Origin of the sequence: Enterobacter sp. CC120223-11 (genome assembly GCF_900215375.1) — a bacterium.
Lineage (GTDB): Bacteria > Pseudomonadota > Gammaproteobacteria > Enterobacterales > Enterobacteriaceae > Scandinavium.
Genome location: NZ_OBEF01000014.1, coordinates 1 through 55,053, shown reverse-complemented (window position 1 = coordinate 55,053; position 55,053 = coordinate 1). Strand labels below are relative to the sequence as shown.

General features: G+C 56.3%; 58 protein-coding genes, 3 tRNA genes and 1 pseudogene. 29 read left to right on the top strand and 33 right to left on the bottom strand.

Annotated features, from left to right (window positions below):
• Positions 1 to 66: 66 nt before the first annotated feature.
• Positions 67 to 279: a fumarate hydratase FumD gene (gene fumD, locus CRO87_RS16090; protein WP_097163947.1), complete on the top strand. Its 213-nt coding sequence runs from the start codon at positions 67 to 69 to the stop codon at positions 277 to 279.
• A gap of 2 nt (positions 280 to 281) precedes the next feature.
• On the opposite strand, the gene CRO87_RS16085 is transcribed toward fumD, so the two are convergent.
• Positions 282 to 920 carry a TetR/AcrR family transcriptional regulator gene (locus CRO87_RS16085; protein WP_097163946.1) on the bottom strand — a complete coding sequence of 213 codons (639 nt, stop codon included), beginning with the start codon at positions 918 to 920 and terminating at the stop codon, positions 282 to 284.
• A 127-nt stretch (positions 921 to 1,047) separates the two neighbouring features.
• Here CRO87_RS16085 and CRO87_RS16080 point away from each other — a divergent pair, with 127 nt between their 5' ends.
• The 4 genes from CRO87_RS16080 (at position 1,048) to CRO87_RS16065 (ending at position 5,957) form a co-directional block, all read left to right on the top strand.
• Entirely contained in the window at positions 1,048 to 2,901 is a 1,854-nt protein-coding gene (locus CRO87_RS16080) for a bifunctional sugar phosphate isomerase/epimerase/4-hydroxyphenylpyruvate dioxygenase family protein (RefSeq protein ID WP_097164012.1), read from the top strand.
• 81 nt (positions 2,902 to 2,982) lie between these two features.
• Complete coding sequence (locus CRO87_RS16075; protein ID WP_097163945.1) at positions 2,983 to 4,314, top strand: MFS transporter; 1,332 nt, start codon at positions 2,983 to 2,985, stop codon at positions 4,312 to 4,314.
• A 9-nt stretch (positions 4,315 to 4,323) separates the two neighbouring features.
• Positions 4,324 to 5,160 (top strand): shikimate dehydrogenase, encoded by an 837-nt coding sequence (locus CRO87_RS16070; protein WP_097163944.1) that lies wholly within the window; start codon positions 4,324 to 4,326, stop codon positions 5,158 to 5,160.
• A 71-nt stretch (positions 5,161 to 5,231) separates the two neighbouring features.
• Positions 5,232 to 5,957, top strand: a complete 726-nt coding sequence (locus tag CRO87_RS16065) for a substrate-binding domain-containing protein (RefSeq protein WP_097163943.1) — start codon at positions 5,232 to 5,234, stop codon at positions 5,955 to 5,957.
• Here CRO87_RS16065 and CRO87_RS16060 read toward each other — a convergent pair.
• From CRO87_RS16060 to CRO87_RS16045, 4 genes are all read right to left on the bottom strand, one after another.
• Entirely contained in the window at positions 5,937 to 6,689 is a 753-nt protein-coding gene (locus tag CRO87_RS16060) for an ABC transporter ATP-binding protein (RefSeq protein ID WP_097163942.1), read from the bottom strand. The two genes, CRO87_RS16065 and CRO87_RS16060, sit on opposite strands and share 21 nt — an antisense overlap.
• Positions 6,686 to 7,690, bottom strand: coding sequence for an iron ABC transporter permease (locus tag CRO87_RS16055; protein WP_097163941.1), 1,005 nt, complete (start codon positions 7,688 to 7,690; stop codon positions 6,686 to 6,688). Before CRO87_RS16055 ends, CRO87_RS16060 begins: the two co-directional genes overlap by 4 nt.
• Complete coding sequence (locus CRO87_RS16050; RefSeq protein ID WP_097163940.1) at positions 7,680 to 8,744, bottom strand: ABC transporter substrate-binding protein; 1,065 nt, start codon at positions 8,742 to 8,744, stop codon at positions 7,680 to 7,682. Before CRO87_RS16050 ends, CRO87_RS16055 begins: the two co-directional genes overlap by 11 nt.
• Positions 8,745 to 8,891: 147 nt before the next feature.
• Complete coding sequence (locus CRO87_RS16045; protein WP_255252517.1) at positions 8,892 to 10,919, bottom strand: TonB-dependent siderophore receptor; 2,028 nt, start codon at positions 10,917 to 10,919, stop codon at positions 8,892 to 8,894.
• A 525-nt stretch (positions 10,920 to 11,444) separates the two neighbouring features.
• On the opposite strand from CRO87_RS16045, the gene CRO87_RS16040 reads away from it, so the two are divergent.
• From CRO87_RS16040 to pgeF, 9 genes are all read left to right on the top strand, one after another.
• Positions 11,445 to 12,257 (top strand): ABC transporter ATP-binding protein, encoded by an 813-nt coding sequence (locus tag CRO87_RS16040; protein ID WP_097163938.1) that lies wholly within the window; start codon positions 11,445 to 11,447, stop codon positions 12,255 to 12,257.
• Positions 12,258 to 12,298: 41 nt separating this feature from the next.
• Positions 12,299 to 13,267 carry an iron ABC transporter permease gene (locus CRO87_RS16035; RefSeq protein WP_097164011.1) on the top strand — a complete coding sequence of 323 codons (969 nt, stop codon included), beginning with the start codon at positions 12,299 to 12,301 and terminating at the stop codon, positions 13,265 to 13,267.
• Positions 13,264 to 14,310, top strand: a complete 1,047-nt coding sequence (locus CRO87_RS16030) for an iron ABC transporter permease (protein ID WP_097163937.1) — start codon at positions 13,264 to 13,266, stop codon at positions 14,308 to 14,310. The genes CRO87_RS16035 and CRO87_RS16030 overlap by 4 nt, the downstream gene beginning before the upstream one ends.
• A gap of 12 nt (positions 14,311 to 14,322) precedes the next feature.
• Complete coding sequence (locus CRO87_RS16025; protein WP_097163936.1) at positions 14,323 to 15,267, top strand: iron-siderophore ABC transporter substrate-binding protein; 945 nt, start codon at positions 14,323 to 14,325, stop codon at positions 15,265 to 15,267.
• A complete protein-coding gene (locus CRO87_RS16020) occupies positions 15,267 to 16,157 on the top strand; it encodes a MurR/RpiR family transcriptional regulator (RefSeq protein ID WP_097164010.1) in 891 nt (296 codons plus the stop codon). The genes CRO87_RS16025 and CRO87_RS16020 overlap by 1 nt, the downstream gene beginning before the upstream one ends.
• A gap of 97 nt (positions 16,158 to 16,254) precedes the next feature.
• Complete coding sequence (locus CRO87_RS16015; RefSeq protein WP_097163935.1) at positions 16,255 to 17,022, top strand: basic amino acid ABC transporter substrate-binding protein; 768 nt, start codon at positions 16,255 to 16,257, stop codon at positions 17,020 to 17,022.
• Positions 17,023 to 17,083: 61 nt separating this feature from the next.
• Entirely contained in the window at positions 17,084 to 17,848 is a 765-nt protein-coding gene (locus CRO87_RS16010) for an amino acid ABC transporter permease (protein ID WP_097163934.1), read from the top strand.
• A complete protein-coding gene (locus tag CRO87_RS16005) occupies positions 17,835 to 18,557 on the top strand; it encodes an amino acid ABC transporter ATP-binding protein (RefSeq protein WP_097164009.1) in 723 nt (240 codons plus the stop codon). The genes CRO87_RS16010 and CRO87_RS16005 overlap by 14 nt, the downstream gene beginning before the upstream one ends.
• A gap of 86 nt (positions 18,558 to 18,643) precedes the next feature.
• A complete protein-coding gene (gene pgeF / locus CRO87_RS16000; protein WP_097163933.1) occupies positions 18,644 to 19,366 on the top strand; it encodes a peptidoglycan editing factor PgeF in 723 nt (240 codons plus the stop codon).
• Between the two features lie 31 nt (positions 19,367 to 19,397).
• On the opposite strand, the gene CRO87_RS15995 is transcribed toward pgeF, so the two are convergent.
• Complete coding sequence (locus CRO87_RS15995; RefSeq protein ID WP_097163932.1) at positions 19,398 to 19,697, bottom strand: hypothetical protein; 300 nt, start codon at positions 19,695 to 19,697, stop codon at positions 19,398 to 19,400.
• Between the two features lie 288 nt (positions 19,698 to 19,985).
• Here CRO87_RS15995 and CRO87_RS15990 point away from each other — a divergent pair, with 288 nt between their 5' ends.
• Together CRO87_RS15990 and CRO87_RS15985 are read left to right on the top strand one after the other, a co-directional pair.
• A complete protein-coding gene (locus tag CRO87_RS15990; RefSeq protein ID WP_176504325.1) occupies positions 19,986 to 20,627 on the top strand; it encodes a LuxR C-terminal-related transcriptional regulator in 642 nt (213 codons plus the stop codon).
• 4 nt (positions 20,628 to 20,631) lie between these two features.
• Complete coding sequence (locus tag CRO87_RS15985; protein ID WP_097163930.1) at positions 20,632 to 21,237, top strand: helix-turn-helix transcriptional regulator; 606 nt, start codon at positions 20,632 to 20,634, stop codon at positions 21,235 to 21,237.
• 50 nt (positions 21,238 to 21,287) lie between these two features.
• On the opposite strand, the gene CRO87_RS15980 is transcribed toward CRO87_RS15985, so the two are convergent.
• From CRO87_RS15980 to mdtK, 6 genes are all read right to left on the bottom strand, one after another.
• The gene (locus tag CRO87_RS15980; RefSeq protein ID WP_097163929.1) at positions 21,288 to 21,620 is read right to left on the bottom strand and encodes a glycine zipper domain-containing protein; all 333 of its coding nucleotides are present in this window, start codon (positions 21,618 to 21,620) and stop codon (positions 21,288 to 21,290) included.
• Between the two features lie 11 nt (positions 21,621 to 21,631).
• On the bottom strand, positions 21,632 to 22,510 hold the full coding sequence (gene mscS / locus CRO87_RS15975; protein WP_097163928.1) for a small-conductance mechanosensitive channel MscS: 879 nt from the start codon (positions 22,508 to 22,510) through the stop codon (positions 21,632 to 21,634).
• Positions 22,511 to 22,649: 139 nt separating this feature from the next.
• Positions 22,650 to 22,726 (bottom strand) — tRNA-Val (locus CRO87_RS15970).
• A gap of 16 nt (positions 22,727 to 22,742) precedes the next feature.
• Positions 22,743 to 22,819 (bottom strand) — tRNA-Val (locus tag CRO87_RS15965).
• 2 nt (positions 22,820 to 22,821) lie between these two features.
• Positions 22,822 to 22,898, bottom strand: a tRNA-Val gene (locus tag CRO87_RS15960).
• Between the two features lie 138 nt (positions 22,899 to 23,036).
• A complete protein-coding gene (gene mdtK / locus CRO87_RS15955; RefSeq protein WP_097163927.1) occupies positions 23,037 to 24,410 on the bottom strand; it encodes an MdtK family multidrug efflux MATE transporter in 1,374 nt (457 codons plus the stop codon).
• A gap of 234 nt (positions 24,411 to 24,644) precedes the next feature.
• Between mdtK and CRO87_RS15950 the strand changes: the two genes are divergently transcribed.
• On the top strand, positions 24,645 to 25,286 hold the full coding sequence (locus CRO87_RS15950; RefSeq protein WP_097163926.1) for a riboflavin synthase subunit alpha: 642 nt from the start codon (positions 24,645 to 24,647) through the stop codon (positions 25,284 to 25,286).
• Positions 25,287 to 25,315: 29 nt separating this feature from the next.
• Here the strand turns inward: CRO87_RS15950 and cfa are convergent, their stop codons facing one another.
• A complete protein-coding gene (gene cfa, locus CRO87_RS15945; RefSeq protein WP_097163925.1) occupies positions 25,316 to 26,464 on the bottom strand; it encodes a cyclopropane fatty acyl phospholipid synthase in 1,149 nt (382 codons plus the stop codon).
• 300 nt (positions 26,465 to 26,764) lie between these two features.
• The gene (punC, locus tag CRO87_RS15940; protein WP_097163924.1) at positions 26,765 to 27,949 is read right to left on the bottom strand and encodes a purine nucleoside transporter PunC; all 1,185 of its coding nucleotides are present in this window, start codon (positions 27,947 to 27,949) and stop codon (positions 26,765 to 26,767) included.
• A 110-nt stretch (positions 27,950 to 28,059) separates the two neighbouring features.
• Between punC and punR the strand changes: the two genes are divergently transcribed.
• Entirely contained in the window at positions 28,060 to 28,971 is a 912-nt protein-coding gene (punR, locus tag CRO87_RS15935; RefSeq protein ID WP_097163923.1) for a DNA-binding transcriptional activator PunR, read from the top strand.
• Positions 28,972 to 28,988: 17 nt separating this feature from the next.
• On the opposite strand, the gene purR is transcribed toward punR, so the two are convergent.
• Positions 28,989 to 30,014: an HTH-type transcriptional repressor PurR gene (purR, locus tag CRO87_RS15930; protein WP_097163922.1), complete on the bottom strand. Its 1,026-nt coding sequence runs from the start codon at positions 30,012 to 30,014 to the stop codon at positions 28,989 to 28,991.
• Between the two features lie 293 nt (positions 30,015 to 30,307).
• On the opposite strand from purR, the gene CRO87_RS15925 reads away from it, so the two are divergent.
• Together CRO87_RS15925 and CRO87_RS15920 are read left to right on the top strand one after the other, a co-directional pair.
• Positions 30,308 to 30,397, top strand: a complete 90-nt coding sequence (locus tag CRO87_RS15925; RefSeq protein WP_097163921.1) for a YnhF family membrane protein — start codon at positions 30,308 to 30,310, stop codon at positions 30,395 to 30,397.
• A 170-nt stretch (positions 30,398 to 30,567) separates the two neighbouring features.
• Complete coding sequence (locus CRO87_RS15920; RefSeq protein WP_097163920.1) at positions 30,568 to 31,734, top strand: MFS transporter; 1,167 nt, start codon at positions 30,568 to 30,570, stop codon at positions 31,732 to 31,734.
• Positions 31,735 to 31,770: 36 nt separating this feature from the next.
• Here the strand turns inward: CRO87_RS15920 and sodB are convergent, their stop codons facing one another.
• Entirely contained in the window at positions 31,771 to 32,352 is a 582-nt protein-coding gene (gene sodB, locus CRO87_RS15915) for a superoxide dismutase [Fe] (RefSeq protein WP_097163919.1), read from the bottom strand.
• A gap of 120 nt (positions 32,353 to 32,472) precedes the next feature.
• The gene (locus tag CRO87_RS15910) at positions 32,473 to 33,273 is read right to left on the bottom strand and encodes a C40 family peptidase (RefSeq protein WP_097163918.1); all 801 of its coding nucleotides are present in this window, start codon (positions 33,271 to 33,273) and stop codon (positions 32,473 to 32,475) included.
• Between the two features lie 339 nt (positions 33,274 to 33,612).
• Between CRO87_RS15910 and CRO87_RS15905 the strand changes: the two genes are divergently transcribed.
• The gene (locus tag CRO87_RS15905; RefSeq protein ID WP_097163917.1) at positions 33,613 to 33,960 is read left to right on the top strand and encodes a Grx4 family monothiol glutaredoxin; all 348 of its coding nucleotides are present in this window, start codon (positions 33,613 to 33,615) and stop codon (positions 33,958 to 33,960) included.
• A 46-nt stretch (positions 33,961 to 34,006) separates the two neighbouring features.
• Here the strand turns inward: CRO87_RS15905 and rnt are convergent, their stop codons facing one another.
• The 4 genes from rnt to CRO87_RS15885 form a co-directional block, all read right to left on the bottom strand.
• On the bottom strand, positions 34,007 to 34,654 hold the full coding sequence (gene rnt, locus CRO87_RS15900; RefSeq protein WP_097163916.1) for a ribonuclease T: 648 nt from the start codon (positions 34,652 to 34,654) through the stop codon (positions 34,007 to 34,009).
• Positions 34,655 to 34,759: 105 nt separating this feature from the next.
• Positions 34,760 to 35,167, bottom strand: coding sequence for a lactoylglutathione lyase (gloA, locus tag CRO87_RS15895; RefSeq protein WP_097163915.1), 408 nt, complete (start codon positions 35,165 to 35,167; stop codon positions 34,760 to 34,762).
• A gap of 77 nt (positions 35,168 to 35,244) precedes the next feature.
• The gene (locus CRO87_RS15890; RefSeq protein WP_097163914.1) at positions 35,245 to 36,342 is read right to left on the bottom strand and encodes an alkene reductase; all 1,098 of its coding nucleotides are present in this window, start codon (positions 36,340 to 36,342) and stop codon (positions 35,245 to 35,247) included.
• Between the two features lie 106 nt (positions 36,343 to 36,448).
• Positions 36,449 to 37,048 (bottom strand): TetR/AcrR family transcriptional regulator, encoded by a 600-nt coding sequence (locus CRO87_RS15885; RefSeq protein ID WP_097163913.1) that lies wholly within the window; start codon positions 37,046 to 37,048, stop codon positions 36,449 to 36,451.
• A 109-nt stretch (positions 37,049 to 37,157) separates the two neighbouring features.
• On the opposite strand from CRO87_RS15885, the gene CRO87_RS15880 reads away from it, so the two are divergent.
• The 3 genes from CRO87_RS15880 to sodC all read left to right on the top strand — a co-directional run bounded on the left by CRO87_RS15880 (position 37,158) and on the right by sodC (position 38,945).
• Positions 37,158 to 37,397, top strand: coding sequence for a DUF1289 domain-containing protein (locus CRO87_RS15880; RefSeq protein ID WP_097163912.1), 240 nt, complete (start codon positions 37,158 to 37,160; stop codon positions 37,395 to 37,397).
• Positions 37,398 to 37,446: 49 nt separating this feature from the next.
• On the top strand, positions 37,447 to 38,343 hold the full coding sequence (locus CRO87_RS15875; protein ID WP_097163911.1) for an aldo/keto reductase family oxidoreductase: 897 nt from the start codon (positions 37,447 to 37,449) through the stop codon (positions 38,341 to 38,343).
• An 80-nt stretch (positions 38,344 to 38,423) separates the two neighbouring features.
• On the top strand, positions 38,424 to 38,945 hold the full coding sequence (sodC, locus tag CRO87_RS15870; protein WP_097163910.1) for a superoxide dismutase [Cu-Zn] SodC: 522 nt from the start codon (positions 38,424 to 38,426) through the stop codon (positions 38,943 to 38,945).
• Here the strand turns inward: sodC and CRO87_RS15865 are convergent.
• The 3 genes from CRO87_RS15865 to CRO87_RS15855 are packed head-to-tail and all read right to left on the bottom strand — an operon-like array spanning position 38,938 to position 42,146.
• Positions 38,938 to 40,962 (bottom strand): FUSC family protein, encoded by a 2,025-nt coding sequence (locus CRO87_RS15865; RefSeq protein WP_097163909.1) that lies wholly within the window; start codon positions 40,960 to 40,962, stop codon positions 38,938 to 38,940. The two genes, sodC and CRO87_RS15865, sit on opposite strands and share 8 nt — an antisense overlap.
• Entirely contained in the window at positions 40,962 to 41,900 is a 939-nt protein-coding gene (locus tag CRO87_RS15860) for an HlyD family secretion protein (protein WP_097163908.1), read from the bottom strand. Before CRO87_RS15860 ends, CRO87_RS15865 begins: the two co-directional genes overlap by 1 nt.
• Positions 41,901 to 41,909: 9 nt before the next feature.
• A complete protein-coding gene (locus CRO87_RS15855) occupies positions 41,910 to 42,146 on the bottom strand; it encodes a DUF1656 domain-containing protein (protein WP_097164008.1) in 237 nt (78 codons plus the stop codon).
• A gap of 177 nt (positions 42,147 to 42,323) precedes the next feature.
• Between CRO87_RS15855 and slyA the strand changes: the two genes are divergently transcribed.
• The gene (gene slyA, locus CRO87_RS15850) at positions 42,324 to 42,764 is read left to right on the top strand and encodes a transcriptional regulator SlyA (protein ID WP_097163907.1); all 441 of its coding nucleotides are present in this window, start codon (positions 42,324 to 42,326) and stop codon (positions 42,762 to 42,764) included.
• A gap of 45 nt (positions 42,765 to 42,809) precedes the next feature.
• Here slyA and CRO87_RS15845 read toward each other — a convergent pair whose 3' ends face one another.
• Positions 42,810 to 44,141, bottom strand: coding sequence for a GGDEF domain-containing protein (locus CRO87_RS15845; RefSeq protein WP_255252514.1), 1,332 nt, complete (start codon positions 44,139 to 44,141; stop codon positions 42,810 to 42,812).
• A 279-nt stretch (positions 44,142 to 44,420) separates the two neighbouring features.
• A complete protein-coding gene (slyB, locus tag CRO87_RS15840) occupies positions 44,421 to 44,888 on the bottom strand; it encodes an outer membrane lipoprotein SlyB (RefSeq protein WP_097163905.1) in 468 nt (155 codons plus the stop codon).
• A gap of 277 nt (positions 44,889 to 45,165) precedes the next feature.
• Here slyB and anmK point away from each other — a divergent pair, with 277 nt between their 5' ends.
• The 4 genes from anmK (at position 45,166) to tyrS (ending at position 48,830) form a co-directional block, all read left to right on the top strand.
• Complete coding sequence (gene anmK / locus CRO87_RS15835) at positions 45,166 to 46,290, top strand: anhydro-N-acetylmuramic acid kinase (protein ID WP_097163904.1); 1,125 nt, start codon at positions 45,166 to 45,168, stop codon at positions 46,288 to 46,290.
• A gap of 91 nt (positions 46,291 to 46,381) precedes the next feature.
• The gene (mliC, locus tag CRO87_RS15830) at positions 46,382 to 46,717 is read left to right on the top strand and encodes a C-type lysozyme inhibitor (RefSeq protein ID WP_097163903.1); all 336 of its coding nucleotides are present in this window, start codon (positions 46,382 to 46,384) and stop codon (positions 46,715 to 46,717) included.
• A gap of 56 nt (positions 46,718 to 46,773) precedes the next feature.
• Complete coding sequence (pdxH, locus tag CRO87_RS15825; RefSeq protein ID WP_097163902.1) at positions 46,774 to 47,430, top strand: pyridoxamine 5'-phosphate oxidase; 657 nt, start codon at positions 46,774 to 46,776, stop codon at positions 47,428 to 47,430.
• Positions 47,431 to 47,555: 125 nt separating this feature from the next.
• Positions 47,556 to 48,830, top strand: a complete 1,275-nt coding sequence (gene tyrS / locus CRO87_RS15820; RefSeq protein WP_097163901.1) for a tyrosine--tRNA ligase — start codon at positions 47,556 to 47,558, stop codon at positions 48,828 to 48,830.
• Positions 48,831 to 48,893: 63 nt separating this feature from the next.
• Here the strand turns inward: tyrS and gstA are convergent, their stop codons facing one another.
• The 7 genes and pseudogenes from gstA to CRO87_RS15785 form a co-directional block, all read right to left on the bottom strand.
• Positions 48,894 to 49,499 (bottom strand): glutathione transferase GstA, encoded by a 606-nt coding sequence (gene gstA, locus CRO87_RS15815; RefSeq protein WP_097163900.1) that lies wholly within the window; start codon positions 49,497 to 49,499, stop codon positions 48,894 to 48,896.
• A 107-nt stretch (positions 49,500 to 49,606) separates the two neighbouring features.
• Complete coding sequence (dtpA, locus tag CRO87_RS15810; RefSeq protein ID WP_097163899.1) at positions 49,607 to 51,118, bottom strand: dipeptide/tripeptide permease DtpA; 1,512 nt, start codon at positions 51,116 to 51,118, stop codon at positions 49,607 to 49,609.
• A 577-nt stretch (positions 51,119 to 51,695) separates the two neighbouring features.
• Positions 51,696 to 52,331, bottom strand: coding sequence for an endonuclease III (gene nth, locus CRO87_RS15805; protein ID WP_097163898.1), 636 nt, complete (start codon positions 52,329 to 52,331; stop codon positions 51,696 to 51,698).
• On the bottom strand, positions 52,331 to 53,035 hold the full coding sequence (locus CRO87_RS15800) for an electron transport complex subunit E (protein WP_097163897.1): 705 nt from the start codon (positions 53,033 to 53,035) through the stop codon (positions 52,331 to 52,333). Before CRO87_RS15800 ends, nth begins: the two co-directional genes overlap by 1 nt.
• A 3-nt stretch (positions 53,036 to 53,038) precedes the next feature.
• Positions 53,039 to 53,659: an electron transport complex subunit RsxG gene (gene rsxG / locus CRO87_RS15795; RefSeq protein WP_097163896.1), complete on the bottom strand. Its 621-nt coding sequence runs from the start codon at positions 53,657 to 53,659 to the stop codon at positions 53,039 to 53,041.
• An 8-nt stretch (positions 53,660 to 53,667) separates the two neighbouring features.
• Positions 53,668 to 54,720 (bottom strand): electron transport complex subunit RsxD, encoded by a 1,053-nt coding sequence (rsxD, locus tag CRO87_RS15790; protein ID WP_097163895.1) that lies wholly within the window; start codon positions 54,718 to 54,720, stop codon positions 53,668 to 53,670.
• Positions 54,721 to 55,053 (bottom strand): annotated as a pseudogene (locus CRO87_RS15785) (electron transport complex subunit RsxC); the annotation flags it as partial. It lies immediately after the preceding gene.

The window sequence follows — 55,053 nt, the reverse complement described above, 5'->3', positions numbered from 1 at the left end:
ATCCCGGAGCAATTCAGGCTATTATCCATAATGAATTGAAAATGAATGAGTTAGCAGGAGCCAGTGATGGGCAATCAAAGTAAAGATGAAGCGCTGTATCAGGAAATGTGCCGTGTGGTCGGGAAAGTGGTGCTCGAAATGCGCGATCTCGGGCAGGAGCCAAAGCATATTGTGATCGCGGGCGTGCTGCGTGCGTCGCTGGCTAATCAGAAAATTAAACGTACTGAACTTACCCGCGAGGCGATGGAACGTGTCGTTACCGCACTGGCGGGGCAGTGATCTCAGGCAATCACAAAGCGCAGCACCGCTTTGATGGCGATGTCGCTGTGGTGCGCCACCAGTTCAGGGTCGTCGATTTCCGGCAGCGGCCCTTCAAGGTAAAGGCTATTAAAGGTGTAGAAATTCGACACCTGATAAAAGCTGAAGCTGCTGATTAAACGGTGCACGTCGCGAGCCTCCACGCCTTGCTGGAAAATCGCGGCCTGCTGCCCACGCTGCAGAATATTCTCCAGAATCGACAGGGCGCTTTTATTGAGGGGTTTTAGCAGACCCGAAGCGTTCAGCCACTTTCCGCGCTGCATGTTCTCCATACAAATGATCCGCATGAAATCGGCGTGGGTGGCGTGATACTTCACGCTCCATTTCACCAACTGCACCAGCGCCTCTACCGGCGGTAAATTTTCCAGCCCCAGCTGCTGTTCATTCTCGCGAATGCGGGCATACACGTGTTCCAGCACGGCCTGATAAAGCTGCTCTTTGGTTTTAAAATAGTAAACCACCATCCGCTTGGTAGTCTGTGCCTCACTGGCTATCTGCTCCATTCTCGCGCCAGCAAGGCCGTGTTCGGCAAACACGGCAATGGCGGCAGCAAAAATCTTCTCTTTCAGGCTCTGGGCTTCATCGTGAACCACAACGGACATAACCACTCCAGCTTTTTGGTGAGAACAAAAAATACACACAACGATCACAAATTAGCAACGAAATATGGCGTGCATGAACCAAATGATTCATATTCAGTTTCCCCACTGGCTCATGACAGGTGAAACCATGCTGCACTCCATCGCAACCGTCTCGATATCAGGCACGCTACCCGAAAAACTGAGCGCCATAGCGGATGCAGGCTATCAGGGTGTTGAAATATTTGAAAATGATCTGCTCTATTATACCGGGTCGCCAGCGGATGTCAGACAAATGGCCGCCGATCTTGGGCTACAGATAACGCTTTTTCAGCCCTTTCGCGATTTTGAAGGCGCAAGCCGTCCACAGTTCCTCGCTAACCTGGAGCGGGCGAGGCGCAAGTTTGAGCTGATGCATCAGCTTGGCTGCGACACATTGCTGCTGTGCAGCAGCGTCGCAGCGGATACCAGCCCCGATATTGACCTGCAAATTAGCGATCTGCGCGCCCTGGCAGAGCTTGCTCAGCGTGAAGGGATCCGCGTCGGCTATGAGGCTCTTGCCTGGGGGACCCATGTCAATCACTGGCATCAGGCCTGGCAGCGGGTAAAGGCGGTAGACAGCCCGGCAATGGGCATCGTTCTCGACAGTTTTCATGTGCTGGCGTTGGGCGATAACTTGTCCAGACTGGATGAGGTACCGGTCGATAAAATCACCTTCCTGCAGCTGGCCGATGCCCCCTTGATGAAAATGGACGTGCTGGAATGGAGCCGACATTTCCGCTGTTTCCCGGGGCAGGGAGAGCTGCCGGTGGTCGAGTTTGCGCGAGACTTAACCCGTCGTGGCTATCGCGGCCCCTGGTCACTGGAAGTGTTCAATGATGGTTTCCGCGCATCACCCAATGGTGCGACCGCCAAAGACGGCTATCGCTCGTTGTTGTGGCTGGAAGAACAAACCCGTCAGCAACTCCCGCAGACAGACGCCGACCTGGCCACCTTCGCTGCGCTTCCCCATTATCACGGCCCGGAGTTTATCGAATTCGCCGCCAGCCCCTCGGATGCCAAAAAGCTTGGCGTGAGCCTCAGTCACCTGGGTTTTAGCTCTCTGGGGCCACACCGCAGTAAAAAAGTCAGCCTGTGGCAAAACGGCGGTGCCCGCGTGATAGTCAATCATCAGCCGCACAGCTGGGCCGATCACTTCTGGCAGCGTCATGGTGTTTCTCTGTGTGCTATGGCGCTGCGCGTCAGCAACAGTGCGTCAATCATCGCGCGAGCGAAAGCCTACGGATATGCCACGTGGCAGGGCGAGGCGGGGCCGAATGAAAGCTCTATTCCGGCGGTATGCGCGCCAGACGGAAGCCTGATCTATCTGGTTGAAGAAGGCGATGATATCTACGCCCGTGATTTCGACCTGGCTGATTCGCCATCTGAGACAGGCTTGCTCGGGATAGATCACCTGGCGTTGGGCATGGAAACAGACAGCCGGGACAACTGGGTCATGTTCCTGCGTACCGTTTTTGGTTTCATCCCCGAACGAGAGCAAACGATGCCCGACCCGTACGGGCTGGTGCGTAGCCTCGCCATGTGCAGCCCGCAGGGCAATATCCGCCTGGCGCTTAATATCTCGCAAAGTCGTGGGACGCAAATTGCCCGTTCTGTCGCCTGTTATCAGGGAACCGGGCTTCAGCATGCGGCTTTTGCCTGTGCGGATTTACCCGCAGCGCTGAATACATTGCCTGAGGGACTGCGCACGGCATTACCCATTCCCGACAACTATTACGAGGATTTACGTGCCCGGTTTGCCGACGATGAGCTGACCGACGTCCTGCAACGCCAGCAGATTCTGTATGACCGTGACGCGAGCGGCGGCGAGTTTTTGCATCTTTACACCCGGCCGTTCAGCAGTGGACGCTTTTTCTTTGAGTTAACCGAACGCCGTAACGGCTATGCGCAGTACGGCGCGGTGAATGCCGCCGTAAGGCTATCGGCAATGCAGTACAGTGAGTAAACCAGACTGAACCAAAAGGTTCGACTGTGATGTGATAACAACAACAATCATCTGCACCCTACAAAACAGACAGGATATATTATGAGCACTTACAGCCATGAAAACGCTGTGGCCGCTGAGGCCGTCACTGTCGTGCGCCGTTCGCGGCGCCGAATAGGTATTCTGGCCCTGCTGGCCGTGGGCACTATGATCAACTACCTCGATCGCACGGTGCTGGGTATCGCTGCCCCTGAACTGACGCAGGAGCTGGGTATTAATGCCGCGATCATGGGCGTGGTTTTCTCTGCCTTCGCCTGGACCTATGCGCTGGCACAAATTCCCGGCGGGCTGTTCCTCGATCGCTTTGGCAATAAAATCACCTATTTTCTCTCGCTGACGCTGTGGTCGCTGTTCACGTTATTCCATGGCCTGGCCGTCGGGATAAAAACCCTCCTGTTATGCCGTTTTGGGCTCGGAGTCAGTGAAGCGCCCTGTTTTCCGGTTAACAGCCGGGTCGTCAGCGCCTGGTTCCCCCAACAGGAGAGGGCGAAAGCCACCGCGGTCTACACCGTCGGCGAATACCTTGGTCTGGCATGTTTCTCTCCGTTGCTGTTCTGGATTATGGGCAGCTTCGGCTGGCGCGCGCTGTTTATCAGCGTCGGTGTCGTGGGGCTGCTATTTGCCATTGCCTGGTGGCGGCTGTACCGCGAACCACAGGACGACACACGACTGAGTCAGCAGGAACATGATTACATCGCAGCCGGGGGAGGGATCCACACTTCGAACGCGCAGAAAACGGCGTTCAGCTGGCCGCTGGTGCGCCAGTTGCTGAGCAAACGGCAGATTGTGGGGGCGAGTATTGGGCAATTTGCGGGTAACACCGTGCTGGTCTTTTTCCTGACCTGGTTCCCGACCTGGCTTGCCACCGAGCGCCATATGCCGTGGCTGAAGGTGGGCTTTTTCGCCATTCTGCCGTTCCTGGCGGCGGCGGGCGGGGTCATGTTCGGTGGCTGGGTGTCTGACAAGCTGCTGAAGGCCACCGGTTCGGCGAATCTTGGCCGTAAGCTACCTATTATCGTGGGCCTGCTGATGGCAAGCTGCATTATCAGCGCAAACTGGCTGCACAGTGATACCGCCGTCATTCTGGTGATGTCATTCGCCTTTTTCGGCCAGGGGATGGTCGGCCTCGGCTGGACGTTGATTTCCGACATGGCGCCTCGCGGACTGGGTGGCCTCACCGCCGGACTTTTCAACTTCTGCGCCAATCTGGCGGGGATCCTCACGCCGCTGGTCATCGGATTTATCGTCGCCGCGTTCGGTAATTTCTTCTATGCCCTGATTTACATCGGCAGCGCCGCGCTGCTTGGCGTGGTGGCCTATGTCTTCATTCTGGGCGATGTGAAACGCATTGAGCTTACCGATGAGCAGGGATAAGGAACGGCCATGAAAATTTCGGGAAACACACGCCTGATTGCGCACCTGGGCTGGCCAACGGAAAATTTTAAGGCGCCGATGATTTACAACCCGTGGTTCGCCGCGCAAAACGTCGATGTGAAAGTGGTGCCGATGGGGGTCCGCCCGCAGGCCTACGCCACCTTTGTACCAGCCCTGTTTGAGATGACAAATCTTGTCGGGGCGCTGGTCACCATGCCCCATAAGGTCGTGACCGCCGGTTTAGTGCAGCAGCTCAGCCCCACGGCAGCAATTGCCGGGGCCTGTAACGCCATTCGCCGTGAGACTGATGGCTCGCTGACGGGCGATATGTTCGACGGCGACGGTTTTGTGCAGGGCATACTGCGCAAAGGGTTTGTGCCTGAAAATGCGCGGGCACTGGTGGTGGGGTGCGGCGGTGTCGGGTCGGCTATTGCCGCGTCGCTGGCGGCGGCTGGCGTGCCAGCGCTGACGCTGTTTGATATGCAAGAATCCTCCGCCCAGGCGTTAGCGATGCGCTTACGCCGTCATTATCCCACGCTGGAAGTCACGCTGATGCAAAACGATCCTCAGGGCCATACGCTGGTGGTGAATGCCACGCCAATGGGGATGTCGCCTGGCGATCCGCTGCCGCTGGACGTCGGGCGACTGACGCCGGGCACGTTTGTAGGTGAGGTGGTGATGAGCCAGACCTGGACACCTTTTTTGCAGGCGGCGATGGCGCGTGACTGCCAGGTGCAGCGGGGCACCGACATGTTGTTCGAAATGATCCCCGCCTATCTGCGCTTCTTCGGATTGCCCGTCGCGACGCCGGAGCAGCTGCGTCAACGAGCTGAGATCGGTACATAGACGGATTGCGCTGGAGTTTCGCCCGAGCCCGGTTAATATGCTTTTTTCAATCGTGTTAGGGGGTTATCCAGATGGACACGGCGATTCATGTTCTCGCGGCAGGCAGCCTGAAGCGGGCTTTTATTCCTTTGTGTCAGCAGTTCAGCGCCGAAACCGGCACTGTCGTCACTGTGGATTTTGGCCCTGCCGGCCTGCTTCGGGAACGCATTGAGTCTGGAGAGCGCTGCGACCTGTTTGCATCGGCGAACACGCAGCATCCGCAAACGCTGCTGAACAGCGGACGTGCGCAAAAGATAGAGACGTTCGCCTTTAACCGTCTGAATCTGACAGCCCGCAGAACCGCGTCAACCGAAAACGCCGACTGGCTTGCGCTGTTGGCGAACCCGGCGCTACGGCTGGGAACCTCCACGCCGGGCTGCGATCCATCCGGGGATTACACCTGGGAATTGTTCACACGAATTGAGGCGCTGCATCCTGCAATGGCGCTCAAAGCCAGAGCGAAGATGCTGGTGGGCGGTCGGGAATCGTTGACCGTTCCGGCAGGTGAAATTGCCAGCGTCTGGCTGATTCGTCAGGATCTTACCGATTTGTTTATCGGCTACGCACACTATGCGCAGGCGCTGGAAAACACTGACGATCTGCGGATACTCGCGATACCGGATGAATACCAGACGCGCTGTGAGTATCAGCTGGCGCTGATAAACGCAGACGCAGAACCCCTGACGCAGTTCATCACCGGCGCCCGGGGGCAAATATTCTTGCGCGACGCCGGTTTTTTAACCCTCGAAGGTAAATAAAGGCACCGCGACCTGGCGCGGATAATCCTCCAGCGTCAAAGTGCGAACCGGCACGCCGTAGGCGTGATGCAGATGCTGTTCCGTCACGATTTCCGCCGTTTCTCCGGCCAGCCATTTTCCGTCGGGCAACAGCAGCAGCGTATGGCTGGCGACCTGCAACGCATGCGTCGGGTCGTGAGTGGTGAACAGCACGCTGCGCTGCTGGCGATGGGCCAGATGGCTGATGAGCTGCAACACCACCTGCTGATTCCCCAGATCGAGCGCAGAGCAGGGCTCATCCAGCAAAATATTCTGACTGCCGCTGACCAGCGCGCGGGCGATCATCACCAGTTGCTGCTGGCCGCCGGAGAGCGTGCCAAAGACCTTTCCCGCAAGCGAGCTGATAGTAAGCTGCGCCAGCGCCTGGGCAACTTGGCGCTTATCTTCTGCCGTGGGCTGAGAAAAGAGCCCAACGTGGCGGGCGCGGCCCATCAGTACCACTTCCTGGACCTGCCAGGCGAAGGCCGGATGGAATGACTGAGGGACGACGCTCACGCCGCCCTCCACGGCAAATGTGCCGCTGAGTGCCGGTAAAACCCCGGAAAGCGTATCCAGCAAGGTGCTTTTTCCCCGCCCGTTGGCACCGAGGATGGCCCAGATATCGCCAGGCCGACAGGTGAAACTCAGTGGCTCGAAAAGTGGGCTGTCATGCCCGTACAGCAGGTCACTGACGGATAAAGAGGCGGCAGTCATCGCGCACTCCTGCGATTGCTGTAGATCAGCAAAAAGGTGAACAGCGGCGCGCCAAACAGCGCGGTGATAATGCCGATAGGGATTTCCGCGGCGGTCAACGTGCGGGCTAAATCGTCCACCGCAATCATAAACGCGCCGCCGAGCCAGAAGGCTGTGGGCAGCAGACGGCGATGATCGGCCCCCACCAGTAATCGCGCGAGATGCGGAATGACCAGCCCGGTCCAGGCAATGCTGCCGCTGACCGAAACCTGCGCGGCAACCAGCAGCGCGCAGCAAACCAGAACTCCCCGACGTAACGGCCTAACCGGCACGCCAAGCGCGCGAGCTTCTTTTTCATCGAGCGACAGCAGATTGATGCGCCAGCGCAGGGCGAACAGCACCGCTCCTGCCAGCAGCACGGGCAGGGCAATCAGCGTGACCTTATGCCAGCTGGCGGTAGCAAAACTGCCGAGCAGCCAGAAGACGATATTGGGCAGCACCTCTTCGGTATCGGCCATGTACTGCATCAGGCTCACCAGCGCGGCGAAAAAGCCGCTGAGAATAATGCCCGAGAGGATCAGCACCAGCGTACTTTCGCGGCCCTGAAGCGTCGCAATCAGATACACCAGCCCGAGCGCCATCAGGCCAAAGCCGAAGGTGGATCCCATCATCAACAGCGGGCTCAGCCCCAGCAGGATCGCCAGCGTCCCGCCGAACGCCGCGCCGGAGGTCACGCCGATAATGTGCGGATCGACCAGCGGGTTGCGGAACACGCCCTGCAAAGTGGCACCGCTCAGGCCCAGCGCGCCACCGCATAAAAAAGCCATCAGCACGCGCGGCAGGCGCACAGACCAGACAACCTGGGCGGCGATATCCTGCTGCGCTTCCGGAGAAACCAGCCGCGCGAGTACGTCGCTGAGCGGCAGGTGGTACTGGCCCAGGCAAAGTGAAATCAGCGCCAGCAGCAGCGAAAAGGCGATCAGACTTGACTGCAAAAGGCGGAAGCGGGTCTCACTGAGCATCCGCTTTCCAGCTCACGCGGTAAAAGCGCTGGTAGTAATCCTGCGCCTGAGCATCCACGTCGACGGTTTTGTAGCGCTCCGGGTAAAGCTTTTTCGCCATCCACAGTTCGCCGATCGCCAGCGCTTCCGGCATCGGATAGCCCCAGGCCTTAGCGTATTCCGGCATCAGCCAGACGCGATGGTGCTTCACCGCATCAATGGCCTGCCACTGCGGATCGTTTTCAATCTGTTTCACCACCTGCGGATAGCGATCCTGCACGAAAATCACCTCCGGGTTCCACTGCAAAACCTGCTCCAGCGAAACCTGGCGCGCGCCTTTCACCGTGGCAGCCGCAACGTTCAACGCCCCGGCGTGCTCCATCATCAGGCCGGTGTATTTCCCTGACCCGTAGGTGTTGAGGTCCGGGTTCGCCATATAGACACGCACTTTTTTGTCCTGCGGAATATCGGCCACCGGGGCATTGGCTTTCGCTCTTGCGGCAAAGGTGTAGTCGATAAGCGCCTCCGCTTCTTTCGGCCGTTCCACCACCTCACCAATCAGGCGAATGCCCTGTTTTAAGCCGTCGTTGTAGGCCTGCTCCTCATTCGCCATCGTTGGGTTCATTTTGTTCTTTTCCCCGGCGGCGTCTTCACGCAGGGAAATAGCGACCACCGGAATACCGGCATTCTGGATCTGCTGAATCATTTCTGCCGGGGCGTAGTTCGCCACAAACACCACCTGCGGATGCAGCGCCAGCAGGCTTTCGACGTTGGCTGACGTCAGGTCGCCAGGCATCGGCATGGTGCTAATCTTCGGCATGAAGCGGGCAAACTGCGGGCCGAGCTGCTTTTTCCAGCTGCTCAGCACGCCGACGACGTCATCCTGAGCATTGAGCTGCACCAGCAGGTTCAGCGTCTGGTGCTGCAACACCACCACGCGATTGACATGATCGGGCAGCGTGACCTGGCGACCCAGCTGGTCGGTAATGGTGCGGTCGGCGTGTGCCGCATTGACGGTGAAAAGTGCGCCAAGGGCAAGGGCAGTGCAAACAGAAAGGCGATGTAGTCTGGACATGAATGTGCTCTGAGAAGGGGAATAATCGCTGTGTATTAAATTATATAGCGATGCGGAGTGCAAACCTTTCGGGCCGTTTACCCCTTCTGGATCAACAGAACGTGGCGATGAGCTGGGCGCAGCGAGAGCCGCCGCGCCCGGTAAGGCTTAAAAGTCCATTTTGACCGTGAACTGCACTTCACGCGGGTCGCCGATCTGGTTGCCCAGGTTGTTGGTGGCGATGGAGGAGGTGTAGTAGGTCTTATCGAAGAGGTTTTTGACGTTCACCTGCAGCGTGACCGGGTACTGCAATTTCATTTTATAGGCAGCAAACACATCTGCGACTGCATAGCCCGGCAGGTAGTAATCCGCGCCGTTAGTCCCTGAACGCTTGCTCAGCGCGTGGCCGCCCGCGCCCAGGGTCAGGGTGTTGCTCTGCCAGACGTTATGAATGTCATACGTCATAAACAGCGAGCCGGTATGCTTCGGCACGTTCGGCAGCGGTTTTCCTGCGTAGTCCGGGTCGTCGAGCACTTTGGCATCGGTGTAGCCATAGCTTGCGATCACGTTAAGGTTATCCGTCAGCGCACCTGCCACATCCACTTCCAGGCCGCGCGAGCGCACTTTGCCTGCCGTTTTAGCGATAGTTTCATCGCCAACCTGCTCGGTGTAGAGCACGTTTTTCTTGTGAATATCAAACAGCGCGACGTTGGCGGTCAGGCCGGTAAACAGCTCGAATTTTGCCCCTAACTCATATGCCGTCGACTCTTCCGGCGGCAAATCGCCGATGTAGCTGGCAATAGACGACTGCGGCATAAACCCTTGTGCCACGTTGCCAAACAGCGAGAAGGACGGGGTCACTTTGTATACCAGCCCGGCCTTCGGCGTCCATTTTTCATCGGCGCTGTCGGTGTTGACGTTAAACGGTCGGCCCTTGCCCGCATACTGGGTGTAATACTGATAGCGCACCCCGGTGACGGCAATCCAGTTGTCGGTCAGGTACAGCGCGTCCTGCACATAGGCGGAGTAACTTTCCTGACGAATGCGCTGATCGCTGTCGGAAGCGGATACCGTGGTGCATTCGCTGAGCTTGCCGTACTGCGGGTCGTAGATGTTGAAACCTTTGACGTTTTTGCAGCGGATCATGTCGGTCCGCAGCAGATCGTAATAGTCGTACGACACGCCGGTCAGGATCTCATTGTAAAAGCCGCCAATCGCCACGTTGCCCTGAAGATCGGCGCGGGTGGCGTGCATTTTCTGCGTGGAGCCCTGGGTGGCATCGACGCGGCGGGTGAGGTTGCCCGTCGCGGAGTCATAGGCCATCACGCGCGCCTGGTTATCGGTGTATTTGTCCTGGCTGTAGCTGTAGTCAAACCGAGCCGTCCAGGCGCTGTTCAGCCGATATTCTGCGTTCAGCTGCGCGAGGTCGGATTCGCCGTTGGTGATGTTAAACGGCTCATCGAAGCGTTCTTTGCGATCGACATCGACGGCCTGCCCGGTATTGAGATCGAAAATCGTGCCGCGATCGAACGGGACGTGATAATCACGGTGCGAGTAAGTGACGTTGACCGTCGCGTCGTCGCCAAACCAGGTCAGCGAGGGGGCAATAAAGCTGCTGCGGTTGTTGCCGAAGTTCCGCCAGTAATCTTCGTTCTGATACTCACCAATCAGGCGATACGCCAGGCGCGTACCCTCAATCGGCCCGGTAACATCGAGCTGGCCCGTGCCGCCGCCAAAGCTGCTGGATGTGCCCTGAACCGAACCGGAAAACGTCCGCTCCGGGCGCTTAGTGATGACGTTAATCAGCCCGCCCGGGTCGAGAATACCGTACAGCGTCGACGACGGGCCCTTCAGCACTTCTACGCGAGAAGTGGCGGCGTTAAAGCTGCGCGGCAGCACGGTGCGCAGGCCGTTGGTCATGATTGAGCCGTCGCGGTTGGCGCCGAATCCACGGCGGGTGAAGGCATCCTGAGTGCCGCCAAGCGTGTTGGTTTGCACCACGTTGGCGACGTTATACAGCGCTTCATCGAGCGTCGTGACGTGCTGATCTTCAATCACCCGATCGCTGACGGTATTCACCACCTGCGGAATATCAAGCAACGGCATGGAGGTCAGCGTAGCGGTGGATGAACTCAGCGGCTGATAGCCATCCGTGGCGGTGATATCCGCCTGCGCGGTATCGGCCACTACGGTCATCGACTCTTCTTTTTTCTTCTGAGCGGCGGTTTCAGTGACCGCCAACAGTCCCGGTGAGGTTAAAGCACTGGCAAAAACCAGCGTAAAGAGCGCGCGCCCTTTGAGCCCAGTGATGGCTGGGGTTGGTGTTGTCATTGTTATTTCCTGCGAACAAACAAAAGCCTGTGAAATCATTGCCCTGTAAAAATCTATCCATTTAAGTCGCCGGAAAGGTGACTGGATATGTTATTGAGAATCATTCAATCATGGCGAAATGTAGTAGTAAATGTTCAGTGGAAGAAAAAAATACAGCGGTGTTTTGTCGAATAAGAACGCAGAGAGGAACGGAGGTGAAAATTAAATAAAGTCATATTTATCATTGCTTAGCAGGAATCATTTTAGTGAGACATTAGCCCTGGATAAACAAGGGAAATCCTGAAGTGGAAACAATGCGCTTGAGTGTTGACTACTACAGCGCTACATCGCATGATCGTGAGAATGAGATTTGTTTCTGTTTAACTGGCCGTTGCGGCGCAGGAGTGAACAATGCCACAACGGGCGGAAAGCCAGCCATCAGGGCTGGGGCTGGAGCATGTCAGCGCGGGCTACGGCCCTGAGCTTGTCATCGAGGATATTCACGTCACCCTTCCTCACGGGAAGCTCACTGCTCTGGTGGGGGCCAACGGCTGCGGGAAGTCCACCTTATTGTCGACCATTGCCCGACTGCTTAAGCCGCGGTCCGGCTGCGTGTGGCTCGATGGCAAACAGATCCATCAGCAGCCGGGCAAAGCTGTGGCGCGCCAGCTGGGTATTCTGCCGCAGTCGCCGGTTGCCCCTGAAGGGCTGACGGTTTTTGAACTGGTATCCCGGGGGCGTTATCCGTGGCAGGGGCTGCTGCGCCAGTGGTCTGACGCCGATGAGCAGGCGGTGGAGAAGGCATTACAGGTGACCGGCACCCAGGCGCTGGCCCATCTGCCGGTGGAAAGCCTCTCCGGTGGGCAGCGTCAGCGCTGCTGGATTGCGATGGCGCTGGCCCAGCAGACGCAGGTGATTTTGCTGGATGAGCCGACGGCATGGCTCGACCTGCGTTATCAGGTTGAAATTCTCGAACTCCTGCAACATCTCACACGCGATCACGGCCGGACGGTGGTTGTGGTGCTGCACGACCTCAATTTTGCGGTTAACTACGCCGATCGCCTGCTGTTGATGAAGCAGGGCAGACTGCATACCACGCTTGAAGAAAGTGTTGCCTGTACGCCTGAGATCATTCAGGAGATCTTCGGGGTGGGCGTGCAGAAGGTCATTAACCCTGAAACGGGCAGGCCGTTCTTCATTCCTTCGCGGAGTCCTGTTCAGTGAGCGCGCTGACGATAACGCCCGGTAAAAAACGCCGCGCGCCTATGGTGATGCTGATGCTTTTACTGCTGGCGGTGTTGGGCTGTGCGCTGATCCAGCTGGGGCTCGGTGCGCGGGACATTTCTCCCTTCACCGTCCTTCAGGCGCTGGTGGATTACAACCCACAAAATTTTGACCAACGCATTGTCGTTGAGCTGCGGCTGCGACGCCTGCTGGCGGCCTTGCTGGTGGGCGGCTCTCTCGGCGTGGCGGGTGTATTGCTGCAAACCTTAATCCGCAACCCGCTGGGCGAGCCGCATATTCTCGGCCTGAACGCGGGGGCCTCGCTGGCGGTGGTTGCTGGCTCCGCGCTGGGTTTTCAGTCTGCGGGACAGCCGCTCATCGCCGCGGTCGGTGCCGGGCTGCTGTTCAGCGTGGTCATGCTACTTTCAGCTGCCGGGCGCGGTGGCGCGACGCCGCTCAAGGTTACGCTCTGCGGTGTGGCGCTGTCGGCATTTGTCTCCTCCCTGACGGCTGCCGTACTGATCCTTAACGAACAAACGCTGCTTGCGCTGCGAACCTGGCTTGCGGGCGATCTCTCTGGCATTCATGCCGCTACGCTGATGACGGCCACTTACCCGGCGCTGGCGGGCTTTTTGTTGGCCTGCGTGCTGGCCCCGCGGCTGAACGCTCTGGCCCTCGGCGACTCTGTGGCTCAGGGGCTGGGCGTGAACCTGCTGCGCACGCGCCTGCTGGGGATGCTGGCGACGGCGTTGCTGTGTGGCGCATCGGTGGCGGTTGCCGGGCCGGTGGGGTTCATTGGCCTGCTGGTGCCGCACCTGATTCGCCGTCTGGCGACCGACGATCTGCGCTATGCGATGCTTCTGGCGGTGCCGACGGGCGGGCTGTTGCTGCTGCTGGCCGATATTCTCGCGCGCACTCTGCTGGCTCCGCAGGAACTGGCGACGGGCGCGGTAACGGCGCTGGTTGGTGCCCCGGTCTTTATTCTGCTGGCGGCGAGGTGCTTTCGATGAAACCAGCATTGCTGCGGGCAGGATTACGCGCGATTGCGTTGCCTGGCACGCAAATATTGGTCAGACCGAAAGCGCTGATGATGAGCGCGGGATTACTTTTACTCGCGGTGGCGCTTGCGCTCTTTAGCGTCACCCAGGGCTCCTTTGCGGTGCCTGCGCAGGCCATTTTCGGCGCATTGTTTGACGGACAAGCGCTGAGCGCTGAGCAGCAGATGATAGTCGGGGACATTCGATTGCCGAGACTGTTAATGGCGCTGCTCTGTGGCGCGATGCTCGGGATGGCGGGCGCGGCGATGCAAAGCATTACCCGCAACGGTCTTGCCGACCCGGGGCTTATCGGCGTCAAGGAAGGCACCTGCGTAGTGGTGCTGTCGCTGGTGCTGTTTTTCCCTTCGGTGAACGTCCTCTGGCGACCCGTTACGGGCCTCGCGGGGGGGGTACTGGTTACGTTGCTGGTGATTGCACTGGCGCGCGATTTGGCCAGGCCGCGTTTTGTTCTTATCGGGATCGGCATCTCCTGGCTGCTTTCTGCGGCGGTGGGGATTTTTATGACCACCGCCGACGTGCGTGACGTACAGACGGCGATGCTCTGGCTGGCGGGCAGTTTGCAGGCCGCAAGCTGGCCTCTGCTGGCGGTGGCGGTGGCCTGGGCCATACCTGCCACACTGCTGCTATTAATGACGGCCCGGGCGGCGGATGTCGCTCTGCTGGGCCCGGAGGCGGCCACCGGGCTCGGGGTGCGTTTGACTCAGCTCACCTGGCTGAGGCTGTTCGCCCCGGTGCTGCTGACCTCCGCCAGCGTCTCCTGCGTGGGAAGCCTCGGGTTTGTCGGGCTGATGGCGCCGCATCTGGCACGCTTTCTGCTGCGCGGCGGGCAGCTCGCGCTGATTAGCGCCAGCGCGTTAATTGGGGCACTGCTGGTGCTGCTGGCCGACACGATTGGCCGGCTGGCACCGCTACAGCTTCCCGCGGGTATTGTGATTGCTCTTGTTGGCGGGCCTTTTTTCATCGGTTTGCTCTGGCGTCGTCGTGACGCGCTTTAAGTAAGGATGGTTATGCGCTGGCTGGTTGTGATTTTTTCTCTGATAGGTTTTGCTGCTGTCGCCGGGGAAACCCGCGCTTTTACGGATGACCTCGGGCGCACTGTGCAGGTGCCGGTGCATCCGCAGCGAATTGTTTCGATGCACGATCTGGATATCACCATTCCCCTTATCGAACTGGGGGTGCCGCCGGTGGCCAGCCACGGACGCACAAGGGCCGACGGCAGTCATTATCTGCGCTCCAGCGCGGAGCTTACCGGCGTCGATTTCAGCAACAGCGCGATCCAGTTTATCGGCAGCGCCGACATCGACCTGGAGGCAATTGCGGCGGCGAAACCGGACCTGATCATCACCGAGCCCAACCGCAACGTCCCGGCGGATCAGCTGCAAAAAATTGCCCCGACGGTGAGCATCGATCACCTGCTCGGCAGCGCGCCGAGGATCTATCAGAAGCTTGCCGAACTCACCGGGACCCAGGCGCGGCTCGCCATTCTCGACGCTCGCTATCAGGCTGAAATCGCGCAGCTGAAAGCGCTGATCCCCACGCAAAACATCACCGTGTCCGTCATTCAGGCCAACAACGGCAAAGTTACCGTGCATCACTCTTATCATGCACTTGGCCGCGTGCTGCGCGATGCGGGGTTCCGCTTTCCACCGCTGATTGAGCAGATTCCCGATGGCCAGCGCATTGATGTCGGCGCCGAGCGGCTGCCGGAGCTGGATGCGGATTTTGTGTTTGCCACCTGGCGTTCAGACACCGGCGGCAAGCCTGAAGAGGAGCTGAAGGCGATGGAGGCAGTGATGCCGGGCTGGTGCGATTTCATGCAGGCCTGCAGGCGTGGGCACTACATTTTGCTGCCGCGCGAGGAGGTCATTTCGAATTCCTATGCCGGGCTGAGTCTGATGGTGGCACAGGTGCAGTCGCACCTGGTGGGCCGCCCGCTGCCGGGTGACAAATGATGAAAAACAGAGTGCGTGACAAGGTCGACATTCTCGGCGATCGGCTGCGGGCGAGGGCGCATCAGCTGTCGCCGCGCCTGCTGGAGGTGGCGAATTACCTCAACGAGCATCGCGAAGAGGTGCTGGAGCGCACGGCAATGGAAATTGCTGCGGCAACGCAAACCTCCGATGCCACGGTGGTGCGTGCCGTTCAGGCGCTGGGGTTCGCCGGACTGCGCGATTTAAAACTCACGCTGGACCGCTGGTTTGGCCCGACGATCACCTCCTCGGAAAAGATGCAGTCGACGGTGAATGCCCTGGCGAGCGACGTGAATGCGAGCATTGATTTTGTCCTCGAAGGACACCAGCGCGCCTGCGACATTCTGAGCAGCACGCATAACCGTGATGCCGTCGCCAGGGCGGTGGCGCTGCTGGCCGAGGCGCGCCAGGTTGGCCTGTTTGGCATCGGCGCATCGGGCATTCTGGCGGAGTACACCGCTCGCTTGTTCAGCCGCATTGGGCTGTCGTCGTACGTAATGAACCGCACGGGGTTCAGCCTCGCTGAACAGCTCATCAACCTGCAACGCGGCGACGTCATCGTCATGATGGGACAGAAATCGCCGCACCGGGAAGGGATGACGCTGCTGCGGGAGGCCAAAAGGCTTGGGCTGCCGGTGATTCTGCTGACGCAGGCGGTGGAATCCCGTTTCAGTCAGGCTTCGCAGGTGGTCATCGAAGTCCCGCGCGGCGGCGGAGACGGGCGTGTACCGCTGCACGGCACCGTGCTGGTTTGTCTGGAGATGTTAGTGCTGTCGGTGGCAAGCACCACCCCACAGCGAACGGTGAAGTCACTGAAACGCGTCAATGAGCTGCACCGGTCGATCGGCAAATCCGGCGGCAGAAAGGGCTGAATCAATATAACCCGCGGTTATTACCCGCTTCGCTTGTTGCATAAGGCCAATAAGTTATGTATTTTTATGCAAATTAAATGCATAAAAAGGTAATGATATGATCGCAAAATGGATGAAAGCCTGTTGTCTCACGGCGGCCCTCGCGGCCAGCGCACACGCGGCAGCAGAAACCTACGTAGTCGGCGCGGGCGGAACCTACCGCCCGTTCGAGTTTGAAAATAATCAGAAGCAGCTGGAAGGTTTTGATATCGATCTGATCAAGGCCATCGCCAAAGCAGAAAACTTTGATATCAAACTGGTGAACACGCCGTGGGAGGGCATTTTTGCCACCCTGAACTCCGGCGATCGCGACATCATCATTTCCGGTATCACCATTACTGACAAGCGTAAGCAGATGGTCGATTTCTCTGCGCCGTACTTCCCCGCTGAGCAATCCATTGTGGTGCCAAAAGATTCAAAAGTCGGTTCGCTTGCCGACCTGAAAGATCAGAAGGTCGGCGTGGTGAACTCCAGCACCGGGGACATTGTAGTGTCTGACGTGCTCGGTAAAAACAGCACTGCGATTAAGCGTTTCGACAACACACCGCTGATGCTGCAGGAGCTGTTTGAGGACGGTGTCAGCGCCGCGGTGGGTGACGTTGGCGTGGTGAAGTACTACATCAAACAGCACCCGGAAAAACAGTTCAAACTGGTGCCGGATGCCAAATTTGAACGTCAGTATTTCGGTATTGCGGTGGCAAAAGGCAACACCGAACTGCTTGGCAAGCTGAACGCCGGGCTGAAAAAAATCGTGGCTGACGGCACCTACGCCAAAATCTATCAGACCTGGTTCGACGCTGACGTGCCTGCCTTACCGGCCCAGTAAATCTTTTCTTTTTCACGGCGATCGCCTTAGTGGACGGTCGCCGTTTTTTCAGGGATAAGTTATGACGGGATTCCGTTGGGAAATTATCGAGGAGTACGGCCCGCTGTTCGTGGACGGCGCGATAATGACCCTCAAATGCACCATTATCTGTGTGATCCTCGGCACGCTTTGGGGGCTGACGCTCGGGCTCGGGCGGATGGCGAGAGCCGATCATGGGCCATGGAAGTACGTGCTGCGTTACCTCGTGCAGTTCCCGGTGCGCTTTTATGTCAGCGCGTTTCGCGGTACGCCGCTGTTCGTGCAGATCATGGTCGTGCACTTCGCGCTGGTGCCGCTGTTTATCAACCCTCGTGACGGTTTGCTGGTCACCAGCGGCGTGATGAGCAGCGATTTTGCTCGCGAACTGCGCTCGAACTATGGCGCATTTTTGTCCTGTATCGTCGCTATTACGCTCAATGCTGGCGCTTACGTTTCCGAAATTTTCCGTGCGGGCATTCAGTCCATCGATAAAGGGCAGATGGAAGCCTCGCGCGCACTCGGCATGCCGTGGTGGAAAACCATGCGCAAGGTGATCCTGCCCCAGGCTTTCCGCCGTATTCTGCCGCCTCTCGGCAACAATGCGATTGCCATCGTGAAAGATTCTTCGCTGGCATCGGCGATTGGCCTGGCCGATCTGGCCTACGCGGCGCGTACGGTTTCGGGAGCATACGCCACCTACTGGGAACCCTACCTGACCATTTCCCTGGTCTATTGGGTGATAACGTTCGTGCTGGCGCAGCTGGTTAACCGTCTGGAAAAGAGGTTTGGCAAAAGTGATTCACATTAAAAATTTGCATAAGCACTTTGGTGACAGCCACGTGCTGCGCGGCATTGACTGCGATATTCAGCCTCAGGAAGTGGTGTGCGTCATTGGCCCATCCGGCTCAGGGAAAAGTACTTTTCTGCGCTGTATGAACGCGCTGGAAAGCGTGACGGAAGGGGAAGTGGTGGTGAACGGTTTTGCCGTGCATGACAAAAAAACCGATCTCAATAAGCTGCGCGAAAGCGTGGGCATGGTGTTCCAGCGCTTTAATCTGTTTCCGCACATGACGGTGCTGGAAAACCTGCTGATGGCACCCATGTCGCTGCGGGGGATGACGCGAGCGGATGCTGTAGCGTTCGCCGAAGGTCTGCTGGCGAAGGTGGGTCTCAGCGATAAGCGTGATGCCTGGCCGTCGAGCTTATCCGGCGGTCAGCAGCAGCGCGTGGCGATTGCCCGGGCGCTGGCGATGCAGCCCTCAATTATGCTGTTTGATGAGCCGACCTCTGCGCTCGACCCGGAGCTGGTGGGCGACGTGCTGGAGGTGATGAAGAACCTCGCCCGGGAAGGGATGACGATGGTCATCGTGACCCACGAAATGGGCTTTGCCCGCGAAGTGGCGGATCGGGTGATTTTCATCGATCAGGGCATCATTCAGGAGCAGGGCTCGCCGGAGCAGATCTTCAGCACGCCGCAAAACCCGCGCACGGCCTCTTTCCTCAGTAAGGTGCTGTAATTTAACGCGACCAGCGATGCCATGGCTTGCCGGAATGGTATCGCTGGATTACGCTTAGACCCTCACTTCTTTTTAGACCGATCGCTATGGCCTGGTACTCACGCTTACTGGCGGACATTCCCGGCATTCGCCATGCCTTTCTCGACGTTCATGAATCTGCGGCTTTTGATAAATCCCTGCTGGTGGATATTAAGCAGGTTCATGGCGCGGACGTGCTTCACTTCACTGGAAAAATGGAGCAAAGACCTCTGGTGGACGGCGTGCTGACGTCGCTTACCGGGCAGCAGATTGGCATAGTGACGGCGGACTGCCTGCCTGTGTTGATGGCCTCGCGTGATGGTCGGCTGATAGCCAGCCTTCACGCGGGCTGGCGTGGCACCGCAAAGGGTATATTGCAGCATTGTGTCAGGCAGTTTGTCGATCGGGGCGTGGCGGTGGAAGAGATTGTCGTGGCCGTCGGGCCGCACATTCGGGCCTGCTGTTATGAAGTTTCAGCGTCTTTTTACGAAGGATTAGTGCAAACGCCTGCACGGGAATTGGTCACGGCAAATCGCACGAAGCTGTTTTTCCCAGCGCCAATCAGGCCTAATGCGCAAAGTGCTGTCGCGCGGGAGAAAACAAGCCAGTGGTTTGATCTGCCCCGTTTCTGTTTGCTTCAGCTCGCTCAGGCTGGCATCGCAGGTGCACAGATAGATGTGATGGAAAAATGCACCTATTGCGCGCCGGAGGTGCTGGGATCTTATCGACGCAGAACGCATATTCCGGCGACCAAAACGCAGCAGGTTTCGTGGATACTGAAAGAAAAATAAGAGGGCAGGCGGGAGGTGCCTGCCCGGTGCGTTAATTCAGACGGTCGTCGATGCGGTCGTGCCGGTCGGACTGGCGTTCGTTGCGCGATTCCTGGCGGCTGTCCTGGCCGTCGCGGAAGTCATCCTGTCGGGTATCCTGGCGTGACTGAGCCTTTTTACGGTTTTGCTCTTCCCGGTCATGTCGCGAATGTATCTGTTTCTTTTCAGACTGATGTCGCGCATGACGAGCGTTCTGATTATCGTGGTGAATGTCATCCCAACTTTTGGCGCTAGCGAAACCATGAGTGCAAGCAGCAATCATGACAAGTGAAATGAGCGTGAGTTTTTTCATAACAAAATCCATTGTTGAAAGGCTGGGCTTAGCCTAATGGAGCAGACTACAATGTTCAAAGGCCAGTGCATCCACTTTTGGAGTTGTTTATTGTTTTATTTGGTTTTATCTTTGACTTTAATTGCTCGTTATTTTGAATATTTAAGCTTACGCTTAACGCAAAAGATTGTTTATTAATGTCTAATGGGAATGTATTCACCGCGTCCATTTGTGGACTATTCTCACCATTGTAAATCTCCACGATTCAATTACTCTTACACCGTTAATCATTTTCTGATAATGGATGTTATGAAGCAGGGAAACATTGCAGTACCGTCGCTGTTCCTTTACGAGCCGCGTTTGCTGATGCGCATGCTGGTAGCCAGTAGGGTAGAAACAGACTTTCCATCTCTGGAGGTCTACCCGTTAATACCGCCAAGCATTGAGAACCTTACCGGAACATTTCCGGGTAATAAAGTGCTGCTATTCGGTGTGGGAGGTGCAGGACATTCACTTTATGAACTTCTACGCGCTGTGCGTAAAATGAAATCATTAAAAGTCAAAACCATCGGTTGGCTCCCATGCGGTTATCCCTGGCTACAGCGCTTGATGCGAGCTCTCGGTGTAAAGCAGGTTATTTGTGAAGAAGAGCTGGATGCGCAATTATACCGTGTATTGCGCGAAACTATCAGCAGCAAACCGCCTGCTTTCAGGCCCACGGAAGATGCGGTGCGTACGAAGGTTATGACGCAGACTGAACTCGAGATCCTGCTGCAGTTTGCTGCGGGTCTTTCATCAAAAGAGATGGCAGAGCGGCGCGGCTGCAGCTACAAAACGATTTTTTCATGGAAGCACAATATTTGTGAGGCGCTGGCAGTCGAATCCCACGCACAGTGGCTTGAATTGCTTTCAGAACTCGTTCAACTCACTTCACTTTATCGGGCAGACTAATATTATGGCGACTTATAGCATTTTATCTTTTAGTCCAGATTCTGTCTGGCTGCGCGCAATTGATTTGGGGTTTGCTCATCTGGCGCGTATTAATCCAGGCTGGACCTATTCATTAACGACGGAGCAGGATAATAACCCCGTCCCGAACCTTTATATTCTTGATCTGACGAATGCAACAGAAGCCTGCGTCGAATCCTTTCCGGTAAAGAACTCGCGGATGCTGGTGTTACTCCGTGCATCGCAGCCTCGCTTAATCCGCAAACTTTATGAAGAAAGCCGCTGCTCTGTGCTTTGCGTCGACGAATATTTCTTTAACTACCGAGATATTGTTGAAGCCAGCGCGCGAAATAAGCGTTTTTTAAGTCCGTATATTTGTGAACTTACAACCATGCAGCCAACGGCTGAATTGGCAATTGAATTAACCGCAGCGGAAAGCAAAGTGCTGACCTACATCCGTGATGGACTGAATGGAGTCGAGATATCTGAGGCCTTATTCAGAAGCCAGAAGACCGTTAGCAGCCACAAGCGCAATATTATGCGCAAGTTGGGGGTCAGGGATGACCTTGGCCTGAAGCAAAAAATTCTGGCGATGGCCGAGTGTGAACTGTAATAAAAAAGACCCGCAAAACGCGGGTCTCTTTTTGCCTGCAAAACGACAAACTAGTGTGTCGCTTCACCCACCATGCCGCCCGCACCCGCGCCTACTGCGGCACCTTTGAGCACGCTGTTGCCGGTCATTGCTGCGGCACCAGCACCAACCACTGCGCCAACGGCACCGCCTTTACGCGCCGCTTTCCCTTTGTCACCGCTTTTGAACATGGCACCCGTGCCTGCACCAACCACAGCCCCACCGACGGTGGATTTAATGCTCTTTCCTGTTGCAGCCCCAGCGACGGCGCCAATGACCGCGCCCGTGGCCGTTTTATCCATTGCTGTGCCGGACATGGAAACGGCCAGTAACGTCATCAGTAATACACCTTGTACTTTCTTCATCTTCATTCCTTTTAGCCTTCACTTAATAACTGAACGCCATGCGTCTGCTGGCGCACATCGTTCAAATGAACATCCATCTGCGGGAAGGGCATCTGAATATGATTTTCATCCAGAGCAAGCTTGATGCCTTCCATCAGGTCGAAATACACGTCCCAGTAATGGCGATTTTCAGTCCAGACTCGCACCACAAAATTCAGTGAGGAGGGGGCAAACTCATTCAATCGGATGGTATAGCCTTTGTGGTGCAGCACGCGCGGGTCGAGTGTGACAACGGTAGTAATCACATTTTTAACGTGCGTGATGTTGCTGCTGTAAGCCACGCCAAGGGCAATATCGACCCGTCGTTGGCTCTGACGTGAATAGTTGGTGATTTCACTGGAGATGATTTTGCCATTCGGCACCACCACAACCTTGTTATCCGAGGTGCGGAGCGTCGTCGAAAAAATGTGTACTTCCTCGATAGTCCCGGCTACGGCGCCGACGCTTGCAAATTCGCCTGCGCGGATAGGGCGCAGTGAAACCAGCAGGACACCGGCGGCAAAATTGGCGAGCGACCCCTGCAGTGCAAGTCCGATAGCCAGCCCTGCGGCGCCAATCACGGCGATAATTGACGACGTTTCGACGCCAATTCGCCCAAGGGCTGCGATAACGGCGAAAGCCAGCAGCGCATAACGCAGCAGCGCGCTACAAAAGAGCGTGATCGTGTGGTCAACTTTGCGTTTAGTTAGAAGCGCCTGAAAACCTTTGCTGGCAATGCGGGAGAAAAATATGCCGACGCACAGAAGAATGATGGCACCCAGCAAATTCACGCATCCCTGGATGATTGCGGATTCGTTGTTGATGACCCAATAGATTAACTGCCTGATACCCGGGAATGCCTCAATTTTCATATAACCGTCCGTTGGAAAAAAAACGCATTATATTGAGCAGCAGCAGAGGCGAGAAACTGATAACGAGTCCATTAATGGAGCGGAAAATGAGTTGCAAAAGAGGCTGAAGTAGCAGAGAAAACTGAGGGAAAACAGTGAATGGTGCGTCCGAGTGGACTCGAACCACCGACCCCCACCATGTCAAGGTGGTGCTCTAACCAACTGAGCTACGGACGCACATAAAGAGAAGCAATGGTGCGTTCAATTGGACTCGAACCAACGACCCCCACCATGTCAAGGTGGTGCTCTAACCAACTGAGCTATGAACGCAATGGTGCGTCCGAGTGGACTCGAACCACCGACCCCCACCATGTCAAGGTGGTGCTCTAACCAACTGAGCTACGGACGCACAACGGGGACGAATATTAGCGGCAGGGAGGGGATGTGGCAAGAGGCAAATGCCACTTTTCTTTCTGATTTCACGCGATTGCGGAAACAGTGCGCAAACTGCTGCGAAAGCAGCCGCCCGGAGGCGGCTGAGGGAGGATTAGCGTGCGGCACGCGCCAGGATAATCGCCGAAGGTTGGCGCTGCAGGAAACGCATCCGCAGCATCATCAGCACCGCCGCCGAAGTCAGGCCGATGATAAAGCCCATCCAGAAACCGGCTGGCCCCATGCGCGGCACTACGATGTCCGTCAGCGCCAGCACATAGCCGCTCGGCAGGCCGAGCACCCAGTAGGCGGTAAAGGTAATAAAGAAGATCGAGCGAGTGTCTTTATAACCACGCAGGATCCCGCTGCCAATCACCTGGATGGAGTCTGAAATCTGATACACCGCCGCCAGCAGCATCAGCTGCGAGGCCAGGGTGACCACTTCAGGATTATCGTTGTACAGCAGGGCGATGTGCTCACGCAGCGTCACCGTGAAAATAGCGGTGACAACGGCCATGCACACGCCAACGCCAAGCCCGGTGCGCGCCGCGGTTTGCGCATCCAGCGTCGAGCCCTGGCCCAGACGGAAACCCACGCGGATGGTGACGGCGGCAGCCAGCGACATCGGCAGCACGAACATCAGCGAGCTGAAGTTGAGAGCAATCTGGTGGCCCGCAACGTCGACAATACCCAAAGGCGAGACCAGCAGGGCAACGACGGCAAACAGCGTCACTTCGAAAAACAGCGCCAGCGCGATAGGCAGGCCAAGCTGCACCAGACGCTTCATGATCGCGTAATCTGGCTTGCCGAGGCCTTCGTGAGTGCGGATATCACGCATGGAGCGGGCGCGTTTCACGTAGGAGATCATCGCAAAGAACATCACCCAGTAAACGGCAGCCGTCGCTACGCCGCATCCCACGCCGCCAAGCTCGGGCATGCCGAAATGGCCATAGATGAAGACGTAGTTCACCGGTATGTTCACCAGCAGGCCAATAAAGCCCATTACCATGCCGGGTTTGGTTTTGGCCAGGCCTTCGCACTGGTTACGGCAAACCTGGAAGAACAAATAGCCCGGCACGCCCCACAGCAGCGCGCGCAAATAGCCGACGGCTTTATTTGCCAGTTCAGGGTCAATGTTATGCATCGCATGAATGATGTAACCGGCATTCCACAGCACGATCATCACCAGCAGGCTGACGAACCCGGCCAGCCAGAAGCCCTGGCGAACCTGATGACCGATACGATCGCGACGGCCGGAGCCATTCAATTGCGCGATAACGGGCGTCAGTGCCAGCAGCAGACCGTGGCCAAACAGGATTGCCGGGAGCCAGATGGAGGTGCCGATGGCGACCGCGGCCATATCGGTGGCGCTATAGCCACCGGCCATAACCGTATCAACGAAGCCCATTGCGGTCTGGGCCACCTGGGCAATGATGACCGGGATAGCCAGCGCAAGAAGCTGGCGCGCTTCTGTGACGTACTTTTGCACGAGAGTACCTTTTTATATTGTTATTGTTGAAGAGACTAAAAAACCCGCCGTTACTGGCAGCAAGAAGAAAGATCAGGGGAATTTTCAAACATATTGTAGCGAGTAATAGCCATTAAGCCAGTCAAAAAATGGCACTAAGTGCCCTCTGACTGGCAAGGCTGAAACGCAACTGTTATTGTGCGGGATATGAAAGACGGCGATGATTCCGTCCTTGCACAGACAGGAGCTTAAGGCATGTTTACTGGTATCGTTCAGGGCACAGCGAAAGTGGTGTCCATCGATGAAAAACCAAACTTCCGTACCCATATTGTTGAAATGCCTGAGCATATGCTCGACGGCATCGAAACCGGCGCCTCCATTGCCCATAACGGCTGCTGCCTGACAGTCACCGAAATTAACGGCGACCGCATCAGCTTCGATCTGATGAAAGAAACGCTGCGTATTACCAATCTGGGCGAACTAAAAGAGGGCGACGTGGTTAACGTTGAACGCGCGGCGCGCTTTAACGACGAAATTGGCGGGCATTTAATGTCCGGCCATATTATGACCACGGCGGAAGTTGCGAAGATCCTGACCTCGGAAAATAATCGCCAGATCTGGTTCAAGGTGCAGGACCCGTCTTTAATGAAGTACATCCTGTACAAAGGCTTTATCGGCATCGACGGCATTAGCCTGACGGTGGGTGAAGTCACGTCAACTCGTTTCTGCGTTCACCTGATCCCGGAAACGCTCGAGCGTACGACGCTTGGCAAGAAAAAGCTGGGCGAAAAAGTGAACATCGAAATCGACCCGCAAACGCAGGCGGTGGTGGATACGGTGGAGCGTGTGATGGCGGCGAAAGAGGCCGCGGCCAAACCGTCAGTCAGCGCAGAATAAAAGAAACCCCGGCTTGCCGGGGTTTTGTTTTAACGTGCAACGCGCAGACCACCTTCGGCTCCGCGCGTGAATACCACCTGCCAGAGGTGAATATCCCTGGCGCGAAACGCCCCGGCGCAGGCGTTCAGGTAATACGAGAACATCCGTTTGAATCGTTCCGAATAGTTGTCGGCAATTTCAGGCCAGCATTGTAAAAAACGGGCGTGCCAGGCCATCAGCGTGGTGTCATAGTCAGCGCCAAAGTTGTGCCAGTCCTCCATCACAAAGTGAGGCTCGCTGGCGTTGGCGATTTGACGCACAGAGGGCAGGCAGCCGTTCGGGAAGATGTATTTGTTGATCCAGGGATCAACGTTGTTGTCCGTCCTTTTCGACCCGATGGTGTGCAGCAGGAAAAGGCCATCCTGCTTCAGATTTCTGTCGACGACGTTGAAATAGGTGGCGTAGTTTTTCGGCCCGACGTGCTCGAACATGCCGACAGAAACGATACGGTCGAATTGATCCTGCAAACCCCGATAGTCCTGCAACAGGATTTGCACGTCCAGCCCTTCACAGCGGGCCTGGGCCAATTTCTGCTGCTCCGCAGAAATGGTCACGCCAACCACGCTGACGCCGTAATTTTTCGCCATGTAATACGCCAGACCGCCCCAGCCGCAGCCAATATCCAGCACCCGCATGCCGGGCTGCAGCTGCAGTTTCTGACAAATAAGGCTCAGCTTAGCCTGCTGGGCCTGTTCCAGCGTTTCCGCTTCTTTCCAGTAGGCGCAGGAATACTGCATAAACGGATCGAGCATCCGGCTGAACAGGTCATTACCCAGATCGTAATGCTCTTTGCCGACTATCCAGGCGCGTTTTTTACTTTGCAAATTTAGCAGGCGAGCACCTGCAATGCGGAGGGTGTCTTTAAGATGGTGGGGGAGTTGGCTTTCGAGCCCGGCGCGCAATACCTGCTGGAAAAACACATCCAGCCGTTCGCATTCCCACCAGCCATCCATATAGCTTTCGCCTAATCCCAGAGACCCTTCCTGCAGCACGCGCTTAAAGAAGAGGGGATTATTTACCTGGATATCTGAGGGGGCTGAACCATTAATTCTGATACCGGCGCGGCTCAACAGTTCGTTGACTATCCGGAACCAGTCGTCATTGGGCACATTGACTTCTTCTATACACGATGAACTCATAGCTTCTCCATCACGCGGCTTGTGATCAGAACCTTAAAACAGCGTAGACGCTTTTTGGGTTATGTGAGAACTCTCACGGAATTACCGTGAGTCTGCTATCCGACGTAGAACAGAGGAAGGGAGATATCCCTTGCCGAAAGGCCATCCGTGGTGAAACGAGGGAGATCCGTTCCCTCGTTAATCGCTAATATTTATCGTATTTATGTAAGACCGAAAATCAGTATAGGCCGCAAAAATAGCTGATTCAATAAAAAATCTTAGCAAACTAATGACTGAATTGTTACATAGTCGCTAATGTCACTATGCGTGTGATTCTTCAGCCACATTTTCATCTGCTGTGGATTGCATCCGATAGCCCCAGGCCGCCAGCACGACGGTCGCCAGCATCACGCTGGTGGTGGTCAGCAGCGGGGTGGCTATCAGGGTTGAAACCACAATGCTTGCCAGGAAGCACAAACCCAATTGCAGCGTGTTCTGCAATGCCGCCGCGCGACCTGTTGCCTGCGGGAACGGGCGAAGTGCCTGAGCCACAACGATCGGGTAAATCGCGCCGTTAGCCATTGCCATCAGGCAGAAGGGAATCAGCAGAGTGGTCAGTGAGTTGCCTGCGGTCAGGCCCACGGCAAAGGTGCCTGCCACGCTCACGGCAAAGGCTGTCAGCAGCCATGGCAGCATCTGCTGGCCCTGCCATTTCTGCAGCGCAGCGCGACAGCCATAACCCCCGATAAGGAAAGCGATGGTCTGTGGGACATAGCTCAGGCCAATCACCGTCGGGCCGTAGCCCATCGCATCAAGAATAAACGGCGACCCGGTAAGCCACGCGAAGAAACTGGCGGAGCAGGCGGCGTAGATAAGCACGTTGCCGCGATAATCCTGTGAGCGAAGCAGGGTCATAAAGGTGAGCGGTTGTTCTTCCTTATGGAATGTTTTGACCGGTTTTTTCAGGCGCAGGGCAGGCAGCATCAGCAGCAGCGTAATCCCGAACAGCGTGGCGAAAATGGCCTGCCACTCAAAGTGATGCAGGATCCAGCTGCCAAGTAACGGCGCCAGCGCCGGGGAAAGCCCGACCAGCGGCATAATCGTCGCAAAAATACGGTTGGTGCGACTGGCTGGATAATAGTCCGTCACCATCGCCTGCCAGGTCACCGCAGCGGCACAAACCCCGACGGCCTGCACAAAACGCAGAACCAGCAGCAGCGTGGCATCGCGGACCCACAGCATACCGAGACAGCCCACGGCAAAGATGGCAAGCCCTGTCAGCAGCACAGGTTTGCGACCGTAACGGTCGGAGAGTGGCCCCCACAAAAGCTGAGCGAAGGCAAACCCGGCCAGGAACAGGCTGAGGCTGGCGCTAACGGCCGCGGCGGGCGTTTGTAAATCATTCTGAATCGCGGCAAAAGCGGGGAGATACATATCGGTTGCCAGAAAACCGAGCACGCTGAGGCCCGCCAGCCAGCATAAAAATCCTTTACCAGGTTGCATAATCTTTCTCTTTCTTGTTGCAGGTGTACATGGCAGCAGAGTGTAGGGAGTGCAACTTTGCTTGTGAAACGCTAATATTTGTCGGGTGAGTTCAAAATTTTTGCAGGCAAAAAATGTGGTCTGAATATTCCCTTGAAGTGGTGGACGCGGTGGCCCGTAACGGCAGCTTCAGCGCGGCCGCACAGGAGTTGCATCGCGTGCCTTCTGCGGTCAGCTATACGGTGCGTCAGCTGGAGGAGTGGCTGGCTGTGCCGCTGTTCGAACGGCGTCATCGTGACGTCGAGCTAACGCCAGCCGGGGTCTGGTTTTTGAAAGAAGGGCGCTCTGTTATCAAAAAAATGCAGATCACCCGCCAGCAGTGCCAGCAGATAGCCAACGGCTGGCGCGGCAATCTGGCGATCGCCGTCGACAACATCGTGCGCCCCGAGCGCACCCGACAGCTGATTGTCGATTTCTACCGTCATTTTCAGGACGTGGAGCTGTGCGTTTTCCAGGAGGTGTTTAACGGCGTCTGGGATGCACTGTCGGATGGGCGCGTTGAACTGGCCATTGGGGCGACGCAGGCGATCCCGGTTGGTGGACGCTATGCTTTTCGCGACATGGGGATGCTGAGCTGGAACTGCGTGGTGTCCAGTCAGCATCCTTTGGCGCAGATGCCCGGCCCGCTAAGCGACGACGTGTTGCGCAACTGGCCAGCGCTGGTACGCGAAGACACGTCCCGTTCGTTGCCCAAACGCATCACCTGGCTTTTGGATAACCAAAAGCGGATCGTGGTGCCGGACTGGGAATCCTCTGCCACCTGCCTTTCGGCGGGGCTGTGTGCCGGAATGGTACCGACGCATTTTGCCCGCCCGTACATTGACAGCGGTGAGTGGGTCGCACTTGAACTGGAGAATCCGTTCCCGGATGCGGCGTGCTGCCTGACGTGGCAACAAAATGATATGTCACCGGCGCTGAGCTGGCTGCTGGAGTATCTGGGGGACAGCGAAACGCTGAATAAGGAGTGGCTGCAGGAGCCGGCGTGACCGGCCCCTGAGAGGCATTAACGGCGGTAATCGCGGTACGGACCGTCCGCCACCGAGCGACGTTCAATCAGGCGCGGGTGGACTTCAATAGACTGCGACTCTTCACGCTTGTTGACGATTCTGTCGAGCAGCATGTCGAAGGCAGCTTCACCGAGAGAATCCTTCGGCTGATGAATGGTCGTCAGCGCCGGGGTGAAGAAGCGGGCGTTGCGCACGTTGTCATACCCGATCACAGAAATATCCTGCGGGACGCGCAGACCATGCTCATCGGCGGCACAGAGCGCGCCCATCGCCATGATGTCACCACCGCAGAAAACCGCGGTAGGGCGCGGCTGTTGCGCAATAATTTGCTGCATCGCGCGGTAGCCGGATTCAGGCTCGAAGTCGCCCTGCACAATCCAGTTCTCCGGCACGTTCACCTGCGCTTCTTCCATCGCTCGCATAAACCCTGCCAGGCGGCCTGCACCGGTGTTGCGTTCCATCGGGCCCGGGATCACGCCGATATCGCGATGACCGCGTTCGAGCAGGTAGCGACCGGCCAGGTATCCGCCCTGGAAAGCGTTGTCGATAACGGTGTCAGTAAAGTCGGCCTTGGCTTCACCCCAGTCCATCACCACCATCGGAATGTGGCGGTACTCTTCCAGCATATCGAGCACCGGCTGCGGGTATTCGGAGCACATTACCAGCAGGCCATCGACGCGCTTTTGCGCCATCATTGACAGGTAGGCGCGCTGTTTTTCCAGGTTATTCCAGGCGTTGCCGAGGATAAGCGTGTAGCCTTTTTCGAAACAGTTTTTCTCAACGGCTTCAATAATTTCCGCAAAGTAGGCCGCTTCGCTGCTGGTGGCCAGCAGACCGATGGTTTTGGTGTGATTGACCTTCAGGCTGCGCGCCACGGCGCTTGGCGAGTAGTGCAGCTCTTTGATCGCCGCCCAAACCGCGTTACGCGTCTCTTCGGCAACGAAACGCGTTTTGTTAATCACATGTGATACGGTTGTGGTGGAAACGTTTGCGCGCTTCGCTACATCTTTAATTGTTGCCATTCGTTCTCACTCCAGACCCTTCCCTTACGCCTGATTACCGATACGGAAACGTTTGCCTTTACACACCCTTAACACAATTCATTCGAATTGCGGTACGCCGGGATACGACACAGGACGACAGGAGGGGGTCAATGGCTGGTACGCTTTTAAATTAGCGTGGAATTTTGTCTGATTCTGAGGCAAAGGGAAAGAGAAAAATCGCTATCAGCCTAAAAGCCGGAAGATTTTTAGCTTTGTTTGTGCAAAAATGAGCAGGCTCACTTTTGCTGTGGGGATTAAAAGGAGAAAAATTGATGAGTACCGATCTGAAGCTCTCTCTGATGACTACAGTAGTCGCTTTGGCGTTGATTGTCGCCGCTGGGCTGACTGCGGTGTTGCACTGATTTATCCGGAGGGAGAGTCCTCTTCCTCCTTCTTTACGCTCCTCCGATTGTTATCAAATTCGCAATAAACTTTTGTCATTTTGTTTACTTCTGTTTTTTTGTGATTGATGTCATGCTTTTCACTTCTGTTGTCGTGCCCTTGCGAAAAAAGGGTTAACCGGAGTCGTGACATGAAAATCAATTTTCCCCTGCTGGCGTTGGCGATTGGCGCTTTTGCCATCGGCACCACCGAGTTTTCGCCGATGGGCCTGCTGCCCGTTATCGCCAAAGGCGTGGATGTCTCGATTCCCGTAGCAGGGATGCTGATAAGCGCCTATGCCATTGGCGTGATGGTCGGTGCGCCGCTGATGACGCTGCTGCTCTCGCATCGCGCCCGCCGCAATGCGCTTATTTTCCTGATGGCGATTTTTACCCTCGGCAACGTGCTGTCAGCCATCGCGCCCGATTACACCACGCTGCTGCTGTCGCGCATTATCACCAGCCTTAACCACGGTGCCTTCTTCGGCCTCGGGTCGGTGGTGGCAGCAAGCGTTGTGCCCAAACATAAGCAGGCGAGTGCGGTAGCGACCATGTTTATGGGCCTGACGATTGCCAATATCGGCGGTGTCCCGGCGGCGACCTGGCTCGGTGAAACCATCGGCTGGCGTATGTCGTTCCTCGCTACGGCGGGACTTGGCGTGGTGGCGATGGCGAGCCTGTGGTTCTCACTGCCGAAAGGCACCAGCGGTGAACGTCCGGACGTGAAACAGGAGATGTCGGTGCTGATGCGTCCGCAGGTGCTAACGGCGCTGCTGACGACGGTGCTTGGCGCGGGCGCTATGTTCACGCTTTACACCTATATTTCCCCCGTACTGCACAGCATTACCTCCGCGTCTCCGCTGTTCGTTACGGCGATGCTGGTGCTGATTGGCGTCGGTTTCTCTATCGGTAACTATCTGGGCGGCAAGTTTGCGGACCGCTCGGTGACCGGCACGCTGAAAGGGTTTTTGCTACTGCTTATTGCGGTGATGGTGGCGATTCCGTGGGTTGCGCAAAATGAGATTGGCGCGGCTGTCAGCATGGTCGTCTGGGGCGCAGCAACGTTCGCTGTCGTGCCTCCTTTGCAGATGCGAGTGATGCGCGTGGCGCACGAGGCTCCAGGGCTTTCATCTTCGGTCAATATCGGGGCGTTCAATCTTGGAAATGCGCTCGGTGCGGCAGCCGGTGGGGCGGTGATTTCCGGCGGTCTGGGCTACGGTTTTGTGCCGGTGATGGGGGCGATAATTGCCGGTGTGGCGCTGCTCGTGGTGCTGTTCAGCGGTCGTCGTCAGCCTGAAGGTGCATACTCCAGCCACTGATAATATGCCCGGCGGCGATCACCGCCGGGCCTGGTCTTATGCCGCGAGGTTCTTCGCCACAAATTCCCAGTTTACCAGCGCCCAGAAGTGCTCGAGGTAGTTCGGGCGGGCGTTACGGTAGTCGATGTAATAGGCATGTTCCCACACATCTACGGTCAGCAGCGGTTTGGCGTCAGTCGTCAGCGGTGTACCTGCGTTCGACGTAGAAACGATAGCCAGTTTGCCGTCTGCTTTCTTCACAAGCCATGTCCAGCCCGCGCCAAAGTTTTTCACTGCGGCATCGGTGAACTGTGCTTTGAAATCAGCAAAGCTGCCGAAGCTTGCATTGATCGCCGCAGCGACTTCACCCGTTGGCTCGCCACCGGCGTTGGGTGCCAGGCAGTGCCAGTAGAAGGTGTGGTTCCATACCTGAGCGGCGTTATTGAACACGCCAGCTTCGGAGGTACGAACGATCTCTTCCAGGGTTTTACCTTCAAAGGCGGTGCCCTTGATCAGGTTGTTGAGGTTGGTGACGTAGGTCTGGTGATGCTTGCCGTAGTGGTATTCCAGCGTTTCAGCAGAAATGTGCGGCGCCAGGGCGTCTTTTGCATACGGTAGTGCAGGTAATTCGAATGACATTGCTTCTTCTCCCTATTATTTTAAGACCCAATAACCCTGTATTGAGTAGGGATAGAGTAGCAAATTAAAAGATGTGGCTAAAGAAGAACTTACCCCGAAGTCGAAACGACGGGGCAGGGATCAGCGAATGGTTTTAGGCGTCATCACGCGGCGTGCGCCGACGTAGTGGTTGGCCCAGTAATCTTCACTGAGGGAGGTAATCTGAATATCTCGCCCGGTACGTGGAGACTGAATGAATTTCCCACCGCCAACGTACACGCCGACGTGATCGGCGGTGCCGCGCCCGCGAGTGCGGAAGAACACCAGGTCACCGCTTTGCAACTCACCACGATCGACAGAGCGGGCATCACGCAGGTGATACATCTCATTGGCGGTGCGAGGAATGCGGAATTTAACCAGGTCTTTATAGGCGTAATAAACCAGACCGCTGCAGTCGAAACCGGTGCGTGGCGATGTGCCACCCCAGCGATACGGCTTGCCAATCTGGCCCATCAGTTTGTTCATCGCCGTTTTCTGCGCTTTCTGCACGCGAGCCTTGTGGGCGTCGGCAATGGTCAGCGGCTTCACTTCTTCGTTAACGCATTTCTTATGGCCTTTACGCACGCTGCATTTCTGCACCATTTTCACGGAGGCCGTTTTCAGGGCCGGGCTGCGGGTTTTGCGGGTGGAGGCAGTTTTGCTGACGGCGGATGCTGCGGATTTGCTTTTAAGCGTGGTTTTCTTTTTGCTGGTAGTTTTTGCTTTGGCGGTGGTTTTACTTTTGCTGCCGCTGGTTCGTTTTTTACGGTCCGTCTTGGCCTGGTGTGACTTCTGGGATGCAGAAGAGCGCGCCTGTTCAGACGCATGAGACAAAGGCGTTATCGACAACGATGTAAACAGTAAAGCACAGAGCGTGATCGAGATTTTATTTATCCGCGCCACTGAGCATTCCTCTGTTGGGCAGGCAAGCAGTCATGCCTGGGTATGATTGACAAAACGCATCGATTCTAATGCATAAAAACCCTGGTTGTTAATAGACTTTTTCTATTGGGTGTTCCATTTCGTTAGCGACTGCAAAAAAATGCATCAAAATGGAAACATGACGTTCGGAAAATGCTCAAGTAACCGCGCGGCGTTGCCGATAAACACATATTTTTAAGGCAACTTTACAGCGTCAGAGGTAAAATGCCTATGAGTGAACAAAATGTTATTTTCTGGCAGTAGCCTTGGCGTTACACTGAGTAGCTACAGTCATAAAAAGAAGTTTGAGGAAGCAAGACAATGAGCACGACTCTTGAGAAAATCCAGACCCAAATCGCTGAAAACCCAATTCTCCTGTACATGAAAGGTTCCCCGAAGCTGCCGAGCTGTGGTTTCTCTGCTCAGGCGGTTCAGGCGCTGTCTGCCTGCGGCGAGCGTTTTGCTTACGTTGATATTCTGCAAAACCCGGACATCCGCGCCGAACTGCCAAAATACGCAAACTGGCCGACCTTCCCGCAGCTGTGGGTTGACGGTGAGCTGGTTGGCGGCTGCGACATTCTGATTGAAATGTACCAGCGCGGCGAACTTCAGCAGCTGATCAAAGAGACGGCAGCTAAGTACAAAGACGACGAGCAGGCTGCAGAATAAGTTTCTGCCCGGCAATAAAAAAGCGACCAGATGGTCGCTTTTTTTATCACTCGCTTTCGGGAACGGGCAACGGCCAGCCGCCGAGGCGCTTCCAGCGATTGACGATTTCGCAAAACAGCTGAGCGGTTTGTTCGGTGTCGTACAGGGCAGAGTGCGCCTTAGTACCGTCAAACTCCATTCCGGCCGCGATACAGGCTTTTGAAAGCACGGTTTGCCCCAGTGCCAGACCGCTCAGGGCGGCGGTATCAAAGGTCACGAAAGGGTGGAACGGATTGCGCTTCAGGCCTGCGCGCTCGGCGGCGGCCATCATAAAGCTGTGATCGAAGGTCGCGTTATGCGCCACCATAATCGCGCGGTTGCACTCCTGATCCTTCATGCCCTTACGCACTTCTTTGAAAATGGCGTGCAGCGCATCATATTCGCTGACTGCACCACGCTCTGGGTCGTTCGGATCGATGCCGTTAAAGGCCAGCGCTTCCGGCACCAGGTTGGCACCTTCAAACGGTTCAACGTGAAAATGCAGCGTGCTGTCTGGCATCAGCCAGCCTTCCTCGTCCATTTTTAACGTCACGGCGGCGACTTCGAGCAGCGCATCCGTTTTGGCGTTAAAACCCGCGGTTTCCACATCAATCACTACAGGATAAAAACCACGGAAGCGGTCGCACAGTGCATTACGTTGAGCGTTGTCGGACATCAGGATCTCTTAGGCTTACAAAAAGTAGCGCGCATTATGGCAAATTTTGCCGGCGGTTGCAGCAGAGGCGGGAGCAAAAAAAGGGTGCCTCAGCACCCGTGCAGCTTAGTCGCCGAGACCTTTACCGGCGTCTTTGGCTTCGATCAGTTCGATTTTGTAGCCATCGGGATCTTCGACAAAGGCGATAACGGTGGTGCCGCCTTTAACGGGACCTGCTTCACGCGTGACGTTGCCGCCGTTGTTGCGGATGCGTTCGCAGGCTTCGGCTGCGTTGTCCACGCTCAGGGCGATGTGGCCATAGGCGGTGCCGAGATCGTAGCTTTCCACGTCCCAGTTATAGGTCAGTTCGATGACCGCTTCTTCGCTTTCCGGACCGTAGCCCACGAAGGCGAGGGAGTACTTATATTCCGGGTTTTCGCTGGTGCGCAGCAGGCTCATGCCCAGTACGTTGGTGTAAAACTCGATGGAGCGTTGCAGGTTGCCCACGCGAAGCATGGTGTGAAGCAGGCGCATACTCTTCCCCTTAAGGTGTTGTTTGTACATCAGGAATAGCAGTATAGCGGCGCATGGGCGCCGCTATCAATGCAGGATTAGAGGGTAGGGTAATCGGTGTAACCTTCCGCGCCGCCGCCGTAGAAGCTTTCCGGGCGCTGTGGGTTCAGTTCTGCTTTACGTTCCAGGCGAGCCACCAGGTCCGGGTTAGCGATATAAGCGCGACCGAAGGCGACGGCGTCAATCAGGCCTTTTTCAATCAGATCTTCCGCCTTCTCTGGCGTGTAAGCGCCTGCGCCGATGATTGGGCCGTGGAAACGCTCGCGGACTTTGCGGCGGAACTCTTCGGTGTACGGCTGACCGCCTGCCCAGTCTGGTTCAGACATGTGCAGGTAAGCGATGCCGCGCTTGCCGAGTTCTTCAATCAGATACAGCGCATCGGCTTCTTCGTTCGGGCCGTTGTCGGTGTTCTGGAAAGAGCCAATAGGCGACACGCGGATGCCGATGCGGTCGGCGCTCCACTCTTTGCTCACGGCATCAACCACTTCCAGCACCAGGCGGGCGCGGTTTTCGATGCTGCCGCCGTACTGGTCGGTACGGTGGTTGGCAGAAGGAGAAAGGAACTGGTGCAGCAGGTAACCGTGCGCAGAGTGCAGCTCAACGAGGTCGAAGCCGGCTTCGCGAGCGTTGGCAACGGCCTGACGGAAATCGTTCACGATGCCAGGAATTTCTTCGGTTTCCAGCGCACGTGGCAGGGAAGTGTCTTCACGGGTGGCATTGCCGTTGGCGTCACGCAGGGAAGTACGGGTGCCCGCGCTCAGCGCTGAAGCGGAAACTGGCGCTTTGCCCTCTGGCTGAAGGCTGGTGTGAGAGATACGACCGGTGTGCCACAGCTGAACCGCCATATGGCCGTTTTCGGCGTGAACGCCCGCGGTGATTTTTTTCCACGCGGCAATCTGTTCCGGGCTGTGCAGGCCTGGCGCACCGGCGTAACCTTTGGCCTGGGCAGAAATCTGCGTAGCTTCGGAAATGATCAGGCCTGAGCTTGCGCGCTGACGGTAGTATTCGCCCATCAGCGGCGTCGGGATGTCGCCGGGCTCAATGCTGCGCAGGCGCGTCAGCGGGGCCATCAGTACACGGTTCGGCAGGGTAACTGCGCCAACCTTGAGTGGGGTAAACAGCTTAGCTTGTGACATAGTGACTCCTGAATAGACCGGTCGTCTAGTAATGCGATAAAAAAAGAAAATCAATAAGCTGATTTTCCGTTAGTCGTTATGCAGTGGATAAACGCCACTGCAAGAATTACTGCCCTGGTGTGGCAATCATTGTTTTCGCGTGCTCGAGCGCGCTTTCCAGCGGCGTCGCACTGCGGGAAATCTTGGCCTGAAGGTTGGCGCCTAACCATAAGGAGTAGAGCACTTCGGCCTGGGTATGCGCCTCGCCGTGGAAAGTCAGGCTGCCTTCTTTGCGGCCTTCTTCCAGTGCGTGAGTCAGCAGCACAATAATCTGACTGGCCCCTTTGTTCATCTCCGTGCGCATCACTTCCGAGAGGTCGCAGACTTCGGCGGAGAGCTTCACCGTCAGACAGCCGCTGATCACGCCCTGCTGAGTAAACTGGCTGAGCGTGTGCTGGTAATATGCCAGCAGCCTGTCGCGGCAGTTGCCTTCGCCGTGGGTGAAATGTTCCTTCAGACGTCGATGGTAGTCGGCATAGTGACGCTCGAGCATCGCCACGCCAAACGCCTCTTTCGAGCGGAAGTAGTGATAAAACGACCCCTTGGGCACCTCGGCGGTTTTCAGCAGTTCGCTTAAACCCATGCCGGTAAAACCGCGATGCATGCATAACCCTTCGCCGGTAGCGAGGATATGTTCGCGGGTGTCGTGTTCGGTTGCTCTGTTCATGGGGCTCACTGTAGTAGACCGATCGGTCTAATGCAAGAGAAAAGTGCACGGGGTTGCAGGATGGGCATTATCAGGCTTCAATGAAAGTAAGCAGAAGACAGGGGGCGGTGTGGCAGAGCAGCTGGAGTTTTTCCCGGTACAAAGTCCTTGCCGGGGTATTTGTCAGTCCGACGAGCGCGGCTATTGTCGCGGTTGTCTGCGCAGTCGTGAAGAACGCTTCAACTGGCAGCAGTTTACCGATGCTCAAAAGCAGGAGGTCCTGCGCCTGTGCCGTCAGCGTCTTCTGCGCAAAATCCGCGCAAACAAACCCGCCTTACCTGAAGAACCCGATCAACCCTCACTGTTTTAACCCCGAATGTGCGTATACTCGATGAAATTTTTCTGTTGAGGAAGCTTTTATGGTTCAGCGTATTACCCTCGCGCCAAACGGCCCGGAATTCTCCCGCTTTGTGATGGGCTACTGGCGTCTGATGGACTGGAACATGTCCCCGCAGCAGCTGGTCAGCTTTATTGAAGAGCACCTCAGTCTTGGCGTGACGACGGTCGATCACGCAGACATTTACGGTGGCTACCTGTGTGAAGCGGCGTTTGGCGAAGCGATGAAGCTGGCTCCGCATCTGCGCTCCCGCATGGAAGTGGTCAGCAAATGCGGCATCGCCACCACCGCGAATCCGCAGAACGCCATTGGTCATTACATTACTGACCGTGACCACATCGTTCGCAGCGCCGAGCAGTCGCTGAAAAACCTGGCGACGGATTACCTCGATCTGCTGCTGATCCACCGTCCGGATCCGTTAATGGATGCCGATGAAGTGGCGGAAGCCTTCACGGAGCTGCACCAGAGCGGCAAAGTGCGTCATTTCGGCGTATCCAACTTCACGCCTGCGCAGTTCTCTCTGCTTCAGTCGCGTCTGCCGTTTACGCTGGCGACCAATCAGGTTGAGCTCTCCCCGGTGCATCAGCCGCTGCTGCTGGACGGCACGCTCGATCAGCTGCAGCAGCTGCGCGTGCGCCCTATGGCGTGGTCCTGCCTCGGTGGCGGTAGCCTCTTTAATGACGACAAATATCAGCCGCTGCGCGATGAGCTGGCAACGGTTGCCACTGAACTAAACGCGGAAAGCATCGAGCAGGTGGTGTACGCGTGGGTGCTGCGTTTGCCTTCTCAGCCGCTGCCGATTATCGGCTCGGGCAAAATCGAGCGCGTACGCTCCGCCATTGAGGCCGAGCGCCTGGAGATGACCCGTCAGCAGTGGTTCCGCATTCGTAAAGCGGCCCTGGGTTACGACGTGCCTTAATTCCGCATTTCGCTGTGGTTCCGTCTGAAAAAGTGTCCCTGGTATAGACTTATCAGGGACACTTTCTTTTTGGAGGTTCTATGCAACGAGTCACGCTCACGTTAATTGCGATGGTCATGTCCACCGGCGCGTACGCAGCCAGCACGGAGGTGGAGATGAATTTGGTCACTTCTCAGGCCGTCGGGCAATCCATTGGCGAGGTGAAAATCAGCGAGACGGAAAAGGGGCTGGAATTTGCGCCCGATCTCAAGGCGTTGCCGCCGGGGGAACATGGCTTTCATGTTCACGCCAACGGCAGCTGTCAGCCTGCGATGAAAGAGGGGAAAGCCAGCGCGGCTGAAGCGGCGGGCGGGCACTTAGACCCCGATCATTCGGGCAAACATGAAGGGCCGAACGGCATGGGGCATCTCGGCGATTTGCCGGTGCTGGTGGTTAATAACGACGGCAAAGCCACTCAGCCCGTGCTGGCGCCTCGCCTGAAAAAGCTGGATGAAATCAAAGGCAAAGCGCTGATGATTCACGTCGGAGGCGACAACATGTCCGATCAGCCTAAACCCCTGGGTGGCGGAGGCGTTCGCTACGCCTGTGGGGTTATCAGGTAGTCTTCTCTTCAATTGTGCCTGCAACCGGAGCCTGCTCCAGCTGAAGCAGCGAGCAGTACAGACGCCAGACGATTGACGCCAGCTCGCGGGCTGCGGGCTGCGGGTGGTGGCCGAGAGTCTCGTAAATTCGCTGTAGCTCCGTCAGCGCGGAAGCGAGAGGGCGCTGCTGCACGCCACGCTCGCTCATCACGTCGCGCAGCAGGCTAATGCATAAGTCCCGCACCTGCACCAGCGGATCAGAGCGCGTTTCCCAGTCACGAAGCTGCCACACCACATGAGAACAGTTCAGCAGCACCACGCCCCAGCGCAGTAGCCAGCGGCGGGCGAGGAGATCCTGGCTGTTGCTGAGCTGGCTGATGTAGTGATAGACCAGCGACTCGAACTCGTGCTCGCTGTGTTGCGGATGACGGCTGAGTTGGTCGACAAAGTGACGCCGTAACGCCCGGATGTGACGGCGGCTTTTCCGTGCATCCGACCCCGGTTTCAGCACCGCAAAGGCGAGCCACGCCATCCCGACGCCGATAATCTTGGCGAGGTTATCATTCAGGAAACCGCCGAAATCGTAGACCGGCGGGTTGGTCACCGAAATAAACGATCCCATAAAGACAATCAGCTGCCCCCAGAGACCGGCGTATTTCGGCATCTGCAGTTTGAACAGCTGCATAGTGATAATGAGCGGAAACAGGAACAGCAGGAACTGCCACAGGTCGCTGAGCTGCACCATCAGGCCAAACTTCACCGCAAAACTGAACAACGACAGCCACAGCAGGGTGCGCATCAGCAGGGTCAGGGAGTTAAACGGTGCCGGGGAAATGGAGTAAAGCACGCAGCAGATAGCCGCCAGCGTCAGCGCCGCCGGGCCGGAAGACCACTGCGTATTGATGGCCCAGGCGCCAACGGCAACCAGCGCGCAAAAGGTACGAATGCCGTTCCAGAGCGCTTCCGCGTGGTCGGTTCGGCGAGTCAATGCCGGTGCGGCAGGTACTTTAAATTCAGTGATGGCCGAGGCGTTTTCCAGCCGCTGGATCCAGCGGCTGGTGGCCAGATAGACGCGACAAAAATAGCGCAGTCTCTGCCAGAATGCATGGTGGCGGAAGTCCTGCGGATCGTGCGGGGCCAGCGGGGCAATAATTCGCGCCACCCGGTAAGCATCTGCGTCCGTGCGCGCCAGTTCGGCAAACAACTGTTCCAGCACTTCGCGGATATTTTTCGGTGAATCGGGCCAGTTCACCAGCATCCTGCGCAGGCTCGAAATCACGCTGGTCAGGCGCAGCTGCTGATGAAGCAACGCATTCAGCAGACTGTTCTGACGACGAAAGCGATAGTGGCTCCAGAAGGCCTGAATGCGCAACAAATTCATGGTCAGGATTTGGCCGATCATGCTTTCGTGCGCTGTCCTGACGGCATCGCTGTTTTCCGGCTGCCAAAGCAGGCTGGCGTGTTCGAGGATGCGGGCGTGCATTTTCTTCAGTGCGGTCAAAAGCGCCGTGCCGTCGGAGGTGCTAGGCAGGATCATCATCATCAGCGCCCCGCACAAAATCCCGAGGATGACTTCGCAGACGCGGGCCTGAGCGATATCCCAGACATGTGCGGCATCCACCACATTGACCATCGGGAACGCAATGATGGCGCAGGTGTACCCGGCAAGCTGGAAGGCGTAGGCGACGTTATTCATGTACATCGCGCAGGCCCAGGTGCAGAACGCAATCCACGCCGACAGGCCGAAAAGGAACAGCCAGGGGTCGGTCAGGGTGTGACCGGCAATCAAAATGGCGGCGCAGGCGCCCAGCAGGCTGCCGGCGATACGCCCGAGGCTTTTGCTGATCACACCGCCGACGGTCGGGAAGCTGACGACGGCGGCGGAGGTCATCGCCCAGTAGGGCTGATCGAGGTTGATATAGTAGGCGAAGCTCAGGGCCAGGCACATCGCAATGCCGTTGCGCAGGGCGTAGCGCCACTGCGGGCGAGTGGCTTTAATCCACGGCAGCGATTGCCAGGAGAGCGACTGCAGGTTCATTACTGCGCGCCGAGTGATACGGTGCAGGTGGTGCCGGACACCAGCACGATATCGTCAGGCAGCTTGTCTAATTCGATGCGGACAGGGACGCGCTGCGCCAGCCTTACCCACGGAATGGTGGGTTTTACATCAGCCACCAGACTACCGTCGGCCGTCACACTTTGATCGGATATTGCCCGACCAATGCTGGCAACGTGACCCTGTAACTTCTCCCCGCTGCTGTAGAGCGTCACGCTCGCCGCAACGCCGGTCCGGATGTGGCGCAGCTTGGTCTCCTCAAAGTAGCCGACAACGTAAAACGAATGGCTGTCGATCAGCGCAAAAACAGGGCGGCCCACGGAGGCGTAGTCGCCTGTCCGCGTGGACATATTGGTGACCCAGCCATCAACAGGGGCTTTGACGTCAGTCTGTGACAGCTGCCAGTTGGCATGTTCCAGCGCCGCGCTGGCGGCATCTGCGCTGGCTTTGGCTGCGGCGACGCTGGCAACGGCGGCCTCTGCATTGGCTTTGGCCGTTTGCAGCGCAATATTCACCGTGTCGAGGTCTTCCGCAGAGATAAAGTTTTTCGGCAGGTCGCGACGGCGATCCGCTTCGTGGCGAGCCTTCGCCATATCCGCCTGCGCTTTATCCTTATCTGCCTGCGCCTTTGCCATATCCGACAGCGCCTTAGCCTGCTGCGCCTTCGCGTTCATCACCGCGATGCGAAAAGGCGTGGCGTCCAGGCGGAACAGCACATCACCCGCTTTAACCTGCTGGTTATCACGCACGTTCAGTTCGGTAATGCTGCCGGAAACCTGCGGCGTGATGCTGACCTGCTCGGCGCGAATTTTGCCGTCGCGAGTCCACGGGGACTGCATGTAATAGTTCCATACCAGCCAGACGGCGATCAGGGCCAGCGCTGCAACCAGGAGCGTGGAGAAATATTTTATTTTTTTCATAAGGTTATGCTACCACGCAACAATCAACATCATCGCCATGCAAACCGCCAGCGCGAAAAGAGAAAGGTCCATTAACAGCGGATGCCAGACATCGCCTGCGTACATCCAGTCCCGCAACAGTCGGTGGGCTATCAGCCACACTGGAAAACCGAGCAGTACCGCTTTAAACAAGGGGGGGAAATAGATGGACGCACCGACGATTAAGTCCTGTAGCGGGAATCCGGAGGTGTTAAAGGTTAGCTCCACGAACAAAATCCTTTGCAAATGTGCCATTACCGCAAACCTGTGGTGACAGGCCTGAATAGTGAACAGTGTAAATCATTGTGTCAGCCTGCGGGGAGGCAATACATTTGTTTTGACCATTTAAATACTGCACACTAGTCTAAAATCAGTATAATAACTTAGCAAGCTAATTATAAGGAGATGAAATTGGAATCGCCACTGGGTTCTGATCTGGCACGACTGGTGCGTATCTGGCGGGCTCTGATTGACCATCGCCTGAAACCTCTGGAATTAACGCAGACGCATTGGGTCACGCTGCATAACATTCATCAGCTGCCGCCGGAACAGTCGCAAATTCAACTGGCTAAGGCCATCGGCATTGAGCAGCCTTCCCTTGTCCGAACGCTGGATCAGCTGGAAGAAAAAGGGCTGATTTCGCGTCAGACCTGTGCCAACGATCGCCGCGCAAAACGCATTAAGTTGACAGAAAAAGCCGAACCGCTGATTGAAGAGATGGAGGCGGTGATCCGCAAAACTCGGGGGGAAATTCTCTCCGGGATCTCGCCGGAAGAGCTGGATCTTCTGATGGGGCTTATCCGCAAGCTCGAGCAAAACATCAATGAGCTGCAGGCCAGGGATTAATGCGCTGACCGGACATAACGAAAAGGCCCAAACGGGCCTTTTTTCTTATGGCTGCCAGACTACAACCCGGTTTCGGCCCTGCGCTTTGGCCTGATACATCGCTATATCCGCGCGCTGAACACAGGCTTCCTGCTCTGCTTCTGCTTGCGTGGCCGTATACACGCCCATGCTGATGGTGATTTTCTCAGGCAGCTGACCGTGGCTGCTCTCTTCATCGTGCTGATACACCGTCTGGCGAATGCGCTCGGCGATATCCAGTGCGTTTTCGGCATCGGTATTCGTCAGCAGCAGGGCAAACTCTTCGCCGCCAATGCGGGCTGCAACGTCATTCAGCCGCACATTGTCCTGCAAAATGGCCGAAACAAACTGAATGACCTTATCCCCCTGCAGGTGTCCGTAGCAGTCATTGATGCGCTTGAAGTGATCGAGGTCGCAGACGATGACGGAAACCGGAGAGCTCGCTGAAACGCCTGCCATCTGCTTTTTCAGGCTGTCGTAGAAAAAGCTGCGGTTGAAGAGGCGCGTCATCGGATCCCGAATCGAATTCTGGTAAGAGTTTTCGTATTTGTTGTTCGATTCCCGGTAGAGCGTGAACACGTCACACAGTAAGACAAAAATCAGAAACAGCGTTGCCGTCGTCTCAAACAGGCGTGACTGATACCAGGAGTACCCTTCGATAGAGATGACGGGCAGCAAAAGGACCAGCGTGAAAATATAGAACAGACAAAACAGATAGCCGCTGTACCAAAAAATATTTCGCAGCCGGGTTATTGCCAGCATAACGGTCAAGGTCACGCCCCAGAGCGCAATCATTCCAACGATGAGATAGTTATGCCACAGCGGTGTAAATTTTTTAGTCAGGTCATCAATGATTTCTAAATTAACCCCCGGCGAGTTGCTGGAATATTTCCAGGAAAGAAAGAGTATGGTGAGGGTGAAAACCAACAGCCCGCTGAGAATAACAATATGATTGCGTCGCGTATGAATATTGCTGTGACGATATTGATATAAAATTACGGATGTAATGAATAATGCCGCCATCAGGACGTTGCGGAAGAAATAGTGGATAAGTGCGTCGTTAAAATTAATACTGGAAATGGAGCTGCAGAGTAGCCAGTCGGCGTAGCTGCTGAGCGTGCCAATCATCAGCAAGGATGAGCCGCCGAAAGCGCATGCAATGGCGACCAGATACAAGCGATGTTTGTCACAAAGATATTTCATCAACATAAAGCCAGCGATGAGAATGTGGAACACCATCAAAAAAATGGTCATCACTGGAAAAAGTGCCGGGACCATCGTAGGTATACGATGAATGACCTGGCTTGAAAAAAGATGTAATACCACGATCAGTAGAATTGATGAGGCTAAGAATCTCATTAACCTCCTGAATGGAAATGCTTTATTACCATGCATATACAAAGTCCTTAAGTGCGGTATTGCAAAGAGCAGCACCAATAAAAGCAGGCGTCCGGCCTGGACCCTATTAAGTATAATGGCCACGGAAATAATAAATATTGCGCAGGCGCAAGCCTACTTCCGGAAAAGAGTGTAGATATATGAAATAATGTAAATCCAAGTAAAACGTGGCAATAAACGAGGGGCGAAGGGAGCGGGCAGAAAGGAAAGCGTGTGACCGAACGGCCACACGCCGAATTATTAGCGAGGTGAAACGGTCACCTGGCTGCCGTTGCTGGCCATCACAACACGCTGACCGGCAGAGAAGCGGGTGTCACCCTGTTTCTGCACAACCATGATGGTGTTGCCATCGTCTTTACGAATTTCCAGCTCCACGCCCTGGGTCTTGTTCATCGCACCCTGAACGCCCTGGCCGGCTACGCCACCGGCCACTGCGCCTGCCGCTGTGGCCAGGGAACGACCGGTACCGCCACCAACGGTATTACCGAGGAAGCCACCCAGAACCGCACCGCCAATCGCGCCGATGACGTTAGAATTATCACCGCCCTGAATTTGCACCGGACGCGTGTGGACAATGGTCCCGTAGGTGACATTCTGAACCTGTTTGGCTTCGGATGCAGAATACACGTCTCCGGAGAGGCCGCTGCTGCTGACACAACCTGCAAGCGTGAAACCAATCATTGAAACGGCCAATACACGTAACATCATTTATGAATCTCCTGTTCACCAAGAAACGCTCTTGAGAGCATCCTTACATCGCAATTATATGGCAATTCTGCAACGCAGGTCATATGTTCTGCGCAATCTGCTTAAAATTGTACACGCTTCGTGCTGAACAAAGCTTAAACCATATCGCCGCCGTGCCTGAGCAGCCGCAGCAGACTGTAATCTGCTTCACGATTGTTAAATTTTGTTAGTGGATCATGGCATTAAGAAAGTGTTTATGTTTCATTGATGGCTCTCAGTCACGAACTAAGGAAGGCGTATGAAATCGGGTCGCTATATAGGTGTGATGTCGGGGACCAGCCTTGACGGGGTCGATGTGGTGCTGGCGGCGATGGACGATAACATGGTGGCCCAGCAGGCCAGTCTGTCGTACCCCATCCCCATTGCGCTGAAAGAAGCAATCCTTGCTATCTGTCAGGGGCAGCAGCTGACACTGTCGCAGTTAGGGCAACTGGACACGCGCCTTGGGCACTTATTTGCCGATGCCGTTCTCGCATTGATGGCGCAGGAAAAGCTGTCCCCCAGCGATGTGAAGGCGATTGGCTGCCATGGCCAGACGGTCTGGCATGAGCCCGACGGCGATGCGCCCCATACGCTGCAGATTGGCGACAACAACATTATTGCGGCCCGCACAGGCGTTACGGTTGTGGGGGATTTCCGCCGGCGTGATATTGCGCTGGGTGGACAGGGCGCGCCTCTGGTGCCCGCGTTCCATCACGCTTTGCTGGCCGATTCGCAGGAACGCCGCATCGTGCTGAATATCGGCGGCATTTCTAACCTGTCGATGCTCTGCCCAGGCATGCCGGTCAAAGGGCATGACACGGGGCCGGGCAATATGCTGATGGATGCCTGGATCTGGCGTCAGTGCGGAAAGCCGTATGATAAAGACGCCGAATGGGCAAGCTCCGGGAAAGTGATCCTGCCGCTGCTGCAGGAGATGCTGAGCGATCCGTGGTTTGCGCTACCGGCCCCGAAAAGCACCGGGCGCGAATATTTCAACTATGGTTGGCTGGAACGCCAGCTGGCGAAACATCCGGGGCTGGCAGCTCAGGACGTGATGACCACGCTGACCGAGCTGACGGCGGTGACCATCAGCGAGCAGGTGCTACTGAGCGGCGGCTGCGAACGTCTGTTAGTGTGCGGCGGCGGCAGCCGCAATCCGCTGCTGATGGCGCGTCTGGCGTGTCTGTTACCGGGGACCGAAGTGACAACCACCGACGAAGTGGGCGTCAGCGGCGACGATATGGAAGGGCTGGCGTTTGCCTGGCTCGCCTGGCGGACGCTGAACGGGCTGCCGGGCAACCTGCCTTCCGTGACCGGGGCAAGCGAATCAACCGTGCTGGGGGCGATTTTTCCTGCAAACCCGGTGCAGAATCAGAGTTAACTGACTGAGTGGTTGCCACATTGCCGATACAATAAGCGCGTTATGGGAGGGCGGAAGCCCTCCGGGACCGGGACAGTCTTAAGGCAAGCCAATGAAAAGAAAACTCCTCGCTGTAGCACCGCTGATGTTACCCCTGTTACTCTCCGGATGTAGCTACTACAACCAGTTTGTGGAGCGAATGAACACCGATACCCTGGAATATAAGTGTGATGAAAAGCCGCTTACTGTTCACCTCAACAACACCCGTCAGGAAGTGAATTTCATCTATGACAACCAGCAGCAGACGCTGAAGCAGGGCATTTCTGCCTCCGGCGCGCGCTACACCGACGGTATCTACGTTTTCTGGTCGAAGGGTGACGGCGCCACGGTCTATAAACGTGACCGTATCGTACTGAATAACTGTGAGTTGCAAAATCCGAAGCGTTGAGATTTTGCCGAGGGCGGCGCACAATAGCGCCACCTGAGGACAACATCGAAAACGCCATGTCTGACAACGACGATCTGCAGCAAATCGCGCATCTGCGCCGTGAATACACCCGTGGTGGCCTTCGCCGCCGCGATCTTCCTGCTGAACCTTTAGCGCTGTTCGAACGCTGGCTGGGCCAGGCCTGCGAGGCGAAGCTTGCCGATCCTACCGCGATGGTGGTGGCGACCGTAGACGAAAACGGGCAGCCTTATCAGCGCATCGTGTTGCTCAAGCACTATGATGAAAAAGGGCTGGTGTTCTACACCAACCTCGGCAGCCGCAAGGCGCATCATCTTGAACACAATCCGCGTATCAGCCTGCTGTTCCCGTGGCACATGCTGGAGCGCCAGGTGATGGTAACCGGTAAGGCCGAACGCCTGTCGACCCTCGAAGTGGTGAAATATTTCCACAGCCGTCCGCGCGACAGCCAGATTGGTGCCTGGGTTTCTAAGCAGTCCAGCCGTATTTCCGCGCGCGGTATCCTCGAAAGCAAGTTTCTTGAACTCAAGCAAAAATTCCAGCAGGGCGAAGTGCCGCTGCCGAGTTTTTGGGGCGGATACCGCATCAGCATTGAATCAATGGAGTTCTGGCAGGGTGGTGAACACCGTCTGCACGACCGATTTATGTATCAGCGTGAAGACGACGCCTGGAAAATCGACCGCCTCGCGCCGTGATCCCACTTTTGTTGCGTTAAGCGCTGGCACAACACGGGCTGGCGTTTTATTCTATGGACCTTTCGCAAATGGCGAAACGTCGTGTACCGGCTAAGGTGCAGTCTGTTTTATACATGGAGACTTTGATGGCGAGCAGTAACTTGATTAAACAATTGCAAGAGCGGGGCCTTGTGGCTCAGGTGACGGACGAGGATGCGTTAGCAGAGCGACTGGCGCAGGGCCCGATCGCGCTCTATTGCGGCTTCGATCCTACCGCTGACAGCTTGCATTTGGGGCATCTCGTTCCCCTGTTATGCCTGAAACGCTTCCAGGAAGCGGGCCACAAGCCTGTGGCGCTGGTGGGCGGTGCGACTGGTCTTATCGGCGATCCGAGCTTCAAGGCCGCAGAGCGTAAGCTGAATACCGAAGACACCGTTCAGGAGTGGGTGGAGAAAATCCGTAAGCAGGTTGCTCCGTTCCTCGATTTTGACTGCGGCAGCAACTCGGCCATCGCGGCGAACAACTACGACTGGTTTGGCGGCATGAACGTGCTGACCTTCCTGCGTGACATCGGCAAACACTTCTCCGTGAACCAGATGATCAACAAGGAAGCGGTGAAGCAGCGCCTGAACCGTGACGATCAGGGCATCTCCTTCACTGAGTTTTCCTACAACCTGCTGCAGGGTTATGACTTCGCTTGTCTGAACAACCTGCACGGCGTCGCGCTGCAGATTGGTGGTTCCGACCAGTGGGGCAACATCACCTCCGGTATCGACCTGACCCGTCGCCTGCATCAGAATCAGGTCTTTGGCCTGACCGTGCCGCTGATCACCAAAGCGGACGGCACCAAGTTCGGCAAAACCGAAGGCGGCGCAGTGTGGCTGGATCCGAAGAAAACCAGCCCGTACAAATTCTACCAGTTCTGGATCAACACCGCGGATGCGGACGTGTATCGCTTCCTGAAGTTCTTCACCTTTATGGACATGGCTGAAATCAATGCCCTGGAAGAAGAAGACAAAAACAGCGGCAAAGCACCGCGTGCCCAGTACGTGCTGGCAGAGCAGGTGACTCGCCTGGTCCACGGCGAAGAAGGCCTGGAAGCGGCAAAACGCATCACCGCGAGCCTGTTCAACGGTACCCTGAGCGATCTGAGCGAAGCCGATTTCGAACAGCTGGCGCAGGACGGCGTGCCGATGGTCGAAATGGAAAAAGGTGCCGACCTGATGCAGGCGCTGGTGGATTCCGAACTGCAGCCATCCCGTGGCCAGGCGCGTAAAACTATCGCCTCCAACGCGGTCACCATCAACGGTGAGAAGCAGATTGACCCGGAATACACCTTTGCAGACAGCGACCGCCTCTTCGGGCGCTACACGCTGCTGCGTCGCGGTAAGAAAAATTACTGCCTGGTGTGCTGGAAGTAATTCTCCCGCCACCCAATGAGAAAAGGCCGCATAAGCGGCCTTTTTTACGTCTGTCGAAAGGGATTAGCTCAGGCCTTCTGCCGCCAGAGCTGCCGTCACGCCCGGACGCGCGGCGACGCGTGCCATATAAGCTTCAATGTTCTTCAGTCCGCTCATGTCCAGCTTCACGGCGCGGGCCCAGCGCAGGACCGTAAACAGATAGCCGTCGGCAATGGTAAAGCGGTTGCCGCTGATCCATTCGCCGTCGCGCAGCGCGTCGTTCACATAGCTGAGTTTCTTCTCCAGCAGCGCACGCACGGTTGGCTTGAAGTCTTCCGGTGTATCAGGACGGAACAGCGGCGTGAAGCCTTTGTGCAGCTCTGTGGCGATGTAGTTGAGCCACTCCAGCGTCCTGTAACGCGCGATGCTGCCCGCCGGGGCCAGCAGCTGGCGATCCGCTTTGGTGTCGGCGATGTACTGCATAATCGCCACGCCTTCGGTCAGCAGGGTGTTGTCATCAAGCAGCAGGGCGGGAACCTGACCTTTTGGATTGACCTGCCAAAAATCCTCCCCGTTTTCCAGCTGCTTTTTCGCGAGATCAACGCCCACCAGCGAGAAGTCCATACCGCTTTCACGCAAAGCGATGTGGGAGGCAAGAGAACAGGCACCGGGCTTGTAGAACAATTTCATGACAAACTCCTTTGGACACAGTTGTGCCTCTATCGTAGTGCGGAGCCGGACAAAAAAAAAGCCGCTGAACAGGTCAGCGGCTTAAAAATACGTTTTCCGGATGAGGCTTACGCCGTGGCGGTCTCACGCGCTTTTGCCGCAGCGGCATCGTCGTCGAGGGTCATACGGTTCAGCTTCGGTGCGGTCAGCATCATGATGACCGCGATAACGCCGGTGGCGATACCGATCTTCAGGAACACGTCGCCGTAGACGTTCAGGGACAGCAGCGGATCGGTCACGTTTTCTGGAACGGCCATCAGGTTGGCGATTTTACCGGCGATGATTGCCGCGCCCGCAGTGGTCAGGAACCAGCTACCCATAATGAAGCCCATCAGGCGCTGTGGAACCAGCTGTGCCACCATCGCCAGACCCAGACCGGAGATCATCAGCTCGCCGATAGACTGCAGCGCATAGCTCAGGATCAGCCAGTTAACGGACACGATACCTGCATCGGTGGCGAACTTGGTGCCCAGCGGCAGAACCAGGAACGCGCCAGAGCACAGCACCATACCGACGGCAAACTTGTGCGGCATTGGCAGACGGTCGCCCATCTTGTTGTAGATAGCGGCCAGAATCGGGCTACCAATCATGATCCAGAACGGGTTCAGGGCCTGGAACTGCTCTGGTTCGAACGCGACACCCAGAATAGAGTGCTCAACGTTGCGGATAGCAAAGAAGTTCAGGGAAGTTGGCATCTGGCTGTAGAGCACGAAGAAGACAATCGCTTCCAGCATCAGAATGAAGGCCACAATCATCTTACGACGAGCAGCACCCTTCATAGCAAAGGCTTCTTTACCGAAGATGGCAATGATACCCAGGGCAACAACGCCCAGAACCGCACGAGCAACGCCCTGGTTGTGCAGCAGCCAGGTTGCGATGGTGACCAGCACCACTACACCGACGATAGTTGCCAGCAGTTTGCCAACGTGTACCGGTGCGAAGTCAGGTTTAGAACCGTACTGCTTAACCCATTTCTGGCAGAACGCAAAGTTCACCACGGTGATCAGCATACCGACCACGCTCAGAGCAAACGCGGTGCTCCAGCCGTATTTCGCGGCAAGCCACGGGGTTGCCAGCATAGAGAAGAAGGAACCGATGTTCACGGACATGTAGTACATGGTGAATGCACCGTCCAGACGCGGATCGTTTTTATCGTAGCAGGTAGAAAGCAGGGAAGACGGGTTGGCTTTGAACAGGCCGTTACCGACCGCAATGGTCGCCATACCCATATAAACCACCGCCGCGTCGTGACCGGAGAAGGCCACCAGCGCATAACCGATCGCCAGAACGACGGCGCCGAGCATGATAACGCGTTTGGTACCCAGTACTTTATCGCCCAGCCAGCCGCCAACGGCAACCAGACCATAGACCAGAGCACTGAAAGAGGAGAACAGCGTGATGGAGTCTGCTTCGGACATACCCAGTTGTTTAACCAGGTAAACGGCCATAATGCCTTGCAGGCCGTAGAAGCCAAAACGTTCCCAAAGTTCAATGGAGAAGATCAGGTAGAACGCTTTTGGCTGTTTGAAAGCGTTGAGACTTACGCTCTCTTCAGTTGGTTTATTGTTTGCAGTAGACACTTATACCTCTTTTTTTACATCCCATATTAACGGGGGTGGTGGGCGTGATGTTCGTTTCGACATCCGCCTTATAATTATTCTTGGAGGGGAAAACGGCAGGTAATGTTCACTATCCGGGGCGATCGCACAAGGGGTTTGTAATACTCTGTTACACATAACGAAGGCGTTATAATCGTCCGTTCATCTAAATGTTATTCAGTGTTTAACTTTGCCGTTTCGTTCCAGCCAGTTTTTTTCACTGTGAAATGGGGCATTTCTCGGGCTAGTGGCTATATGTTCTGCTGTTTTGCCGATGATGCAGTGATATAGGCCATTAATCCTAAAAATAGTGGTGATATGTCTGGTTGAAAAACGCTTACCCCCTGCATCGGCAAAGGCTTGTATGCGTTTTTATAACAAATGCGTAACTTGATGTTATCTGAGTGATCCAGATCACATTTGTATAGAAAATTCAGCTGAGAAAAAAACAATTAACCTGGCTGGGCGATAAATCGCCGAATCATTGGTTATAAAAGTGGCGAATTAAGCGGCAATAAATCGGAAGAAGCGCCGTATAGCCACACGGCGCTGGAGAGCATCAGAGTTCGACTTTCTCTTTAAATTCACAAAGATCTTCAATCAGGCAGGAGCCGCAGCGAGGCTTACGGGCAATGCAGGTGTAGCGGCCGTGGAGGATAAGCCAGTGATGGCAGTCCACCTTGAACTCGGCAGGCACGACCTTCAGCAGCTTCTCTTCTACCTGCTCGACGTTCTTCCCTGGCGCAAAGTTGGTGCGGTTGCAGACGCGGAAAATATGCGTATCGACGGCAATCGTCGGCCAGCCAAAGGCCGTGTTAAGCACCACGTTTGCCGTTTTACGCCCGACGCCGGGCAGGGCTTCCAGCGCCGCTCTGTCTTCCGGCACCACGCTGCCGTGCTGCTCAATCAGAATGCGGCAGGTTTTAATCACATTTTCGGCCTTGCTGTTAAACAGGCCGATGGTTTTGATGTACTCCTTCACGCCGTCCACGCCGAGAGCCAGCATCGCTTCCGGCGTGTTTGCCACCGGATAGAGTTTTGCTGTGGCTTTATTGACGCTGACGTCCGTCGCCTGCGCGGAGAGCAGGACCGCAATCAGCAGCTCAAACGGCGTGGTGAAGTTAAGTTCGGTGGTAGGGTGAGGATTGTTATCACGTAATCGGGTCAGGATTTCGCCACGTTTCTCTTTATTCATCAGGCCTTCCCTGTGGTGGTTTTCACGTCCGGTGTCACTTCACAATGGTTACGCAAGGCGCTGGCTTTCTGCTTCATGCGCTGATCGATAAGGTATTTGATCGCCAGCAGCATGCCAAGGCCAATAAACGCACCCGGTGGCAGCATCGCCAACAGGAAAGGCGTGTCCGTATGGAACACTTCAATGCGCAGCACTTTGGCCCAGCCACCCAGCAGGCTGTCTGCGCCATCGAACAGCGTACCGTTGCCTAAAATTTCGCGAATCGAGCCCAGCACAAACATCGCACCCGTTGCCCCCATACCGATGGAAAAACCGTCCAGCGCCGAGAGCATCGGACGCTGTTTCGCGGCAAAGGCTTCCGCACGCCCGACGACGATACAGTTGGTCACGATAAGCGGAATGAAGATGCCGAGGGACTGATACAGCCCGAATGCATAGGCGTTGATCAGCATCTGCACCGAGCTCACCACCGAGGCGATGATCATCACGTAAATTGGGATACGAATTTCAGGCGGCGTCCATTTGCGCAGCAGGGAGATAACCAGGTTGGTCAGCGTCAGTACCAGGGTTGTGGCAAGGCCGAGGCCCAGGGCGTTGGTGGCCGTGGAGGTCACCGCCAGCAGCGGACACAGGCCCAGAAGCTGCACCAGCGAGGAGTTGTTTTTCCATAATCCCTGAACAATAACGTCTTTCATTTCGCTCATGATTTACTCTTCGCAGGGGGTGAGTTCGTTAATCTGTGGCGGCAAAGTCTGCGCAAACAGACCGGCGCGTTTTACCGCATTGACGACCGCGCGAGGGGTAATGGTGGCCCCCGTAAACTGGTCGAAATCACCGCCGTCTTTCTTCACCGCCCAGTGGCTGTCATCGGCGCCGTGAATGATTTTCCCGGCAAAGTGGGTGATCCAGTCGCCGTGTTTCATCTCAATTTTGTCACCGAGGCCCGGCGTTTCATGATGCTGCGTAACGCGTGAACCGAGCACGGTGCCGTTGAAATCTGCGCCAACCAATAGTTGAATTGCACCGGAATAGCCGTCGGGTGCCGTGGCTTCCATTACAACTGCAACAGGCGTGTCGTCTTTACGTGCGATGTAGATTTTGTGGCTGCCTTTGCCGAGCGCCGGAGCGTTCAGCAGATAACAGCTTTTCAGCAAATCGTTATTATAGCTACCCGGCACAATGACCTGATCGAACAACGCCATCTGCTGCTTCGCCGCCTGGCCGTCGATGGTGTTTTTGGTCATCTGATTGATGATGGCCGTTGTACCTGTGGCGCCAGCGGCGAAAAGGGCCAGGGTGATGCCATGTTTGCGAATCGTAGTCAGCATGGTCTGTCTCAGCGGTGTCCGTAAACGCGCGGGCGCGTGTAGTAGTCAATCAGCGGCACGGTGATGTTCGCGAGCAGGGTGGCGAAAGCCACGCCGTCCGGGTAGCCGCCAAAGCAGCGGATAAGCCACACCAGCAGGCCCGCCAGCGCACCGTAAAGCAGACGCCCGCGGTTGGTCGTGGATGCCGTCACCGGGTCGGTCAGAATAAAGAAAGCGCCAAGCATAGTGGCCCCCGACAGGATATGCATCTGCGGTGAAGCCAGGCTTTCCGGGGAAAATAACCAGCCGAGCGTGGAGCAAATCGCCAGCGTCAGCAGGAAGCTGACGGGAATATGCCAGCGGATCGCCCGCTGCCACAGCAGGAACAGGCCGCCGAGCAGATACGCCACGTTCACCCACTGCCAGCCAATGCCCGCCAGCGCGCCACGGTAAATCGCACCGTTGAGAACGTCATTGACGCTGTGGCCTGCGTGCAGGGAGGTTTTGAAGTTGTCGAGCGGCGTCGCCTGGCTGATACCATCGACGCCCATGCGCAGGGAGCTGATATCAGCGCCAGACGCCGTATGTCCACTGAAGATCAGGTGCACGATATCCATAAAGCCAGGCGTCGCCGCGGCGATTTCCTGCGGCGGCAGCCATGAGGTCATCTGCACCGGGAAGGAGATCAGCAGCACCACGTAGCCAATCATCGCCGGGTTGAACGGATTATGGCCGAGGCCGCCATAGAGCTGTTTGGCAATAATCACCGCAAAGGCTGTGCCCAGTACAATCATCCACCACGGCGCGGTGGAGGGAATACTGATTGCCAACAGCAGGCCGGTCAGCAGGGCGGAGTTATCGCTGAGCGTCTGGCCAATGTTCTGTTTACGCAGGCGTAAAATAGCCGCTTCTGCACCCCATGCCGTCACGCTTGCCAGCAGGATTTGAACGAGCGTGCCCCAGCCAAAAAACCAGGTCTGGACGGCAATGCCCGGTATTGCCGCGATCAGCACCAGCAGCATGATCCGCGAGGTCTGGCGATGGTTATGGGTATAAGGGGAGCTTGCGATTTTAAAAACCATTTATTCCTCGTTAACAACCTGTTTTTCTGCTTTACGTGCCTTCGCACGAGCGATAGCTGCTTCAACGGCAGCTTTGCGCGGATCGATGGTTTCTGCGGCGGACTCATTTGCCGCCTGCTGTTCCGCTTTGCGTGCTTTGGCACGAGCGATAGCTGCTTCTACAGCGGCCTTGCGTGGATCAACCGCTTCTTCTGTAACAGATTCAGCCCCGGCCTGTTGTTCGGCCTTGCGTGCCTTAGCACGAGCGATGGCTGCTTCAACGGCGGCCTTGCGTGGATCAACCGCTTCTTCTGCAACAGGTTCAGCCCCGGCCTGCTGTTCGGCTTTGCGCGC

What these genes read in the sequence shown, in the direction of transcription:
- fumD (WP_097163947.1), top strand. Translation starts at nt 67, where the DNA reads ATGGGCAATCAAAGTAAAGATGAAGCGCTGTATCAGGAAATGTGCCGT.
- CRO87_RS16085 (WP_097163946.1), bottom strand. Translation starts at nt 920, where the DNA reads ATGTCCGTTGTGGTTCACGATGAAGCCCAGAGCCTGAAAGAGAAGATT.
- CRO87_RS16080 (WP_097164012.1), top strand. Translation starts at nt 1,048, where the DNA reads ATGCTGCACTCCATCGCAACCGTCTCGATATCAGGCACGCTACCCGAA.
- CRO87_RS16075 (WP_097163945.1), top strand. Translation starts at nt 2,983, where the DNA reads ATGAGCACTTACAGCCATGAAAACGCTGTGGCCGCTGAGGCCGTCACT.
- CRO87_RS16070 (WP_097163944.1), top strand. Translation starts at nt 4,324, where the DNA reads ATGAAAATTTCGGGAAACACACGCCTGATTGCGCACCTGGGCTGGCCA.
- CRO87_RS16065 (WP_097163943.1), top strand. Translation starts at nt 5,232, where the DNA reads ATGGACACGGCGATTCATGTTCTCGCGGCAGGCAGCCTGAAGCGGGCT.
- CRO87_RS16060 (WP_097163942.1), bottom strand. Translation starts at nt 6,689, where the DNA reads ATGACTGCCGCCTCTTTATCCGTCAGTGACCTGCTGTACGGGCATGAC.
- CRO87_RS16055 (WP_097163941.1), bottom strand. Translation starts at nt 7,690, where the DNA reads ATGCTCAGTGAGACCCGCTTCCGCCTTTTGCAGTCAAGTCTGATCGCC.
- CRO87_RS16050 (WP_097163940.1), bottom strand. Translation starts at nt 8,744, where the DNA reads ATGTCCAGACTACATCGCCTTTCTGTTTGCACTGCCCTTGCCCTTGGC.
- CRO87_RS16045 (WP_255252517.1), bottom strand. Translation starts at nt 10,919, where the DNA reads ATGACCGTAGTGGCCGATACCGCGCAGGCGGATATCACCGCCACGGAT.
- CRO87_RS16040 (WP_097163938.1), top strand. Translation starts at nt 11,445, where the DNA reads ATGCCACAACGGGCGGAAAGCCAGCCATCAGGGCTGGGGCTGGAGCAT.
- CRO87_RS16035 (WP_097164011.1), top strand. Translation starts at nt 12,299, where the DNA reads ATGGTGATGCTGATGCTTTTACTGCTGGCGGTGTTGGGCTGTGCGCTG.
- CRO87_RS16030 (WP_097163937.1), top strand. Translation starts at nt 13,264, where the DNA reads ATGAAACCAGCATTGCTGCGGGCAGGATTACGCGCGATTGCGTTGCCT.
- CRO87_RS16025 (WP_097163936.1), top strand. Translation starts at nt 14,323, where the DNA reads ATGCGCTGGCTGGTTGTGATTTTTTCTCTGATAGGTTTTGCTGCTGTC.
- CRO87_RS16020 (WP_097164010.1), top strand. Translation starts at nt 15,267, where the DNA reads ATGAAAAACAGAGTGCGTGACAAGGTCGACATTCTCGGCGATCGGCTG.
- CRO87_RS16015 (WP_097163935.1), top strand. Translation starts at nt 16,255, where the DNA reads ATGATCGCAAAATGGATGAAAGCCTGTTGTCTCACGGCGGCCCTCGCG.
- CRO87_RS16010 (WP_097163934.1), top strand. Translation starts at nt 17,084, where the DNA reads ATGACGGGATTCCGTTGGGAAATTATCGAGGAGTACGGCCCGCTGTTC.
- pgeF (WP_097163933.1), top strand. Translation starts at nt 18,644, where the DNA reads ATGGCCTGGTACTCACGCTTACTGGCGGACATTCCCGGCATTCGCCAT.
- CRO87_RS15995 (WP_097163932.1), bottom strand. Translation starts at nt 19,697, where the DNA reads ATGAAAAAACTCACGCTCATTTCACTTGTCATGATTGCTGCTTGCACT.
- CRO87_RS15990 (WP_176504325.1), top strand. Translation starts at nt 19,986, where the DNA reads ATGAAGCAGGGAAACATTGCAGTACCGTCGCTGTTCCTTTACGAGCCG.
- CRO87_RS15985 (WP_097163930.1), top strand. Translation starts at nt 20,632, where the DNA reads ATGGCGACTTATAGCATTTTATCTTTTAGTCCAGATTCTGTCTGGCTG.
- CRO87_RS15980 (WP_097163929.1), bottom strand. Translation starts at nt 21,620, where the DNA reads ATGAAGAAAGTACAAGGTGTATTACTGATGACGTTACTGGCCGTTTCC.
- mscS (WP_097163928.1), bottom strand. Translation starts at nt 22,510, where the DNA reads ATGAAAATTGAGGCATTCCCGGGTATCAGGCAGTTAATCTATTGGGTC.
- CRO87_RS15950 (WP_097163926.1), top strand. Translation starts at nt 24,645, where the DNA reads ATGTTTACTGGTATCGTTCAGGGCACAGCGAAAGTGGTGTCCATCGAT.
- cfa (WP_097163925.1), bottom strand. Translation starts at nt 26,464, where the DNA reads ATGAGTTCATCGTGTATAGAAGAAGTCAATGTGCCCAATGACGACTGG.
- punR (WP_097163923.1), top strand. Translation starts at nt 28,060, where the DNA reads ATGTGGTCTGAATATTCCCTTGAAGTGGTGGACGCGGTGGCCCGTAAC.
- purR (WP_097163922.1), bottom strand. Translation starts at nt 30,014, where the DNA reads ATGGCAACAATTAAAGATGTAGCGAAGCGCGCAAACGTTTCCACCACA.
- CRO87_RS15925 (WP_097163921.1), top strand. Translation starts at nt 30,308, where the DNA reads ATGAGTACCGATCTGAAGCTCTCTCTGATGACTACAGTAGTCGCTTTG.
- CRO87_RS15920 (WP_097163920.1), top strand. Translation starts at nt 30,568, where the DNA reads ATGAAAATCAATTTTCCCCTGCTGGCGTTGGCGATTGGCGCTTTTGCC.
- sodB (WP_097163919.1), bottom strand. Translation starts at nt 32,352, where the DNA reads ATGTCATTCGAATTACCTGCACTACCGTATGCAAAAGACGCCCTGGCG.
- CRO87_RS15905 (WP_097163917.1), top strand. Translation starts at nt 33,613, where the DNA reads ATGAGCACGACTCTTGAGAAAATCCAGACCCAAATCGCTGAAAACCCA.
- rnt (WP_097163916.1), bottom strand. Translation starts at nt 34,654, where the DNA reads ATGTCCGACAACGCTCAACGTAATGCACTGTGCGACCGCTTCCGTGGT.
- gloA (WP_097163915.1), bottom strand. Translation starts at nt 35,167, where the DNA reads ATGCGCCTGCTTCACACCATGCTTCGCGTGGGCAACCTGCAACGCTCC.
- CRO87_RS15890 (WP_097163914.1), bottom strand. Translation starts at nt 36,342, where the DNA reads ATGTCACAAGCTAAGCTGTTTACCCCACTCAAGGTTGGCGCAGTTACC.
- CRO87_RS15885 (WP_097163913.1), bottom strand. Translation starts at nt 37,048, where the DNA reads ATGAACAGAGCAACCGAACACGACACCCGCGAACATATCCTCGCTACC.
- CRO87_RS15875 (WP_097163911.1), top strand. Translation starts at nt 37,447, where the DNA reads ATGGTTCAGCGTATTACCCTCGCGCCAAACGGCCCGGAATTCTCCCGC.
- sodC (WP_097163910.1), top strand. Translation starts at nt 38,424, where the DNA reads ATGCAACGAGTCACGCTCACGTTAATTGCGATGGTCATGTCCACCGGC.
- CRO87_RS15865 (WP_097163909.1), bottom strand. Translation starts at nt 40,962, where the DNA reads ATGAACCTGCAGTCGCTCTCCTGGCAATCGCTGCCGTGGATTAAAGCC.
- CRO87_RS15860 (WP_097163908.1), bottom strand. Translation starts at nt 41,900, where the DNA reads ATGAAAAAAATAAAATATTTCTCCACGCTCCTGGTTGCAGCGCTGGCC.
- slyA (WP_097163907.1), top strand. Translation starts at nt 42,324, where the DNA reads ATGAAATTGGAATCGCCACTGGGTTCTGATCTGGCACGACTGGTGCGT.
- CRO87_RS15845 (WP_255252514.1), bottom strand. Translation starts at nt 44,141, where the DNA reads ATGAGATTCTTAGCCTCATCAATTCTACTGATCGTGGTATTACATCTT.
- slyB (WP_097163905.1), bottom strand. Translation starts at nt 44,888, where the DNA reads ATGATGTTACGTGTATTGGCCGTTTCAATGATTGGTTTCACGCTTGCA.
- anmK (WP_097163904.1), top strand. Translation starts at nt 45,166, where the DNA reads ATGAAATCGGGTCGCTATATAGGTGTGATGTCGGGGACCAGCCTTGAC.
- mliC (WP_097163903.1), top strand. Translation starts at nt 46,382, where the DNA reads ATGAAAAGAAAACTCCTCGCTGTAGCACCGCTGATGTTACCCCTGTTA.
- pdxH (WP_097163902.1), top strand. Translation starts at nt 46,774, where the DNA reads ATGTCTGACAACGACGATCTGCAGCAAATCGCGCATCTGCGCCGTGAA.
- tyrS (WP_097163901.1), top strand. Translation starts at nt 47,556, where the DNA reads ATGGCGAGCAGTAACTTGATTAAACAATTGCAAGAGCGGGGCCTTGTG.
- gstA (WP_097163900.1), bottom strand. Translation starts at nt 49,499, where the DNA reads ATGAAATTGTTCTACAAGCCCGGTGCCTGTTCTCTTGCCTCCCACATC.
- nth (WP_097163898.1), bottom strand. Translation starts at nt 52,331, where the DNA reads ATGAATAAAGAGAAACGTGGCGAAATCCTGACCCGATTACGTGATAAC.
- CRO87_RS15800 (WP_097163897.1), bottom strand. Translation starts at nt 53,035, where the DNA reads ATGAGCGAAATGAAAGACGTTATTGTTCAGGGATTATGGAAAAACAAC.
- rsxG (WP_097163896.1), bottom strand. Translation starts at nt 53,659, where the DNA reads ATGCTGACTACGATTCGCAAACATGGCATCACCCTGGCCCTTTTCGCC.
- rsxD (WP_097163895.1), bottom strand. Translation starts at nt 54,720, where the DNA reads ATGGTTTTTAAAATCGCAAGCTCCCCTTATACCCATAACCATCGCCAG.